This is a genomic window from Pseudoalteromonas sp. S4492 (assembly GCF_005886115.1).
GTDB classification, from domain to species: domain Bacteria; phylum Pseudomonadota; class Gammaproteobacteria; order Enterobacterales; family Alteromonadaceae; genus Pseudoalteromonas; species Pseudoalteromonas gelatinilytica.
In genome coordinates, this window is sequence record NZ_PNCP01000036.1 from 115,344 (window position 1) to 173,014 (window position 57,671).

A 57,671-nucleotide genomic window follows, 5' to 3' on the forward strand; every position below is an offset into this window, starting at 1 on the left:
TTGCAGAACTAACCGAATTGCCAAAAGAAATTTATACCCTAGCCGATACGCTAGAAATCCTCGATTTATCTAATAACCAGCTAAGTGATTTACCTGACGATTTTTACAAATTAAAAAATCTAAAACGGCTGTTTTTATCATTTAATCAGTTTAAACATATACCAGACGTGCTAAGACAATGCCCAAACTTAATCATGGTGGCATTTAAAGGTAATCAAATTACTGAATTTAAAGCGCACTGTTTGCCAACGCAGATTGAATGGTTAATCTTAACTGATAATCAAATCCCCGCTTTATCAGATACATTTGGTGAGTACAGCAAGCTTAAAAAGCTCGCACTGGCAGGTAATCAGTTAACACATTTGCCAGTCTCAATGGCTAATTGTAAAGAGCTTGAACTAATACGTTTAAGTGCCAATAAGCTTACAAAAATTGAAGATTGGCTTTTAGCTTTACCGAAGCTTGCTTGGCTTGCCTTCTCTGGTAACGATTTAAATCGCTCAACTAGCTTACACTGTGAGCTGTTTAGCCAAATTGCACTGAATGAAATCGATGTTCAAAAGCAGGTTGGCCAAGGTGCATCTGGGGTTATTCACTTAGCCAATTGGCATCAACAGCCTGTTGCTCTTAAGCTATTTAAAGGCGAGATCACCAGTGATGGTTATCCACTCGATGAGCTAAATTGCTGTTTAAAAGCCAGTGAGCATCCAAATCTCATAAAAGCATTGGGCTATGTCGATGAAGAGTCACAACTCGGTTTAGTGATGGAGCTTATCAGTAAAGAATTTACGAATCTTGGTTTGCCCCCCTCCCTTGCAACTTGTACCCGTGACACATTCGAAGACAACTGCCAGTACGAGCCAGAAATGGTGCTAAAAGTTGTTAAGCAAATGGCCAGTACCCTCGCTCATTTGCATCAAAAGCAAGTTAGCCATGGTGACATTTATGCCCATAACAGCATGATCAATTCACAGGGCGAGTTATTATTTGGTGACTTTGGTGCGGCAACAGACTTATCAATGCTGACACCTGATCAACAGCAGCTATTAGAAGGCATTGAAGTACGCGCCTTTGGTTATTTCATCGATGATTTACTGACAGTAGTGAGTGAACAAAACGACATTACTAAGATGCTTGCTGACATAGCTCAAGAGTGCTTAGTGCTCAACTCAGACAAACGCCCTCGCCTTTCTGAGCTAGTTTCGCGATTATGATTTAGGGTCATTATTAATAAAGCCTCTGTGAGGCTTTATTTTTGCTTTTTAAACGGAAACACCTGTTGCTTTAACATCCCTTCAGGCATGTAATCGCCAACCACACCATATTTATCGGGCCACTCTGCTTGACCTTTCACTGCAGTGCCAAAAAGATAATCTAAAAAAGAAAAATGCGCAGCATAGTTACGGTCAATGGCCGCTTTATCAGATGAATGATGCCAATGATGAAACTGAGGTGTAACCAGCAAATACTTTAGCCAACCAAATTTCACCCGAACATTTGCGTGGTTAAACACGGCCTGAAAGCCAACAATAATGACATAGAGGCTAATAACATCCGATGGAAAGCCAAGCACAAAAATAGGCGTGAGTACTAAGCTGCGCGTCACGAGTATTTCTAAAATATGCTGACGAGAGCCTGCAAGCCAATCCATTTCTTTTGCACTGTGATGCACAGCATGAAAACGCCAAAGCAGTGGCACTTCGTGATAAGCCCTATGCACAAAATATTGCATTAAATCGGCTACTAAAATGATTAAAAATAGCTGCAGTAAAAATGGCAGTTGAATAATAAAGCCCTGCACTGTATCAGACACAGCCCAGCCAAATGCGTGATGCACGAACTGATTGGTTGCCAGCAACACAAAACCAATAATTAAGTGATTAACAAAGAAATGATTTAAATCACCCTGCCACTCAGAGCGGAGGATTTTTTGCTCTTTACGGTGCGGCAGTAGCTTCTCAATTAGAATAAAAATCAGTGTGGAGCCAAGTAAGTCAAGAATGAACCAATCAAGCCCCAAGTACGGCGTATTATCTTTAAAGTCGCCCACCTCAACATTAGGCCCACCAAATGCTATAGCCACAACTATAAACACCCAAGCCGTTGCACCGAGCCGCTTATTAGTATTACGAACAAAGTTCAACAATCCTAAACTGCCTGAAATAATCAATGCCACAAACATCAGCTGGCGTAAAAACTCAACACTGTAGTTTTGCCTGAGCTCTGGGGTGGTTAAATACTCAGGAAAATGAAAGGCTAATACCCCTAAACAGGATAAAACCGCTAAGAAGCAAGCAATATAGCCGCTGATATTGCCTTCACCCACTTGAAACTGCTCAGCCCTAAATAGCCGATGATAAAGACGTGTCATGATATAAAATCCATTTATCAATTTTTTGCAGCATAACACAGAAGAATTTAGGAACAAATATACGCTAAGCCATCATGAACATGTGCACACAACAAATTGATATTGAGCTAATAAAGCCCAAAACGATACTGCGTTCAGGTAGGTAATGAATAATCAACGCAGGCATTGCAATAATATGTGAAGCTTTTGGCCTATTGCACAAACTATGTTTTTCAAAGTTCATAAAAGCGTTTTTTAGCCTTAAAAGATAAAGCTTTATTCCAGCCAAATGAATAAGCACAAATGTCGATGGACCTAAAAACTCAAGTAGCGCCATGAGCTCATATACCATCATTAACTCAGGTCCAGCAATGAGAATGAGTAAAACTAGCGCAATTAACCTATATAACTTATTAGCGAATAACTGTTTAATTGTATTGAACATTCATATCCTTATGAAACAATTTAGGCTTATATAATGTATTACTGAAATGCTTTACCAAACTTATCTTGATCAAGGTATTTATCAAACGCACCTAAAGCATTACCAACACTTGGCTCAGCCATTAACTCTTGCATTGCAACTTCACCGACAATACCGAATGCGTTTTCCATTGCTCCCTGACCGCCGACATCAATCGCCGCCCTAGCTTGCTTTGGACAGTCTTCGGTTAATAAACGGGTAACTAACGCACCAACATAGCGATTAGTGTCATCTATATCTTGCTCTGTTACATTCGCGAAAGGTTTAATAATACTGTGCGTCGACATACCTAGATAAATCCACTTAGCGAGGTTCTTTCGTTCTTTACCATTTAGTGAATCTGTTAAACACACTGCAAGTTGTTGTGCTTCTTCTGATGCTGAAGCATAACTAGGCAGTAACGAGGTTACAAAGAATGAAGTAGTTAATAAGATTTTTTTCATTATCTTTCCTTGAAAATAATTACGCACAATAAAGTAATGTGAATCCAAATCAATTTCCAGTAAAAACCAAAAAAGCCACGATAAACGTGGCTTTGTTGGATAAAGCTTAAACTTTTACTGTTCTATTATAAGAACTGACCTAGCGCTTTAACTTGGTCTAACATACGGTTTGAGAAACCCCACTCGTTATCGTACCAAGCCATCACTTTAACAAGCTTACCATCTACTTTAGTTTGGGTAGAATCGAAGATTGAAGACGCTGGATTGTGGTTAAAGTCGATAGAAACAAGCGGTAGTTCGTTGTATTCAAGAATACCTTGCATTGCACCTTCTGATGCTGCTTTAACGACTTCGTTGATTTCTGCTGCAGTTGTTTCACGCTTAGCAACGAACGTTAAGTCTACTAAAGAAACGTTGATTGTTGGAACGCGAACTGCCATGCCGTCAAGTTTACCCGCAAGTTCAGGAAGCACTAAGCCAACCGCTTTAGCTGCACCTGTTTTAGTTGGGATCATTGACTGAGTTGCGCTACGTGCACGGTATAAGTCTGGGTGATAAACGTCAGATAAGTTTTGATCGTTTGTGTAAGCATGAATTGTCGTCATGCTACCTTGCTCGATACCTACTGTGTCGTTGATTGCTTTTGCAATCGGTGCTAAACAGTTTGTTGTACATGATGCGTTTGAAATGATGTTGCTGTCAGCGTTTAATACTTCGCTGTTAACACCATGAACAACTGTTGCATCCATGTCAGTACCAGGCGCAGAAACGATTACTTTTTTAGCACCGGCTTCAATGTGTTTAGCCGCTGCTTCACGTGAAGTGAATAAACCAGTACATTCTAAAACGATATCGACGTTTAATGCTTTCCAAGGAAGGTTTGCTGGATCACGCTCTTGTGTAAGGGTAATTTCATCATTACCAATTAGCATGGTGTTTTCAGCAAGTGTTACTTTTTGAGAAAATTGACCGTGTACTGAGTCAAATTGAGTTAAATGCGCGTTAACATTTGCTGGTGCTAAATCGTTGATAGCAACGATTTTGATTTCATTGTTTTGAGCTGACTCATAAAGAGCACGTAATACGTTACGACCGATACGTCCATAGCCATTAATTGCAACATTAATCATTCTAATATCTCCCGTTAATTATTTTACTTCACTTGCTTGGCGAGCAAGCGCTTCAATGGCTTGCCAGTCTTTGTTTTCAATAAGTTGTTTATCTAACATCCAAGTACCACCTACACAGATTACGTTTTTAAGTGCCAGGTAGTTAGGTGCTGTTTCAAGGCTAATGCCGCCTGTTGGGCAAAATGTTACTTGTGGTAAAGGGCCACCAATCGATTTAAGCATTGCAGTGCCACCCGCTGCTTCTGCAGGAAAGAACTTTAAAAACTTAAAGCCTTGGCTTGCTAATTTCATTACTTCACTTGGTGTCGCAGCACCTGGTAAAAATGGAATATCAGACTCTTTAGCCAGTGCTAATAATTCGTCGTTTACACCTGGGCTCACCATAAAGTCAGCACCAGCTTCAACAGATGCATTAAATGTCGCTTTATCAATAACAGTACCTGTGCCAACGTATGCTTCTGGTACAGCTTCTTTCATTAGCTTTACTGCTTCTGCCGCAATCGGTGTTCGCAGAGTAATTTCTAATGCTTTTAAGCCACCGTTATAAAGCGCACGTGCAAGGGGTGCTGCATCTTCAAGTTTTTCGATAACAACAACCGGTACCACAGGTGCCGATGATAAAATTTTCTCAATGCTCATTGTATGTTCCTCATAGCCCAGTAACGGCGTATTATTATTCTAAACCGAAGGCGCTAGCGCCAAGGTCTGCACTACTTACTATATTTCTGAAACCTGCGAATAACTCTCGGCCTGTACCGTATGTTTGACTTGGTTGGCTAAGTTGTAATTCACGTTTTGCTAATTCGTCATCGCTTACGTGTACTTTTAATACACCCGCTGGTGCGTCAAGTGTCACTAAATCACCTTCGTGAATTTTAGCGATTACACCACCTTCAACCGCTTCTGGTGCTAAGTGGATTGCAGCAGGCACTTTACCTGATGCACCCGACATACGACCGTCTGTCACAATCGCCACTTTGTAGCCTTGGTCTTGTAGTGTTGCCATTACTGGCGTCAACTTGTGAAGCTCAGGCATGCCTTTCGCTTTCGGACCTTGTTCTTTAATTACAGCGATAAAGTCTGTGTTTAATTCACCGCGGCTATATGCTTCTTGTAACTGACCTTGTGAGCTAAATACTTTCGCTGGTGCAGAAACAACCTGATGTGATTCAGCCACTGCTGATACTTTAATTACTGCCTTACCAAGGTTACCTGTAAGAAGCTGTAAACCACCTTGCTTGCTAAACGGGTTATCAATTGGGCGTAAAACTTCTTCATCGTGTGACTTTTCAGGACATGCAACCCATTTAACTTTGCTTGGACCTGTGCTGTTAGTCATGATCACTGATGTGTCTTTATCTAGCATTGGCTCTGTGGTGTATGCCTCTAGGCCATCACCAACAATCGTTTTCACGTCGTTGTGTAAGTAACCTTTGCTAAGCAGTTGCTTCATTAAGAAGCCCATTCCGCCAGCTGCTTGGAAGTGGTTCACATCAGCTGAGCCATTTGGATAGATACGCGTAAGAAGTGGCACAACTTCAGATAAGTCAGCCATGTCTTTCCACGTTAGGATCACACCTGCTGCTTTCGCAATAGCCACTAAGTGGATTGCGTGGTTTGTTGAGCCGCCTGTTGATAACAAGCCAACTAAACCATTAATAATTGTTTTTTCACTCACTACATCAGCAAGGCAGTTAGCATCTTTTGTTTCGATTAGCTGCTTTAACATGGTTTCTACAGCATGACCTGTTAAACCATCACGTAGTTCTGTGTAAGGGTTAATGAAAGAGCTACCTGGTAAATGTAGACCCATGATTTCCATTAACATTTGATTCGAGTTTGCTGTACCGTAGAAAGTACACGTACCCGCACTGTGATACGATGCGCTTTCTGCTTCTAAAAGCTCTTCGCGACTTACTAAGCCTTGTGCAAATTTTTGACGTACACGGGCTTTTTCTTTATTCGGGATACCCGATTGCATTGGACCTGCTGGTAAGAAATACGTTGGTAAGTGACCAAATGATAAGGCACCAATTAAAAGTCCAGGGACAATCTTGTCGCATACGCCTAAACAGAAAACACCATCGAACACGTCGTGCGATAAAGAAACCGCTGTAGACATTGCGATCACATCACGCGAAAACAATGACAGTTCCATACCATCACGGCCTTGTGTCACACCGTCACACATTGCAGGTACGCCGCCAGCAACTTGTGCTGTTGCATCATACTTAGTTGCAAGGTTTTTGATGATTTCTGGATAGTCTTTGTAAGGCACATGCGCAGAAAGCATGTCGTTATATGAATTGATAATCGCTAGATTTGGTTGCTCGTCTGCTTTTAAACGAGCTTTGTCATCGCTGCTACAAGCAGCCATAACGTGTGCAATATTACCACAGCCTAAACCAGCACGAACTCTTGTTTGTTTTTTTGCGTGCGCGATTCGCTCTAAATAAGCTTGGCGGGTCTCTTTACTACGTTCAATAACGCGTTCGGTGACTTCTTGGATACGAGGATGCAACATAAAATTCGACTCATCTCTATAGTTAGAGGATAAAGGCTCAGTAACAATTACAGACTCCACGAAAATAATTGTACTGAGCATCTTTGATTTACCCGTTCAAAGGTACGCTGACAGGCTGTCTCTCACAACCAACCTGACACCGGTGTCACTGTATTAACTCACGACTGTGACACCGGTGTCAACCCTATCTGTTAAATTTAGTTTAATTTTTTAAAATGACCAAATAATGAACAGTTTTATTTTAATAAAATATGAGTAGAATTCATCTAAAGCACCATGATTAAAGGTGTAACCATAAGAAAGGTTATATTGTGAGCTTTATTTAAAAACAGCAACTTAGATCATAAAAATGCAATTTTTAGATTGAAAATAAAAAAGCCCGAGAACGCGTCACTCATTCTCGGGCTACTGTGAAAAAACAAGATGAAATTTATTTAATCGCTGCTGTCGACTCGCGAGTAATCAATTTTGCCTCAAGGGTTACTTGGTAAGGAGACTCTTGTGGGTCGCTAATATGGGTGATCAGTTGCTTAACCGCTTGCTGGGTCATTTCTTCTACTGGTTGTGCAATGGTCGTTAACCCTGGCCAGATATGGCGAGCAATAGGTGCGTTATCAAATCCAGCAATAGAGATATCATCCGGCACTCTTAATTGCATTTGCGTAGCAAGTTTTAGCACCGCCGCTGCCATGTAGTCATTAGAAGCAAATACTGCTGTTGGGCGAGGGTTTAAATCTAGAATAGTACGCGCACTATCAACACCAGAGTGATAACTAAAGTTACCTTCTTCAACTAAGCGTTCATCAAACTCAATACCATTTGAGGCAAGTGCTCTGCGGTAACCTTTAAAACGCTGCTCTGTCGCACTGTGATCAGGGTGACCTTTAATGAAGGCGATTTCTTTATGACCCAGCTTAATAAGATGCTCTGTTATTTCAAAAGCACCCTGCTCGTCGTTACTTCTTACCGAAATAGAGTCGTCTTCAAGTACCGCAGATGCGACGCGAGCATACGGGATCTTTTTCGATTTTAAAAAGCTGACAAGTTCAGGGAAATCTGAAAATGGTGGGGTAAGTACAATGCCATCTAAACGAGAGGTTTGAATTAATTGCTCAATATTACTAATTAATTCTTCGCCGCGTAATTCACATGGGTGGATCAATAAATTGTAGTTAAGCTCATGACACGCCGCTAAAGCACCGGTTTGCACACGGGTAATATAGCTTTTACTCGGATTGTCGTACAAGCAACCAATAATAAAACTACGGTTTTGAGCCAAACCTCGAGCGATTGGGTTTGGCGTGTAATCAAGCTCTTTAAATACCTTAAGTACTTTTTCGCGCGTTGCATCACTCACGTTAGGCTCATTGTTGAGTACGCGAGATACTGTTTTTTTCGATACACCGGCATAGCTGGCGACACTGTTGATGGTTACTTTCTTCATCCGCTCTACATCCAACTGCTAGTTACGCGTTACTATTTACATGTAAACACGCAGCAGCACCAATGAATGGAATGTTGTCTTGTGTTACAAGCGTAACGGGGATCTGTGAAGTATATTGCGACATAATGCCTTTGTCTGCAAAACGCTCTACAAATCGACTAGATAATAGACGTTGTTGCATGCGAGGTAAAATACCACCACCAATAAATACGCCACCTAAAGCACCGAATGTCAGGGCTAAGTCCCCTGCTACGCTGCCGATCCAATCACAAAATTGATTAAGTGTTGCATCACACACTTCGCATTGACCAGTGGTTGCAAGCTCGCTAATTTGTGCTGCATCTAAATTTTTTGCTTCAACACCTTTTACCGCTGCCATAGCACGATATAAATGTGCTATCCCTGGGCCCGAGAACACAGTCTCAACAGATACATGATTTAACTGCTTTTTAAGCTCAGTGATTAACAAGCGGTCTAATTCTGTCACTGCCGCAAGAGAAATATGCCCTGCTTCACAGCTAAGAACAGCGCTGCCTTGTGATGTGCGAACTAAACACGCAGCACCAAAACCAGTGCCTGGTCCCATAACCGCAATGTTCGCATTTTCATCAGCCTGACCTGCTTTAACAGCCATATTTTGCGTATCATCTAAATAAGGCGCCGCATAGGCAAATGCTGCAAAGTCGTTGATGACTTCAAGTTGCTCGAATGAGAATTCTGCTTTTAAATCCGCAACATTAAAGTGCCAGCCAAGGTTCGTTAAGTGAACTTGGCCTGCTTTAATTGGGCCTGCTACTGCTAAACATGCACGGCTTGGCTTTGGAGATGAAATTTGGCTGAAGTACTGGTTAATTGCACTTTCTAATGAGCCAAAATCAGCACTTGGGAATGTTAAATTGTGCTCGATAACAAACTGGTTAGTTTGTGCATTAAAGTCAGTGATTAAAGCGAAACGAGCGTTAGTGCCGCCGATATCGGCAACAAGAATAGGAGCAAATTCTGTGGTTGTCTGTGTGTTCATGATGTTTTCTCTATTTGTCTAAGCTAGTTGCCGCTTATTTTTCTAGTTTTCAATGGCAAAGCCACTGTGTCTGCTAAACTTTGGGTCATTACCTCAAAGAAGCTATCTTTTGTATTAAAAAAATGCTGCCCAAATGAATGGGCAGCCAAATACGTTTTGACAACAAAATGATAAAACAGTGACATTATGACACCGGTGTCAGATTGGGATCAATAAAAATTTTCATTATTTGTGCATGCATACGTATTTATTGGAAAAACCTGCGTATTAAGTATCGAAAAAGCATTTATATACGCATAAAAAATGCCTAGCTGTGTACAGAACAGCCACACACACGCCGCTTGTCACAAATAGCTTGAAAAAAATAATAAATAGCCGAAAATGGCAAATACTACTTCTGTTATTTGGTAACCATATGAAAGGTAAGGCGACATCTTTTGACATTGCACATTATGCGGGTGTGTCGCAGTCAACCGTGTCTCGCGCGCTGCGAAATAGTCCTTTGGTCAACGAAGAAACGCGTCGACGTGTTCATGAGGTAGCAAAGCAGCTCAACTATAAAGTTGATAAAAATGCTAGTAACTTAAGAACACAGCAAAGTAGCACCCTCGCCCTGTTGTTATTTGAAGATCCCACTTCGGATGAATCACAAATAAACCCTTTCTTTTTGGCAATGCTTGGCAGTATTACTAGAGCCTGTGCGAAAGAAGGCTACGACTTACTGGTGTCGTTTCAGTCGAGTAGCTCTGATTGGCAAGCCGATTACGAAGACAGCCACCGTGCAGATGGCTTAATTCTGCTTGGTTATGGTGATTACCTCGATTATCAACCTAAATTTAAAACCTTAATTGATCAACACACGAAATTTGTCTGCTGGGGTGCAAGTGTTGATAACCGCCCAGATTTGACGGTGAGCTGCGATAACTACGGCGGTGGTAAATTAGCAGCAGAACATTTACTTGCAACCGGTAGAACTGATTGTGCATTTATCGGCGATGCTTCTGATCATAGCCCGGAGTTTTTTGCCCGCTACCAAGGCTTTAAAGATGCATTTTTAGCAAAAGGCATCAAACTTAACGAACGTAAAATGGCGAATGCCATTTCGACAGAAGAATCTGGCTATCACGCGACTCGCTCTCTCATAGCAAATAACATTCGCTTTAACTCATTATTTGCCGCCAGTGACCTTATTGCTATTGGTGCTATTCGCGCATTGAAAGAAGCAAAAATAAAGGTCCCTGATGATGTGCATGTTGTTGGCTTTGATAACATTGCTGTTGCCAGCTTTGTAAACCCACCACTCACCACTGTTCAACAAGACACCACTCTTGCCGGGCAAATGTTGGTCGATAACCTGCTCAAGCTTATTCGTGGTGAAGATGTAGAGAATACCCTTTTACCACCGCGATTAATTATTCGCGGTTCGAGTGTTTAATTTTGTGGCGATAACAGCCTTGTTATCGCCTACTTCCTACTCAACCAGACACTGATTGCATTAAAATTAGTTTTTTTTCGATTTACCCAAGACTATTACTTCGAAAAAGCAGATAATTACACCTATTATGATGAAAATGCTTATCTGGCATAACGCTTTAGATGGCAACGCGCACAAAGGTGGAATTTTTTAATGGAAATTAAAGTTAATTTTCTCGACAACCTCAGACTTGAAGCCAAGTTTGATGATTTCTCTGTCATTGCAGACCAACCTATTCGCTATAAGGGTGATGGCACTGCACCAAGTCCATTCGATTACTTCTTAGCATCTTCTGCATTGTGTGCGGCTTACTTTATTAAAGTGTATTGTAATTCACGTGATATCCCGACTGACGGTATTCGTGTTGCGCAAAACAATATCGTTGACCCAGAAGACCGCTATAACCAAATTTTCCAAATTCAGGTTGAGTTACCAGAAAGCCTTTCTGAGAAAGATCGCACGGGTATTTTACGCTCTGTTGAGCGCTGTACAGTTAAACGTGTTATTCAAACTGGCCCTGAATTTAAAATCGATACTGTTGAAAGCATCGAAGCTGATGCGCAAGCAATGCTGATGGCAAAACCAGGTGATGACAGCAACACGTTTATTTTAGGTAAAGATTTACCACTTGAAGAAACCATCGCAAATATGACTGCCATCCTTGAAGAGTTAGGGATGAAAATCGAGATTTCTTCTTGGCGTAATATTGTGCCAAATGTATGGTCACTTCATATTCGTGATGCAGCTTCGCCTATGTGTTTTACTAATGGTAAAGGTGCAACGAAAGAAAGCGCGCTATGCTCAGCTTTAGGCGAATTTATTGAGCGCTTAAACTGTAACTTCTTCTATAACGACCAGTTCTTAGGTGAAGACATTGCTAATAGTGAGTTTGTTCATTACCCAAATGAAAAGTGGTTTGCTCTGACTGAGGATGACTCTCTACCAGAGGGCATTTTAGATGACTATACCCGTGAAATTTATAATCCAGATGGTGAGCTATGTGGCTCACACCTAATTGATACCAACTCTGGCAATAAAGAACGTGGCATCTGTTCTATTCCTTATGTACGCCACTCTGACGGTGAAACTGTTTACTTCCCATCAAACCTAATCGAAAACTTATTCTTAAGTAATGGTATGAGCGCAGGTAACAACTTTGCCGAAGCAAAAGTACAATGTTTATCTGAAATTTTTGAACGTGCTGTTAAGCGCCAGATCATTGAGCAAGAAATTGTTTTACCAGACGTACCAGAGGACGTTTTAAACAAATACCCAGGGATTGTTGCGGGTATTAAGGGTCTTGAAGAACAAGGCTTTCCAGTTGTTGTAAAAGATGCCTCACTAGGCGGCCAGTTCCCTGTCATGTGCGTAACACTCATGAACCCTAAAACTGGCGGTGTATTTGCCTCTTTTGGTGCGCACCCAAGCTTTGAAGTGGCGTTAGAGCGCAGCTTAACTGAGCTATTACAAGGTAGAAGCTTTGAAGGCTTAAACGATGTGCCTAAGCCAACGTTCAATAGCATGGCTGTGTCTGAGCCGGAAAACTTTGTAGAGCACTTTATTGATTCAACTGGCGTGATTTCATGGCGTTTCTTCAGCGCTAAGCACGATTATGATTTTGTTGAGTGGGATTTTTCTGGTAGCAATGAGGAAGAAACGGCGAGCTTATTCGGTATATTAGAAAGCTTAGGTAAAGAAGCCTACATTGCTGAATTCTCAGACCTTGGTACTGCATGTCGCATTTTAGTGCCTGATTACTCAGAAGTGTATCCAGTAGAAGACTTAATCTGGGACAATACCAATAAAGCACTTAACTTCCGCGAAGATATCTTAAACCTGCATCGTTTATCAGAAGATCAACTTGCTGATCTCGTTGAACGTCTTGAACAAAGTGAACTTGATAACTACATTGATATCATCACCTTAATCGGCATTGAATTTGATGAAAACACTGTATGGGGTCAGTTAACGATTCTTGAGCTGAAGCTACTTATTTACCTAGCACTTGGTGATTTAGAAGCTGCAATGGAGCTTGTTGAAGCATTCTTACAGTATAACGACAATACCATTGTTGAGCGCGGCCTATTCTACCAAGCAATGCACGCAACGTTGGAAGTCGCACTTAGCGATGACCTTGAGATTGAAGATTACATTCATAGCTTCACCCGTATGTTTGGTCAAGAAACGATGGATGCAGTTGTTGGCTCAATCAACGGCGATGTAATGTTCTATGGTTTAACAGAAACCAGCATGAAGCTTGAGGGCTTAGATAGACACCTTCGTTTAATCGAAAGCTACAAAAAGCTACACACTGCTCGCGCTAAAAAAGCTGGGCTATAATCAGGTAAATCGAGCTGTAAGCAACCAACTTACAGCTCCACCCCTTTGTTTAATAAGGGAATTAATTAATATCTCAATAAAACACTTACATTTTAATGTAATTGCACTGTAAGCAACCCTACCTTGTCCAGTTCTGTTTAAACTGATAAATTTCGCTCAAGTTTCACCCTATCGATTTTTTTAAATGGACTTAAAAGGCTTTATTACTGCCCATCTTATTCTACTTGTCCTGTTTTGCTCTCACCCTTGTTTTGCAAAAATAACAATTGGTGTATCGAGCGAAAATGGCGAATCATTAAAGTACTCACGTAAAGACTTTCACGGTGAATTAAAATCGGCTTATAGCTGTGTGATCAATCACCTAGATACCGATTACGATGTTATCACTGTACCGCAAGCACGGCTTATCAAAATGTTGCAAAACAATGAAGTAGATATAGCCATGCCACTTTTATTATTACCACAGAGAGATCTATTTGCGGTTCGCTCAGCAACAATTTATCAAGTTGGATATGAACTGATAAGCCAAAGCGCAGACCCAGATTTGAGTATCGAGAATTTACGCAGGCAGGCTAACTTGAACGGTATCGTGTATAAACGCGGTACTGGGGCACGTACCTTAATGCTTAAATATTTAGGCATTGATAAAAATGAATCGCTAAGCCATGAGCATCAAGTCAGTACATGGCAACAAGCCGTTGATTTCGTAGCTAAGAATAGAGCTGGTATCACAGCCCTACCGACTGTAATTGCAAAAGATATCGAGCCTCACCACTTTAATGGCGTTACGCGTATTAAAATGCCAGACCACCAATTAGGGCTATATATGTCATCACGTTTTGCCAAAAGTGCTGAAGCTACTGCTATCAACGATGCATCAAAAAACTGTAAAGAAATTAGATAAACGATAGGTTATTTAATTTGCTCAGTCTTAAGCTCAGCTAAACGGCTTTCGACTTGTAAACGCTCTTGCTCTGTTAGTTCGCCATAAAACTTGGGGTATGGCCAGCCATAACCCCAACGAAAGCTGGTAGGTAAAAAAGGTGTGCCACCCACTCTGACCCCAGCAAGCATCAAAAGCGCAATTTCTTGCTCACCTACTTTTGCAACACACTTTTTTAAATCAACGTCAGCTTGCTCTCGCTGCTTGAAAGTACCGCCTTGCCAATATGCAAGGTCATGAGCTGTACAGCAAGCCAACCATAAGTTTTTATGTTCTAAGGTGCCATCAGGAAAAGAGCTGCAACCATCTGTAGTGAAGGGTTTAAGTTCAGCACTACTGGTAATAGAAACATGAAAAAATAACATCAAACCTAGGATAACGTTAGGATAATTAGCCACGCTCAAGACCTTAAGTAACGACTTAATACTCAACTTGGTACGCAAACCCTTCACAACTCAGCGCTTTTTGGCAATCAGTATCTGCATGAGCACTGATATAACACTGTCCATATACAATCGCGTTGCCACCCCTTTGCTGTACTTTACTTTTAAGAGTATCTTGGAGTTGATTTCTAGAGCCATCAATATCATCAAACGGACCCGCTTGTGGTAAATGCATATCACTTTCTAATTGGCAATAATAGCTCGAAACCTGGCCAAGAAATGTTGCTCTATAGCTCACTAATTGGCGATCTGTAAATACTTCAACATTGTGACCTCGTACTGAAGTTTCAACATCACCAAGCACATATTCACCCACGTTTGTATTTATTGCACAAGAACACAATAAGCTAACACTCAATAAAGTAGATAAAACCCTATACATATTTGTACCTTCCCTGCATTGATTGATCGGCTTCTAACTCCGCCAAATAATAATGGCTTTTGTTAACTGAACTAAAGATAAGCAATCTTAACGTACCTATATAGGGAAATCACAATTAAATTGTAAAAAAGTGCAAAACAAAAAAACCGCCTAGATTAGTTCGGCGGCTTAATTATTTAAGTAGTTATTTAAAAGAAGCTTACTTTGCTAATGTTTCGGCTGCTTTTTCTGCAAAAAGGTTACCTAGTTTTATATAGTAATTACTTTTATAGTGCCATTTATCTTCAATGAATTCGACAGGTTCATCAAAGGCGATTAAATGAGCATTAGCATTTGATTTAACAAACTTTTTTTGAGCATCCCATACACTCTCTATATATGGCATCATGCGTGTTTCTGGTGTTTTACCAGAGTCTTCGATTCTGCCAAGAATGATTGGTAACTTTTTATTGCCAAATGTCATTTTCATATCATTCATTAGGCTTGTTAAATTAGCTAAATAAACCTTAGATGCTTGCTCATGATAGGCATCGGCCTCACCCTGCATCCAAATGATCCCTGCTGGGACTAAAGTATCTGCTTCACCATCACCGTCTATATCATTATTAGCTAACGCAGATCTTACTGTAGTTTGAAAGTTATCCCATTGGTTGATCTTGGAGTTGTCAGCATAGTTCTGCCCCCACGTACCAAAGCCAGATGCCCCAAGCGCAATAGATGAGCCACCACGCGCATATTTAATAATGGCTATTTTTTTACCCGTGAGCTCAGATAAACGTTTACCAAAACTCAATTCAGGGCCAAATCTATCAGATAAAATAATTGCATGATCTGTCGATCTTGCGCCTGTACCAAAGCCCGGCATTAAATTAGTCCAAACACCTTTGCCACCATTTAATGCATCATCAGCAACCGGGTTACCAAAAAAGAGTAACGTATTTTCAACTGGTTTTTTATACTGCGCTGGTAGGTCTTTATTAAAGCCAAATCCTTCCATATTTGATTGGCCGCCCATAAAGTAAAGCAAATAGTCATCCGCTTTACTTTGCGTACTCATTGCGAGTAAAGCACATAAGGCTAGTTTTTTTAACATCATTTTCCCTTGCTCCAAAAGCAACATGCCCAATAAATATTGGGCATGTTAATTACGTTTTTACTTCAATGCGTCTTCAACAACTGGGTAATGATCCCACACATGTTTATCGCTCACTGAACGGAGTAACTTGATATATTCAGCGTGAGTCCAAGCAAGTGGTGTGGCTGAATTTGTCCCCTCACCTAATTGATAGCCTGCTTTATTGTTACCTACGCCATCCCAAACTTGTTCAGGTAACATCATGCCTTCATTGGCAAATGCTTCCATACCTTTTACATAGGTGTCTTTAATCGCTTGTTGCTTCATCGCATCTAGGCTGTTGGTTGCGTTTGCAGCAGCGATTTCATAGTGACCACGCTCACCTGTGAAAAACGGCCATACACGACCACGTTGACCCGGGGTGTTGTTACCACCTTCAGCGTAGTTGTTACCTGTCATTTGGTCTTCACCGTAACCATCGTTACCATAGCGGCGGTAGCCTGGGTACGAGCCCGAGCCATCAGCAAAATTAAAGGTGTAGCGTACTTGTAGGTTATCAACTAAGGTTTCATCATCATACTCTGGTAATGTTTTTACAATGCTTGGCGCAAGTGCATCACGTACACCATAACGTACAAGCTCTAAGAAACCACCATCAAGGATCTGCTTTTTGTCAAAACCTTCACGGCCATTATTAGCATTAAGTGTGGTTGATGAGTTTGGATCTTTGTCTTGACCGATACGAATGAAATATTCACCATCGCTGTTTTCAGACTTTAGGTTACCTTGAGTCGTAAACATTGTGCTTTCAATTTCACTGTTGTAGGTTTTAGCCGTTGCTAGGTAACGCTCTGCATTTTTAGTGTCACCTGCTTTTTTAGCAATATCAGCAGCCGTCACTAGGCCTGCAACAACCGCAGCAGTTGTTGATGGAGAAAAACCATTTTGTTCTTCCCAGCGCTCTTGTTGCGTTGCTGGCGGTGTGATTTGCGTGTCATTCCAAAGAATTTTCGCAAGACCACCATCAACTAAGAAATCAGCAGCTGGTTTTAACATTTTGCCATACCAATCTGTCAGCTCTTGATCGCTAAGTACGCCAGCTTGATGTAGTTTCCACGCTAACATAATTGGCATTGCTGTTTGGTCAAGCTGAACACCTACCCACTCAAGCTCACCATCAACGTGCGTCTTTTGTAAGAACCAACCCGTATCACCACCATTGCCTGGCGTGTTATCTGTTACTTGTACTTTTTCTAGATATTCAAACGCCGTTTTTGCGGTACGTGTATCACCCATGGCCATAAATGCCATCGCAACTTGATAGAAATCACGTACCCAAACCGCTTTATAACCGGTAGAACCTGTTTTAGCTGATACTGTTTCACCCCAAGGGTTAGACAGTGACGCAATTAAAGCACCGGCATGCGTTTTATCTTCTTGCGCTTTTAACACCATGGCGCTGGTATAAAGCAACTTACCATTATCTGCGGTGCTGTTAGTTAATGTGCTCAAAGGTTCAAGGCTTGCTAAGTAGTCTTGCCAACCAATTGCAGTACCCTCACCGTTATATGCTGCAAGCACTTTTTGGTAACCTTGATTTAAACTTGCTTGACCTTCTTTTAAGCTTGCAGCTTCAGAGTTACCAAAACTTAACGCTAAATCAAAAGTAGTGTTTTTTGATACTTCGCCAAGCTCTGCAAGTAAGCTTACATTGCCCGGCTTATCACCGGTATTTTGGTAAGTCGTTGATAGTGATTGCGATGCTTTTAACTCTTTTAAGCCATCACTCACACCTGTAAAGCCAACGCTTGCTTGCTTAAATGGTTGAGCGGCTTGTAAAGATAAAAAGTTATCATCTTGCCAAGCAACTAGGCCCTTATCAGTCACTTTTGCGAAATCGTCTAAACCATTGTTATCGATGTAAGGATTCACATTAACGTAGGCTTTCACACCTTCAAGGTCGGTATTAAATACGCTACGAACAAACAAAGTTTGGCCGTTTGGATCTGTAAAGATATGTTTTTCTAAGGTGAAACGACCTTGCTTATCTTTACTTACGACTTTGTAAGCAAGCGATAATGGGCGACCTGCGTCGTCTTTGTATAAATAATCAATGCTTACATCAAGATCATCGTTCTCTGTAACGGTAAAGTCTTTACCAACTACAACAAATTGCATATCTTTGATTTGTGCTTGGTGAATTAAACCAAACATGGTTTCGGTGATCATGCCTTTCGCGATTGAAAACCAAACTTTTGATACTTTGCCGGTAGCAGCTGCGTCGCTATAGTGGCCGTCTTGGTATTGCTCGTAAGAGGTACCAATCCCCGTTTTGCCAGAGTATGCCCAAAAAGGCTCAACACCCGGTGCTCCAGGTGCAGACACCTGCTCAACTGCTGTATTAACTGTTTGTTCTGAACTACAAGCTGTTAAACCTAACGCTAACAAGCTTGCTGTAATGAGATTAAATTTTTTCATGGTGTGTCCTTATTATTGTTGCTTAACGCGCAGTACAGCGACCGCTGCTAGTACGAATGACACTGCACCTAGCACTAACGCATAAATCGGTTGATTATCAAAAAAGTGACGTAAAATTAGGCCTAATACGCTTGCCGCTAAAAGCTGCGGAATAACAATAAAGAAGTTAAAAATCCCCATATACACACCCATTTTTTTACTTGGTACTGAGGTACTTAACATTGCGTATGGTAAAGATAGAATTGACGCCCAAGCAAAACCAACCCCAATCATTGGCCAGATCAGTAAACTTGGATCTTTGATAATAATGAAGCTGACCAAACCCAATGCACCTAGCACTAGGTTGATAGCGTGGGCCATTTTTAGTCCCACCTTTTTAACGATAACCGGAATACACATTGCAGCAATGGCAGCAAAACCATTGTAAGCGGCAAATAACACACCAACCCAATCCGCACCGTTATTGTAAGCAAGAGAGCTTGTGTCAGTGCTGCCGTAGTGGAAACTGGTTACTGCCGAAGTGGTGTAAATCCACATTGCAAATAATGAGAACCAGCTAAAAAATTGTACCCAAGCCAATTGTTTCATCGTTTCTGGCATAGTGAATACATCATTCACAACTTGATAAAAGCCACCACTGGTTGCGTTTTTAGCCTTTAAAGCACCAGCAATAAATTGAATAACACCAAAGCTAATCAAACCACCAGCAAGTAAATAAAGCTCTTTTTCAAGCGATAGACCCGTAACAATACCAAGTACCACAAGGCCAAGAACCGTAAAGATTGCAGCGCCTTTGTTAAAGTTTACATCACTTTGAACATCGCCCGAGTCATCGCTTTGCTCTTGTTTATGAAAGCTTTCAAGTTCTTCTGGTGAATATTCTTTAGTAGTAAAGACAGTCCAAAACACAGCAATAATTAATACTACTGCGCCAAAGTAAAACGAGAATTTTACAGAATCTGGAATTTGCCCTGCAGGTGCAGTATTAGCAATATCGAACCAGTTAGTCATCATCCAAGGTAATGCAGAGGCGACAACCGCACCAACACCAATGAAGAAGCTTTGCATTGCATAACCAGTTGCACGTTGCTTTTTCGGTAAGTTATCACTGACAAGAGCACGGAATGGCTCCATAGTTACGTTAATTGACGCATCCATGATCCATAACATACCCGCCGCAATCCACAGGCTTGGTGAGTTAGGCATAATAAATAACGATAACGTTGTTAAAATAGCCCCATAGAAAAAGAACGGACGACGACGACCTAACTTATTCCATGTTTTATCACTCCAATAACCAATGATCGGCTGAACAATAAGGCCTGTTAATGGTGCTGCAACCCAAAGAATTGGAATATCATCAACATTGGCACCTAAGGTTTGAAAAATACGGCTTACATTACCGTTCTGTAATGCAAAGCCAAATTGGATTCCAAGGAATCCAAAACACATATTCCATATTTGCCAAAAGCTTAGCGTTGGTTTGTTATTATTCATAGTCAGCCTTTAAGGTAAATACTGCACTGCTTAAGCCGTTCAGTTGTAATTGAATTGGCGCCTTTGTTGAAGCCTCAGAAATCACAATGTCAGCATGATTTTCGAGGTTATCAGTTAACGTTAAACCACTGTGGTTAAGCTTAGGTAATAACGCTTGCTTAAGTGTTAGCTCAATATTTTGTGGGTTTTCTGAAAAGTTACTTACTACAAGCACTAGTTGTTGACCTAGCTTGCGCGTAAAAGCAATGACTTGTTCTGAGCCTGTCAATTCAACCGCTTGCATATCACCGCCAACAATGGCAGGAAGTGTGTTTAACGACATTAACTTGGTGTAGTAAGCGCGAAGATCAGCTTGCTGCTTTGAAAGCGCACCGCCATCGAATTTACCATTATTCATCCATGCTTGATGCGCAGGTACACCCATATAATCGAAAATGCTGGTACGCGTTGGGTCGCCAAAACCACCGTCCTCAGAGCCATCTTCACCGACAGCTTGACCAAAATAAAGTAAGGTTGGCGAGCGCGACATCAATGTAGATACCACCATCGCTGGCTTACCTTTTTCACTACTACCAGCGAAATCTGGGCTAGCAATACGTTGCTCATCATGGTTTTCTAAAAAGTGCAGCATATGCTCTTCAATATCCGCCACTTGGCTTTGGATATCGAAAATAGTATCCGCTGATTGCTTGCCTTGCATCACAGCTTTAACCGTGTCGTAAAAACCGACTTTGTCGTAAAGGTAATCCATCTTACCTTGCTGGATATAAGGGCGATAAAGCGTTGGGTTATATACCTCAGCCAAAATAAAGGCATCGCTTTTTTGCATCTTGATTGATGAGTTCAAAAAGCTCCAAAACTCAACAGGCACCATTTCTGCCATGTCATAACGGAAACCATCGACACCTTTATCTAACCAATAAAGCGCGATATCACGGAATTTATACCAGCTATTTGGCAGCTCTTTATCTTGCCAAAAGGCATAATGCGCGCGGTAATCTTTATCTGCGTAATCAGCGGGTAGCGTCGGGAAATCGTAGCTGCCATCTGGTTTCACACCATAATTAATTTTAACGGTTTCGTACCAATCATTGATGTCAGGTTTAGCGGCACGTGCCCCATTACCCGTCCACTTTGCTGGGGTTTCGGCAAACTGATTATCAGCAAGAGGGTGCGGGTTACCACCTAGCACTTGGTAGTTATCGCTGGTAGGGACTTGAAATGACTGCCCTGTTACATAGTAAAAGTTATTATCGCGAGCATAGGTTTTCGTCGTGTCATCATCAGCACCAAAATCCTTTACGCCTTCAGGCTTGGCGACCGACTCATAGTTACGCGCTACGTGGTTTGGCACAATATCAATAACAACTTTCATACCGTGCTCATGAGTACGATTGATTAGCTCTACAAACTCCTCTAAGCGGCGCTCAGGGTTAATTGCTAAATCAGGATTAACATCGTAATAATCCTTCACAGCATAAGGTGAGCCTGCACGGCCTTTGACAACATCAGGGTCATCTTGAGACAAACCGTATTCAGTATAGTCAGTTACTAAAGCATGACGCGGTACACCAGTGTACCAAACATGTGTTGTACCTAGCTCTTTAATGCCTTGTAGTGCAGCATCATTAAAATCAGCGAATTTACCTACCCCATTTTCTTCTAATGTGCCCCACGGTTTATTAGTGGTGTTAGTGTTACCAAATAATCGAGTGAATACTTGGTATACCACAGGCTTAGAGATAGCTGCTTGGTTAGATTCTGATTGCTGCTGTTGCGTGTTCTGCTGTACTGGCGCATCGTTACCACAGGCAGTTAAACCTAAAACCGAAGCCACTACTAACGCAGTTAGTTTGTATGTTGTCATCATTACTTCATTTTTCTGTAAATATCAGTTCATACTAATGTTAAGGGCTGCATACGGACAGTAAATGCATACGTATTCAGCCTATTAGTTGCAATTATTCAAGCTCGATTAAGCGTGCTTGCATAGCTTTTAAGCGGATTGGCGATGCAAGATCAACGCGTTTTTCGCTGATTAAATCACGTCCTTTATTATTGCCTTTCAGCACTTCTTGCATGTAGCTTAAATCCCAATCAATGGCTTGTTGGTTTTTGTTAAGAACAACCAATACAGTTTGGCCATTGTGCTCTCTCACATAGCTGTAAACACCTTGCTTTGGTGAAAAATGCATTAAACGACCTTCGCTTAACGCTGGTTTTTCTTGGCGCAGCTTAAGCAGTTTTTTCATGCTAGCTAACATCTCTTGCTGATCAGCTGAAAGCCCCTCACCTGTGAAGGCATTTGCTTTTTGACCTTTAAACCCACCTGGGAAGTCAATACGAATATCACCGTGATCATTACTAGGTGTGTTATCGAGCAGCAGCTCAGTGCCGTAATAAATTTGTGGAATACCGCGAGTTGTTAACAGCAGCGTCATGGCTAATTTAGTTTTTGCGAGGTCTTGACCCAGCTCAGTGTAAACACGGCTCATGTCATGGTTATCTGCAAACACTAAAATGTTATCTGTATCAGCATATAAAAAGTCATTCGCCAGCGATTGATATACTTTTACCCACCCAGTATTCCAGCTTTCTTCTTCGTTAATTGCTTGGATTAATGCCTCTTGTAATGAAAAGTCCATCACACTTGGTAAATCAGAGGTATAACCATCTTGATTGACTTTACCGCGCTGCCAATAAGAAGCAATTGCTGGGTTAGTTGTCCACTCTTCACCGACAATATTAAAGTTTGGATACTCGGTCATAATCGCTTTAGTCCAATCGGCTAAAAATGCTTTATCTGAGTATGAATAGGTATCAACACGAATGCCGCTTAAGTTGGCGTATTCAATCCACCAAATGGCATTTTGAATCAAATACGTTGATAGTAACGGCTGGCGCTGATTTAAATCAGGCATCGACTCAACAAACCAACCATCGTTAAATTGACGTTTGTCGTATTGGCTTGCGTGAGGGTCTTGGATTGTTTGTCTGGCGTGACTAGTGGCATTTTTACCGTTTTCAAACTTGCCATCAAAGTTAACCCAATCAGCTGTTGGCATGTCACTCATCCACTGATGTGATGAACCAAAGTGATTAAGTACCATGTCCATCACTAAGCCGATACCATGCTCTTTCGCTTCTGCAGATAAGGTTTTATAAAGCGCATTGCTACCCATGCGCGGATCAACTTTGTAAAAGTCAGTAATAGCGTAGCCATGATATGAATAGTTTGGCATATCATTTTCAAGTACAGGTGTTAACCAAAGTTGCGTCACACCTAAGTCCTCAAGATAATCTAGGCTATTGATAACACCTTGAATATCACCACCATGTCGACCTCCTTTAAAACTTGGGTTTGCAGCCTCCTTCATACCAGCAACGGTGTCATTGTTTGGGTCACCATTTACAAAGCGATCAGGATTGATTAAATAAAGCGTATCTTTATTTGTAAATCCATGACGATTGGCACTTTGCTTATCACGGGTATTTAATGGGTAAGTAAATTCTGTGCCATCTTTAGCTTTAAAAGTCAGTGTTCCCGCCTTTGCATTGTCACTGATATTTAAATCTAAAAATGCGTAGTTAGGATTACTCGTTGTTGTCACCCCTTTAAACTCAACACCTTTATAGGGCATCATTTGCCACGTTTTGTTAGCAATATTGTTATCGTAAAGCATGACTTGTAATGAGTCATTTTGCATCCCTACCCACCAGTTTTCTGGTGACGCAGTAATAGCAAAACTTGCTGTTGAGTTAAAAAGTGTAAATGCGGTCGTTAGCGCTAAAAATGATTGTGTTTTTTTCATAATTAATTTTGTACTTTTTCTAAGAATTGACTATGGCTCGGCAGCTGCTCGACAGTGCTGTTAATCAAGGTTTTTAAATTGCTAAATAACTCATTTAATTGCTCATCTGATAACGCATCAGTTAATGGATGGTAATCCTCTGCAATTAGCCCTTGGCCTATCATCACTTGCTGCCACGCAACTTCGGCGAATAGCTCATCGTCTTCTCTAATGAGTTTGCCACTGGTTTTAAATAGCTCAATTTTCTTTTTAAGACTGCTTGGAATATCCATGCCTTTACAAAAACGCCAAAACGCACTGTCATCACGCTCAGTAATCTTGTAATGAAGAATAATAAAGTCACGAATTCGCTCAAATTCTGTTTTACTTTGTTGATTAAATTCATCCACAAGGCTTTGTTTAATACCTTGATGAGGAAAAAACTTAATTAAACGAATAGCTGCACTTTGAATTAAATGAATACTGGTCGATTCTAATGGCTCTAAAAATCCGCTCGATAAGCCAACTGATACTACATTTTTATGCCACTGTTTTAAGCGACGACCTGTTTTAAACTTAATAACGCGGGGCTCTGTCAGTGGTTTAGCAGGTAGGTTTTCTAAGAGCTGTTGCTTTGCCGCTTCATCTGATAAGAAACGAGAAGAATATACAATGCCGTTTCCTACACGATGCTGTAATGGTATTTGCCACTGCCAGCCTGAGTCTCTTGCAATTGAACGTGTATAAGGAATTGCATCAGCAGCTGATTCACTTTGCACCGCAATCGCACTATCACATGGTAACCAATGTGACCAATCTTCAAAGCCAGTATTAAGAGTTTGTTCTATCAATAAAGCACGTAAACCGGTGCAATCAATAAATAAGTCGCCATCAATATGCTCGCCATTTGTAAGCAGCAAAGAGCGAATATGCCCGCTCTGATGACATTGATTAACCGATTCAATTTTGCCTTCAATGCGATTTACTCCCCGTGATTGCGCTAATCCTTTTAAGAATTCGCCATATCGAGTGGCATCAAAATGGTAAGCATAATGTAAGCCCGCTAACTGGGTGTTAGGAATGTGTTTAAGGTGGGCAAACTTATGTGCTTTGGCAGCTTGATAGTTAAGTGAAAAATCCCAAAAGTCAGGTGCATTGTTAGCTTGATGTGCTTTTAACCAAAAATGGTAAAATTCACAAAACGGAAAATCTTTACCTATCTCACCAAAGGCATGCATGTAGCGGTGGCCTTGGCTGCGCCAATTCTCAAACTCGATACCGAGTTTAATCGTTGCACCAGTAGCCTTAATAAATTCTTTTTCAGAAATGCCAAGCGCACCATTTAGATGCAAAATAGGTGGAATGCTCGCTTCACCTACACCAACAGTGCCAATTTCTGCTGACTCAACCAAGGTGATCTCAATCACTTTACCCAGCACTTTATTAAGTAACGCAGCGGTTATCCACCCTGCTGTGCCACCACCGGCAATCACTACCTTGGTTATTTTTTTTGATTCCATAGTACACCTAACACTAAATTTAATTCATTGAGTGTAGCTCACTGATATAAAAAAGCCCTTGTAAAACAAATCACAAGGGCAATTTTCTATCGCTGTTTTAGCTAATTACAGCTTGTAGCTGAAGCCTAACAGGAATGTACGACCGTAGTCTTGGTAATCACGTACTTGAAGTGAGTTATCACCTTGTAGTGAAGTGAACGGCTCTTCTGTGATGTTCTGTACTTGGAAAGTTACAGATAAACCGTCAAGGCTTTCTACACCGCCTTCGCTAAAGTCATAACCAATTTGAGCATCCCAAATTGTTTCGCCTTTAATGTCAACTTGTGTAGTCGCAAAACCTAGACCGTATACGTCACCTTTAAAGTCGCTACGTTTACGCATGCTTGTACGTGCTTGGAAACCGTTACGCTCAAAGTAAACTGTTAAGCTATCGATTTGGTCAGATAGACCAGGAAGCTCATAATCGTTACCATTTTGGTCAGTAATATCTTGCTCAACAGCAGTGTGGCTTGCAATTAAACCAAAACCATCAAGTGATTCACTAAACATAGTGAATGGTAGTGTTAATGAAAGCTCATAACCCCATAGGTCACCAGAGCCACCATTTACTTTACCAGAACCCGTACCTGTTGAAGTTGCAGGGATCTCACCAGTCGATGGGTCAGCTACGCCGCTCATGTCGATTTCGTAAGAACCATCGAAAATCCACTGAGTGATATCTTTATAGAATACAGCAGCTGCAAAGTAACCTTCTTCATGGAAGTAGTTTTCATAGCTTAAATCAAAACCTGTTGCTTCTTTAGGCTCAAGTTCTGGGTTACCGCCTGATACACTCCAGTAGTTACCATTGTTATCTGGTTGCTGGTTGTAAGACGCATTAACTGACGCGTTCATTTCGTCTAAGCGAGCACGAGAAATCGTTTTCGCTGCACCAAAACGAACAGTTTGCTCTTCATCAATTGCAAACGATAAGTTGATGCTTGGTAAGAAATGGCTGTAGTCATGGCTTACATCTGTTGGAGATACAACAACTAAACCATCCACTGTGTTAGCAGCATAGCCCTGTGAAGACTGTTCAGTTTTCACATAACGAACACCAACGTTACCTGTAACAGGAATTGAACCAATTTCAGCATTAATATCAGCTTGCGCAAAGAACGCTGTCACTTCTTCTTGTACAGTCCAAGACTGTGTCTTGTGTTTTGAATCAGTTAAGCTTTCTTGAAGAAGGTTATAATAACCATCGTTTACTAGACCGTTTGTATCGTAAGCAACCATGTTGCCCATACCAATGAAGTCAAGGCTCGCTGTGCCTAAACGGTATTGCTCAGGGATTGATAACATACCCGGGTTAGATAATGAGAAATCTTTTAATGTCATGAAGTAACCTTCAGACACTTTGCTCTTCTCACGGTCACGGTAAGACATACCAAATGACACACGGCTGATATAAGCGTTATCAAGTACTTTGCTTGCAGCAAGTTTCAATGTGCTTAGTTCATCATTGATTTCTGGTGCATTGATAAAGCCATCTTGTGCTGTGTTTTGATACTCAGTACCTGTTAAGCCGTATTTATCGTTAAGAGCAGCACTCGCACCCCATGATAATGGACCACCAAGTTGAATTAGGTCGTAATCACTGTAATCAAGGTTGTGGCTGAATTGCGCGCCTGTGTTACCACCGTCAAATTCATAACCAATTGTGTCAGCAACACCATTTGCATCACCACGGCCTGTACCTGAGTAGCTTTCGATACTCCAGATTTGACGTTCAACTTCAGAGCGGCTTACATCAAATTCAACTGACCAATCATCGCTGATGTCATATTTTGCATTGAAACCAAACTGAGTTAGCTCAGCGTTACGTTCTTCGTAGTCATTACGAACAACAACACGTTGTCCTTCTGTTACTGCGCTTGTGATAAAACCAGAGTCAGCATCAACTACTGCTGAGCTTGGGTCGATTGAACCTTGGCCCCAAGCAAATGGTACTTCAATACCACGTAAAATTTTCTCATCAGAGAAATCTACATATAAAGCATCAAATGTCATGTTTAGACGGTCATTCGGCGCAGCTTCAATTACTAGCATTGCTGAATCACGCTCAAGAGTCGATGAACGAACGAATGGTTTAGCACCACCTAAAATTGAATAAGTATTACCGTCATCACCAGTAAATTCAGGGTAACCCCAAGAGTTCCAACGTTTTTCTTGGTTTGGAGAGCTCATTGTGTTGTAAGCAAATGCAACACCGATAGTGTCATCAGCAAATTGATCAATGTATGAGAACGTACCACGGAAACCTTTATCGTCACCGTCTGGGTTTAATTTATCAAAACCCGTTTGCTCGTATTGACCGTTGAACATGATAACTTGTTCACCTTTACTTAAAGGTTTAACAGTTTGCATGTCGATAACACCCGCGATACCTTCAGCATCAATGCCTGCGCTTGGTGTTTTATATACCGTTACGCCACTCATAATTTCTGATGGGTAAAGGTCAAATTCAACGCCACGGTTGTCGCCGATTGATACTTGCTCACGACCGTTGAATGTTGTTGCACTTTCGTTTTCGCTGAAACCACGAACACTTACACGACTAGCTCGACCGTCTAGACGTTGTGCTGTTAAACCAGGAAGGCGTGCGATTGATTCTGCAATTGATGAATCAGGTAATTTACCGATATCTTCTGCTGAGATTGATTCAACGACTTCAGGCGTGAAGCGTTTAGTATTAATAGATTCTACAACACTGCCACGAAAACCTTTTACTTCGATAACTTCAACGTTATCGTTTTTTGCTTTTTGGTCTTCTTCTGCAGCATACGCTACAAAGCTATTTAAACCTGCGGCTGTTAAAGCCAGAGTTAATATACTTGGTTTGAACATAGACATGATGTTTTCCCATTACCCAAATTGTAATGCCAACGTGTTGCAGTTATTCATTTACATAATAGCTGTTATTCGCTGACTGATTTTGTTGTCGAATTGAATATTAACGCTCTGATTATTTTCTTAACAAATTTATGCATACGTATTCAGCGTAGTCGAACATAACAAAAATTAACAACATCTTTACAAAAGCACCAACTAAGCAATTGAATATAAATGATTTATCAGATTTTCAGTGTAAATTAATAGTAATGAAACAATTTCGCTATATTTTTGCTCCCATTTTGGCTACATAGATAGGTGCTAAGTCATTTATCTCGGTATATTGGCGACTTAACGCAACAGCAATAGGTACAAGGCTATACCAATGATAATTGGTCTTACCAATAACGGCGTTGCACCATTGTGGTGTAAGCCAGCTATATTATGCACCAAGCTGGCATTTTGCATTGTAATGCGACGGCTATATTGCTAATTGGTAAATTTTAAGATGCTAAATTCGTGTTGTTTAATTTTAAATCAAGCTAATAAATTTTACTGAGGTCAACGATGAATTTGGCGTGCATACGTATGCAGAGTTTTTACAGTATCTCACCCTTCACGTATGCTTTTGACATTCCGGCAACATATACAGTAGTGGTTGCCTAACAGTTTACACACACTGAGTGTCACGATGGAGAAAAACATGGCTCAAAAGCAGTGGTATAAAGGTGCGGTTATTTATCAAGTTTATCCGCGCAGTTTCCAAGACACCAATGGCGATGGCATTGGTGATATCAAAGGTATCATTGATCGCATTGATTATATAAAAAGCCTAGGTGTTGATGCTATTTGGGTTTCACCTTTCTTTAAATCACCAATGAAAGACTTTGGTTATGACATCAGTGACTATCGTGATATCGACCCATTGTTTGGTAATCTTGATGATTTTGATGAACTTATCGCGCAAGCGCACCAACGTGATATCAAGATCATTATTGATCAGGTATTGAGCCATACCTCAGATCAACATCAATGGTTCCTTGATAGCCGTGAAGACAAAACCAACGACAAAGCCGATTGGTACGTGTGGGCAGATGCTAAACCAGACGGTACACAACCAAATAACTGGTTATCTATTTTTGGTGGCCCTGCATGGCAATGGGAACCGCGCCGTGGTCAATATTACTTACATAACTTCTTTGCTGAGCAGCCAGATTTAAACTTCCATAATCCTGAAGTTCGCAAAGCTGTATTAGACAATGTTGAGTTTTGGCTTAAAAAAGGCGTTGATGGCTTCCGTTTAGATGCAATTAACTTTTGCTATCACGATGCTCAATTACGTGATAATCCTGCTAAGCCACCTGAAAAGCGTCAAGGCCGTGGCTTTAGCGAAGACAATCCTTATGCGTTCCAGTATCACTACTACAATAATACGCAACCTGAGAACCTGAGTTTTATGCAGGACATTCGTGCCCTACTAAACAAGTACCCTGGCACAGTTGCATTAGGTGAGATTTCATCTGAAGATTCACTTGCAACCATGGCTGAGTACACATCAGGTGGTGACAAACTTCACATGGGTTATAGCTTCGAGCTACTGACTAACGACTATAGCGCTGAATATATTCGTACAACAGTAAGTACTCTTGAGCAACGCATGACTGAAGGCTGGCCATGTTGGGCATTCAGTAACCACGACGTAGAGCGTGTTGCTAGCCGCTGGAGTAAAGATAACACTATCAATCCGCAGCAATGTAAAATGCTTACTGCCCTGTTAGCGTCTTTACGTGGCAGCGTGTGTATGTACCAAGGTGAAGAGCTTGGTTTAGGTGAAGCTGAAGTCGCATTTGAAGACTTACAAGACCCATACGGCATTACATTCTGGCCAAACTTTAAAGGCCGTGACGGTTGTCGTACACCAATGCCATGGGATGCAACGGATCCTGAACAAGCAGGCTTCTCTACAGTAAAACCTTGGTTACCTGTAGGCGATGCACACAAAGCCGTTGCTGTTAGCGCACAAGATCAAGATAAAGATTCAATCCTGAATGCGTATCGTGAGTTTATGGCATGGCGTAAAGATAAAGACGTACTGCTTGAAGGCGATATTGAGTTTTTGAACACGCAAGAGCCAGTGCTTGCTTTTTATAGAACACTTGGCGACGTTAAAATGCTTTGCGCTTTCAATTTAAGTGCTGATACTAGCGACCTAACACTCTCTGATTCTGTGTCTTCACAGCATACAGAGATTTCTCATCACACAGCTGATTTAAACAATAATACAGTCACTCTGCCCGGGTTCGGTTGTTTTTATGCAACCCTGAATTAATCATCAGTTGTTAAAAACCAAGCCCTGCAATGCAGGGCTTTTTTATGACTAATCGTGGTATTATACCAACCCGCAATAATACTTAATCATTTTGAGGGATTAAACCTGTCGCTAACTGCGTTAAAAATTCCTCATTTAGAACAACTAAATAACTAAATTTTTGCCTTGTTATCAACGAGGTTTTATCGCCTCAAAATAGACTACTTAATTAAGCGGATTGGTATTAGTGGTTCATGGTTTTACTATTAATGTAATCGGTTAGTGCAAATAACACGCCCGACACCACAAACGTGACATGTATTAACACCTTCCAGAGTAGCTCATCTGTTGAATGGTTGTTTGAGCTAATAAACACTTTTAAAAGCTCCACAGCCGATATTGCGACAATAGCGCTTATTAATTTCATCTTAAGGCCTGAGAAACCAACCTTCCCCATCCACACCGGTCTATCTTCGTGGTTTTCTATATTCAACTTTGAAACAAAGTTTTCGTAACCACTAAAAATAATGATCAGCAAGAGCCCTGCTAAAAGTGCAGTATCAACTAAGGTTAAAATACCAACCAAAAGCTCTTGGTTTGACGCTGTAAACGTATTTAAGGCCATGCTGTATAAATATTTAAAGAACTTTAGCAGCAGTAATACCACAGCGACTAATAAGCCAATAAAGAATGGGGCTAATAACCAACGCGAACGAAAAATAAAACTCTCAACAATTTGCTCTAGTTTAGTTGGTACTTTCTTTACTTTTGAATGAGTCACTTGTTCAGACATAACTAAAATCTCTTTCCTTTAAAATTAACGAGATAATACGTGGAAACAAAACGCTTTTACCAGCATTGTAGGTTAAAACAACGCTGATTTTTTGCTTATCTTTACGATAAAAAAATTTCGTTATCTTTTTTAGAGATTTAGTTTATAAATTCACTCAAGCAAAGTGAGATACACATTGCGCACCATTACTGTGCAATTTAGCCGGTAATAATTAATTTTGTTGATTAGGAATAATTAAATGAAAAAAGCATTGCTAGCACTAATTTTGGCACCTGTTTTAAGTGTGTCTGCAACAAATGCAATCGCTAACGAAGCACCTGAAGCATCTGCTGAAATGATCAAAGAATACACTGAAATGTGTTTAAACTGGGCGAAAGATGATGACATCAGCAACGAAGAATTAAAGCCATACGTTTTAAAATGTGTAAACGATGAGCTTGAAGCTGAAGGCTATAAAAAAGTTACAGACGTACAAATCTAATTAAACGTTTGAAAGAATGAGAAAAAACCGGAATGACACAATGATGTGCGCTCCGGTTTTTTATTTTAATGGCTATTAAAATCCGCCACAGCACTTAATAAAAATAATAACGAACCTATCATGAATAACACCACACCGACTGTGGCGTACTCTATAAATGAGGGTAAAAATAAAGTACTGCCGAAGAAAAACGCACATGCTGATGTGATATTGACTAACGCGTTGACCTTAAGGGCAAGTGTAAACTTCATATTCCTTTCCTCATTCTGTTAATTCAGGGATAAAGTGAAACGCTTTAACTATGCGATTCCAGCTGTTTATCTCTAACACAACCGTCGTTAGGGCCACGATATCATTTTCGCTAAAGATAGCTGACACTTGATTGTACACATCATTTTCAACATGCTTATCAATGATATTTGTTAATGACTCAGCCCAGGCGAGTGCAGCTACTTCTTCTTGTGAGAATACTGGTACTTCTCGCCACGCTGCCAGTACATCTAGTCGCTGTTGACGTTCACCATGGCTTCTGAGTTCTGCTGAGTGCATATGCTGACAAAAACCACAGCCATTAATTTGCGATACTCTGAGTCTGACTAAATCAGCAAGCTTCGCGGTTATATTTGTACCTTCTGGCAGTGTGCTCAGTCCTGTTAAGTGTTTAACGAGGCCTGGGTTAAGTGAATATACTTGCTGTTGTGATAAACGTGTTTGCATTTTAAATCTCCTGTCTTGATGTTGATGACACAATAACAACAGCCTAAAAGTAAAGATTGGTAAAAAACGACATTCGCAGGACATAAAAAAAAGGGATTGCAACTGCAATCCCTTTCGATATGAAGGTAAATTTACTTCTTAGCCGTGGCTTTTTTCTTAGCTGGCGCTTTCTTTTTACTCTCTTCTACCCACTTGCCACTTTGATAGTGAGCGGTCCAACCTGTCGCTTTGCCATCAACTTCACTCATTACATACTGCTCTTTATTTTTGCGGCTGTAACGAACAATTGATGGGTTACCATCAGGGTCTTGTGTTGGCGCATCAGCTAGATAATAAAACTTTTCAGAGATACGGTCTTTAAATCGCTTCAGCTCTTCCACTTTAGGTGCGCGTGTCTCACGTGATTTAGGGAAGGTATTTGCCGCTAAGAAAATACCTGACGCACCATCACGCAGTACAAAATATGCCTCTGACTTTTCACACTCAAGTTCTGGTAAATGAACTGGGTCTTCTTTTGGCGGCGCTGCTTCACCGTTTTTAAGTAATTTACGTGTATTTTTACACTCTTCATTACTACAGCCGAAGTACTTGCCAAAACGACCTGATTTTAACTGCATATCTGAACCGCATTTATCACATTCGATAATTGGGCCGTCGTAACCTTTAATTTTAAAGGTACCTTGTTCAACGATATAACCCTTACAAGCTGGGTTATTACCACACACATGCAATTTACGCGTTTCGTCAATTAAGTATGAATCCATTGCCGTTTCACAGATTGGGCAACGCTTCATTTGCATCAATGATTCTGTTTCAACGTCTTCAACATCGGCAGCAATCGCTTCATCACCAGGCACCAAATTCATGGTTGTTGTACAACGCTCTTTAGGTGGCAAGTTATACCCCGTACAACCTAAGAACACGCCCGTTGAGGCGGTACGAATACCCATTTTACGGCCGCAAGTTGGACAATCGATATCTGTCTCAACCATTTGGTTTTGACGCATCCCCCCTTGCTCTTCATCACCTGAAGCAATTTCCAACTGAGTTGAAAAGTCTGCATAAAATTTATCGAGTACTTGTGTCCATACGCGCTCACCTTCTGCGATATCATCCAGACGACCTTCCATCTTAGCGGTAAAATCAAAGTTCATCAGATCTTCAAAGTTTTCGACTAAGCGGTCTGTAACAATCTCACCCATTTTTTCAGCGAAGAAACGGCGATTTTCAACGCGTACATAACCACGGTCTTGAATCGTTGAAATGATTGATGCATACGTAGAAGGGCGACCAATACCACGTTTTTCTAATTCTTTAACTAAGCTTGCTTCACTAAAACGTGCAGGTGGTTTTGTAAAGTGCTGTTTAGGGTCTAACTCCACTAATGTGAGTACTTCACCCTCTTTAACCGCAGGCAGCGACTGGTCTTCTTCATTCTTTTTACGAACAGCTGGCTGAACCTTTGTCCAACCATCAAAGCGAAGTACACGACCTTTTGCTTTTAACTGATAATCACCTGCGCCTACCGTTAATGTGGTTAGGTCATATTCAGCGGGTACCATTTGGCAAGCAACAAACTGACGCCAAATAAGTTCATACAGTTTTTTAGCATCCGCTTCAACGCCGTCTAAATGACCAGAGAGCACGGTAACGCTTGAAGGACGAATCGCTTCGTGCGCCTCTTGCGCATTGCCTTTAGAGCTATAACTAATTGGGGCTTTTGGTAAATACTTTTCACCAAATTGCTCTGTCACGTAATCACGACACATTTCAACAGCATCTTTCGATAGGTTTGTTGAGTCGGTACGCATATAAGTAATGTGACCCGCTTCATATAAGCGTTGTGCCAACATCATGGTCTTCTTAACACCATAACCTAGGCGTGTACTTGCTGCCTGTTGCATGGTTGAGGTAATAAATGGTGCACTTGGTTTACTTTTACTTGGCTTTTCTTCAACGCTAATGACCTTGTACTGGGCTTTTTCAAGTTCATTAACGGCAGACATTGCCTGTGCTTCATTTACAGGCTTAAAAGCCTTATCAGCGTGTTTAGTCACTTCTAAGCGAAGTGCAGCTTCGCTATTTTTTACATCGGCATGCACATCCCAAAACTCTTCTGGAATAAATGCTTTAATTTCACGCTCTCGCTCAACAAGCAAACGCACTGCTACCGATTGCACTCGACCTGCTGATAAACCACGAGCAACTTTAGCCCACAGTAATGGCGACACCATAAAGCCCACTACACGGTCAAGGAAACGACGCGCTTGCTGTGCGTAGACCATGTCAGTGTTTAGTTCACCGGGTGTTTCGAATGCCTGTTGAATTGCATTTTTAGTTATTTCGTTAAAAACAACTCGCTTATACTTTTCAGGCTCGCCACCGATAATTTGTTCGAGGTGCCATGCAATCGCTTCCCCTTCTCTATCCAAATCGGTTGCGAGATAGATTTTATCGGCGTTTTCAGCAAGTTTTTTTAATTCTTGAACAACTTTCTCTTTGCCCGGTAAGACTTCGTAATGCGGTTCCCAACCTTTTTCAGGATCAATACCCATACGGGCAACAAGATTTTTATAATCGCGTTGCTTTTTATAGGCAGCTTTTTCTTCTGGTGACATTTTTCGAACTTCTGCAGGCGTTTTTGTTGCTGCAGTTTTCGTTTTGCCCGAACCTGAAGTTGGTAGATCACGCACATGTCCAACGCTGGACTTTACGATGAAATCGTTACCTAAGTATTTATTAATTGTTTTTGCCTTTGCTGGAGACTCTACAATTACAAGTGATTTGCCCATAGTTGCCTATTTCTGACCGAATATTTTAAAAGTTTTTTGCCCTTATAAATGTATATCCATCACATTAAACAAATAAGTATGATTTTTTAACATTGGAGCACGAATATTTATAGGTATATCTACAAACACCAATTGTTACAAGCTTTTAATCGAAACTTTTCTTCATTGAGTGAATAATTAAACAATTTTTGTTGCTAATTTAGTCAATGTGGTGTTTTGCGGTAATTTCAAGGGGAATATATAGAACAGCAACAAAAATGCCAACCTTCTGGTTGGCATTTTTTTAAATTTAAACAAATAACTACTTATTAGCCATCGTCACTTATTGCTATTGTAGCAGTTGAAACATTGTCTTTGCCTGTTGTGAATTCAACTGTTAAGAAACCATCTGTTTTATCATTTGGATCAGCTTCACGGCTAATCGTAAGGGCAACCCCAGTCGCTGTTGTTCGGCTTGTATTACCTATATCAAAACCAGATGTACCACTGTAATCACCATTATCTGCACTAATTGCAACCGCTGTACCAGATGGCATTGGATTGTTATAAATATCAGAGAAATAAATCTCAAAGCTCAGTGCTGCTAACTGATTACCCGAATCAGCGGTAGTAATGTTAATAGAGCCTAAATCACAGTAGTCAGTATTCGCTGTCGCTTCTAAACGAGCGATAATTGCACCTGACTGAGTATCTGCTTGTCGATAAATAGTACTACAGTTCTCAATATCCACAGCAAGTTGCATCGCATTATCTGTAAATACAGTTGGATCGTCCTCTGTTGTTTCAGCGAGTGCTTCAGCAAAGCGATTTCGAAGCTCATCTTTTGTTACCACGAAGCGACTGTATGCAAAGCTCCCTGACATAATGATCTCAAACGAATCACGAACATCAATTAGCTCTTTTGTACATAAACTTTCAAATGTTGCATCTTCATCTGGCTCTGTCGCATCTTCAGAACACTCAAGGCCGTTATACTTACCATCAGCAAGTGTATGCATCTCATTTAAGTCAATATCGAAGTTCTCTTCAGTATGACCTGCATTTGTGTTCGTTGCGCTACATGGGTCGCTTGCATCACCTTCTTGGCAGTTTTCAGCAGCCTTTGTAATCGTTGCTGTAACAGGATCATAAATTGCTGCTAAGCCATCATAAACACCATTTTCATTATGATCAACAAAGGCTTCTGGTAAGTCATAACCACTATAATATTCATTTTTGTCAAAACGACCATTACCATTAATGTCGATAAATGACTCTTGACCTTTGGCTGTCACAAGCACTGTTGCACGACCACCGAGCGGTACACCATCGTCATCAAACGCGGCATTTAAAATGCCCGCCATACAAGGTGCTGCCACACCAAAATAAAGGTCGCAGTTAATTGCACTTGTTTTTGGATTAGTGCTATTAATTTTGTTGCCCCATTTATCTTCGCTAAATGGAATCGGATTTTGTGAACGCCACTGTGCAACGCACGCACCATCAACAGTATTACATTCAAGTTGAGGATTAAACTCCTCACCATCTAATGTCCCTACAGCGCCACCTTCAGTCGTTAAATAAACCGACGTGCCATCTGGTACTGGGTTATTAAAGTGATCTGCAACATAAACCGAAATATCCGTAGTATCACCAATGTAATTTAATGCTTCAATGTTGATGATTTCTGGGCCAGCAGTAAAGCTATTACCATCAGGTAAGCCAGAGCTGATTGAAACAAGATCTGACACGCTGGTTACTTGCTCATCAAGTGCAACTAACGAAAGTTCCCCTGTCGGACATGATACATTGCTATCACGGTCTGCTTCATCTAGAAGACATTCGTCATAAAGCTCTTTCCAACATGTCACATTGTTGTTTTGATCCGTTGGGATTTGATCATCAGGAATATAACAAGCTTGTACACGCACTGCTTGCGGCACAAAACCAGAGTTAATTTGGATGCGCGCTAAGCCTTCTGAGTCAGTTGACACACTAGCATGCGAGTAACCGCTTGCATCAGTTACTTCAGAGAGAGAAATACCACCATTGGTCGAACTTAAGCGGAAATCTAAGCGTTTTTGTTTTGCAACATTACCAATTGCATCAGTAAGTTTAAATGTAAGTTGACTTGTTTCTTGGCGTGACACACCACCCGTGCCTTTTAATGCAAGCACATTAGCAGACGCTTCTACAAATTCGATTGCGCTTACTTCAGCAGCCGATACTGGCACATTTACTGATACCACTTTTGGCGTACCACCAGTTAATACTGTCGCCGTTACTGTATCACCCTGCGAAGTGTTACAGCCGTTGCTTCTGTATGTTGCTGTTGCAATGCCGCTAATACTGGTTGCGGTTTCATCCATTACAGATAAATCTGACTCAACACACCCTGAAGTGAACTCAACATCAAGAGGCGAAACATATAAATCACCTGATGCATCGTAAATTGTAACCGTGATGACAGTTGTCGCACCTGCAGCAAGCGGCACAAATTCGTCATCAATAACATTACCTGAGTCATCTAGCTTATTATATAGACCATTTGAAATTTCAACGCTCAACTCAGCTGTTGCAATTTCAAATGCTTTTGAAGAAGTCACAGACTTAGCAGTCACAGTAACCTCGCCCGCACCACTGTTTGCGCCAGGCTGTAATTTTAAAATGGCAAAACCAAAGTTATCCGTTAGCGCTTTACCTGATTCTGGTAATAAACCACCAAGATCAGTCGAAAGCTCAGCAATAATACCGTCGATACCGTCACCCGAGCTTGTATCAGTTACTTTGACCATGACATCGATTAGTTCGTCAGATGAGAACTGATTTACAACCGTACAACCTGACGTTAAGTAAGTCGTTTCAAGAGATGTTGTACTGCGATTAGCGTCCCAATCAGTCGCACAACCTTGAAGTAATTTAATATCAAGTTCAGCTTCAGCACTTTCGACAGGAGCATCATCACCATTTGAAATAAACCCAGCTACTTTTGTAATGCTGTTACCACTTTCATCTGTGTAAGTAGCTACAACTTGTCCTGCGCCTTTAGAGTCACCACTACTAAGTGTAACGTATGCCTCACCGTTTTCGTCCGTTAAAGCAGTGCCCAATACAGGCGTGATTTTACCTGTATAGTTCGTAGTAAATGAAATAAGTTGCCCATCCAGTGGCGTATCATCATCAAGTAAAGTCGCTGTAACCGTACCCTTGTTATCTTTGCTTACTGGGTTATCAAGAGAGAATGGCTGGCCTGAACTATCTACGATGTTCAAGCTAAGAGTCACACTACCACTGACACTTGAGTCATCGGTTTCAGAGCCATCGGAAGTAAATCCAAAGGTATCAGTGTAGGTTTCACTGTCGATTACATATGTTGCAGTAACAATCCCCGCACCAGCAGTATCGCCCGCAGTTAACGTAATAGATGCCACACCGTCTGTATCGGTTAGGTCGGTACCAGAAACAGGATCTAGTAAACCGATATCGCCATTGAGGCTAAAGTTAATTACAGCACCAACTACGGCTTCATCATTGTTAGTGAGTGTTGCCGAAATGGTTAACGGTGCGTCTGCTGTAACTGCATTCGCTGTTTCCGTCGTTGATTGGCTGTAACCCTGAACAGACACAACATAGTTTGTCTCTACGGTTGTGCCATCATCTCCGTCTGATGAATCACTGTCTAATGATCCACCACCGCCACAGGCGGCTAACAATGAGATGAAAACTAAAACACTTAGCCATCGCAATAAAGGCATCGACCTCTCCCTAGTTAGCTATTTTTTACTTATTTGATTGTTTACCTAATATTAACCTAAAAATTAAACGAAGATCATAATTTTTTTCCTTTAAAGGCAACGAATTTATTTCACTATTTATCGAATTTTTCTGTATAAAAATCTTCATGCTGGTAGTCTATGACAAAATTTATAAAAAAATAGTCTGGGTGTATGTCAAAAGTACGATCTTTAAGCCTTACATCTCGTATCATGGTAGGTATGGTACTGGGTGTAATCGTTGGTTTTATCTTCCAAGCCATTTTAGCGGGTGAAGACGATTTCCTTATTCCACTAGGGTTATTCTCTTTACCAATTAAAGCATTTTTTGTTGATGGTATTTTCCATGTTGGTGGCCAAATTTTCATTGCAAGCTTAAAAATGCTTGTCGTGCCACTGGTTTTTGTATCATTAGTCTGTGGTACTTGTAGCTTAAGTGACCCTAAAAAATTAGGCCGTTTAGGTGGTAAGTCTATTTTGCTTTATTTAGCGACAACAGCAATCGCCATTACTGTTGCTATTACTTTAGCCTTATTAGTTAATCCTGGTGAGGGCATTAACTTACCTTCTGATGCTAACTACAGTGCAAAAGAAGCACCGACCCTTGCACAAGTTATTATTGGTATGTTCCCAACAAACCCTATTGACGCTATGGCAAGTGGTAACATGTTACAGGTTATTGTTTTTGCATTACTGTTTGGTGTTGCTATGGCCCTAAGTGGTAAAGCAGGTCAACGTGTTGCAAGTGTGTTCGAAGACTTAAACACAGTAATTTTAAAACTTGTTACCCTACTGATGAACATTGCACCTTATGGTGTCTTCTTCTTGATGGCTAAACTATTTACTACCATTGACCTAAAATTAATTAAAAGCCTTGCTTTATACTTCGGTGTAGTAGTATTCGCGTTATTATTCCACGGTTTTGTTAATTACAGTGTGCTATTAAAAATGTTCACTGGTCTTAACCCTGTGATGTTTTTAAAGAAGATGAAAAACGCCTGTCTATTTGCATTTAGTACATCTAGCTCAAGTGCAACTATGCCTATTACCCTTGAAACTGCGAGCAAGAAATTAGGTGCGCACAACTCAGTTGCTTCGTTTACTGTACCTTTAGGCGCAACCATTAACATGGACGGCACAGCAATTATGCAAGGTGTTGCGACCGTGTTCATCGCACAAGTATTTTCAGTTGACTTAACAATTTCTGATTACTTAATGGTTATTTTAACTGCAACACTTGCCTCTGTTGGTACTGCAGGTGTGCCAGGTGTCGGCCTTATTATGTTAGCCATGGTGTTAAACCAAGTAGGCTTGCCTGTAGAAGGAATTGCAATCATCATTGGTGTTGACCGCTTACTTGATATGACACGAACCGCTGTTAACGTAACAGGTGACTGTATGGTGACCTGCGTGGTCGCAAAATCTGAAGGTGAATTTGATGAGGACGTATTTAACGACCCAAATGCCGCTAAAGATTTAGAGGACTATCATAAGTCAATTAAGTAAAGACTTATTCGCAGCCAATAAAAAACCCGCTAAGTTAGCGGGTTTTTTATTGATAGTGCTGGATTATGGGTTTAAGCCTTTTAAGCGAGACATTAAACTAACACCCGCTTTACTTACCCCTGAACTTAAACCTACGGCAAGCTTATCGCTTAAATTCTTCTTAATACGGTACTTCACTTTATAGATTTGACGCTCTTTCGCTTGGCTCAATAAAATATCATCACTGGTATCAATCTTATCAACTAAGCCTTTATCAAACGCTTGTGTAGCAAACCAATGCTCACCGGTTGCAACAGTATCAATATCAAGAGACGGACGCTGCTCACTAACAAAGGTTTTAAATAAACCATGGGTTTGTTCAATTTCTTCTTTGAATTTTTCACGGCCTTTTTCGGTATTTTCACCAAAAATAGTTAACGTACGCTTGTACTCACCTGCTGTAATTTGCTCAAAGTCCACATCATTCTTTTTCAAAATTTTATGAAAGTTAGGAATTTGCGCAATTACGCCAATCGAGCCAACAATTGCAAAAGGTGCCGCCACTATCTCATTGGCCACACAGGCCATCATATAGCCCCCACTTGCCGCAACCTTATCAATCGCAACAGTTAAATGAATGCCAGCATTGCGTAAGCGTTGCAGTTGAGATGCCGCCAGACCATAACCATGAACCACACCGCCGCCGCTTTCAAGGCGTACCAGCACGCGATCTTTTTCTTTGTCAGCGATGGTTAAAATAGCGGTAATTTCTTCGCGCAGGCTTTCTACTTCGTGGGCATCAACACTGCCATTAAAATCAATTACATACAAACGTGATTTTGGCTCGTCGTTGTGCTGTTTTTTTGCTTCAGATTTTTGCTGTTTTTGGTGAGCCTTGAGCTCTTTTTTGGAAAGGGTATTTGCTATAAAGCTTTGTTTTAAGTCATCAAGTTGCTCACTCAAATCATCAATTGTTATCTCCCCTTTCTTTGCTTTGGGTTTTACTGCAGCGCCCATGATAATGGCTACAATCACCGCAAGTGCGATGACAAATGTGAGGGTCTTTGCAAAAAATAACCCATATTCATATAAAAATTCCAATCAAACTCTCCATTTATTAATGCATCGGCACAATTTACCACGCTTTAAAGTAAAAAAAAGCCACATAAAGTGGCTTTTTACTTAATTGGTTTTACTTAATTAGTAAGGTTTCGATTATTCTGTAACAACGTCTGGGTTGGTAACCTGAAGATATTGACCACGGCTTGCTAAGAACGTCGCGATTTGCAATTGCATTTCTGCAGTTGCCGCAGCACTTTCTTCAGCAGTCGCACCAGAATCAGCGGTTGCAACAGGTGTTAACACTGAGCTGTGATGGCCTTTAGTGAATTTAACCACATAGCTCATTGCATCAGCTGTCGGGCCTTGTGTTTCAGCAACGGTTGATAAACCCATTAGGTTAGCAAGAGGTAAGCTACCAGCAATTGGGTTGCTTGATACTGTTGGTGGAATAACCATATCAGCATTGTTGTTAGCACCATCGCCAACCACTACACTCATGTACACTGGCGTGCCAAGCGCTGCAACAGATGATGCATAGTTAGATGGATCACCACTATCAAGGGCTGTTTGCGCAGCAAAAGCAAACTGAGTGATCACACTTTGAATATTTGCAAGTTTTGCAGTTTCACCCGCAACCGTTAACGCGCCAATATATTCTTTATAGGCACATGTAACGAACGCGGTTTGATTAGCAGCAAGCGCACCACAGTTTGATAATGCTTCATTTTGAGTATAGGCACCAAACTCAGCTGACTCATCAATACCCGCAGCAAGTAATACAGATCCTTGTACAAATGGACCAAATGTATTTGACTCAATTAAGAAGCTTGCGATACCACCGCCACCACTGGCAAGTGCCACACTTTTCACGTTGAACATTGGATCAACTTGGTCAGCAAGCGGTGCATTAGTCACAGCAACAAATGCTGGAGCAACTACCGAGCCTAATGAATGACCTAAGAATGATACATCTTGCGCATTTAAATCAGCAGCACCTGTAAAGTTAAGACCTAAGCGTAAACCAAGTAAATCTGCAACTGATTGACGTAAGCTATCACGCGCTACTAATAACGACTGTAAATTCATGTAGCTTAATACAGAACCTGTAGAAGCATTAAAATCATCAGTACCGTCACCATTTACATCAATACCACGCTCACCATGCATAGGGTGATCGATTGCTGCTGTTGCAAAGCCTTGCATTGTTAGCTGCGCTGTAATTGCTAGCATATCTTCTTTTTTAGAAGTAATACCGTGCTGAAGGATAACAACAGGCCAACCTGTCTCAGGCATGCTTAATGCGTCTAAGCCAAGCTGAGCTCGCACTGCATTGATCACAGGTAAAATTGGTTTAGTAATTTGCACTGGTACATTAGCGATACTTTGTGTTTTTGGAATTGTGTTGTACTTAGTTAGATGTTTAGTTTGATCTAAGCCTAAATCACGTAACTTGCCACCACTTAACGCCATACAAAGGCCATCAGTTTCGCTAATAGGGTCTGTTGGGAATGAATCCCCCGCAGCAGCTGCATAACCTAATACAGCTACACCACTGTCACATAAACCTTGCCAATACGTTGCAGATAAATCGTTAACCGTTGCGCCGGTTGGTGTGGCTAAATACATAGGTAACATCACGCTACCCTTTTGATATTGCACACCACCAAATACAGGTGACACACCGGTAATACCTTGTGATGCGAATACTTGCTCAACTGTAATGACTGGTTGCTCAGGAATTTGCACCATCGGCGTTGGAAGTGCATCTTGCGTTAAACTTGCGGCAAGAAGTTGCTTTACTGTGCCAAGCACTTGACCTGCTGATTGCATAGTCATCGCAGCAGAATAGATAATTTCATCTTTTGTGATGGCACCGCCCGATGTCACTGCATCTTCATAGCTATTGATAACTGCTTGAAGTGACTTTTGCGAATCAGTAATAAGCGTAGTCTCTTCGCTCACTAGCGCATATGTTGAAGATGGCTCGATTGAACGACCTTCTGAGTCCATTAATGATGTTGTCAAAACATTAATGTAAGTGCTGCCAGCTTTAAATGGTTTAAGTGGGATCACAGCTACTGCATCACCAGAACCTTGAGTGACGAAGTCTACGCCAAAGGTTAATTCAGACACTAGTTTACAAGCAATACCTGCTGGGACTTGCGAGCAAGTTTCATCTGTTTGGCTTGCACCCATTACAACTTCAAAAATACGCACAGCGCCTGGTGAAGCAGCAGATGTCATATCAAGAGAGATCCCCGCAGGGAAAGTTAAATCGATTTTAAACGGAGTTTGTGTTGACCAGCCATCAAGCGCGCCCAGTGCTAGTTGTGGATCGGCATAGGCTGCGCGTTCAACGCTGACATTGTTGTCGTCTAATTCACCCGGTATGTTTAAAGTACCATCAAGGGTACCACTCATCAGTAAATCATTCGGTACTGAGATTACACTGTTCGCTGGGTCAAATTTTACTGTCGCGGTTGGGAGAACAGGAGGATTATCATTTTTAACATCTTCTAATGTTTCTCCTCCACCACAGCCAGTAATGGCTGACGCAATGGCTAGTGAGAGTAGCAGTTTTTTCATAATTTCGCTCCGCGCAAATATTATTGTTATTGTGTGTTCAGGGTTAAAAGTAGTTATTCTACTACCTTTATTCTAAGTTAATTTAATGTAATTAGATTATTAATAAGACATTAGACCAGTTAAAGTTAACGTAAAGTTTCAATTTTCGCCACCTTAATTTGCAATAAATTCGATAACTTGGCTTTTTGCTATGGTAAAATGATGAAAAATCTAATCGATGGTACGTTTATGCATACTTATACAGCCGCAGAGAATGCGCTAAAAGACAAAGTAATTTTAATAACAGGTGCTGGTGACGGCATTGGTCGTGTTGCCGCATTAACTTATGCAAAGCATGGTGCCACTGTTATTTTACTAGGAAAAACAACCAATAAACTTGAATGTGTTTATGACGAAATCGTAAACGCGGGCTACCCACAACCGGCCATCGTGCCGATGGATTTAAAAGGTGCCACTAAACAAAACTACCGTGATCTAGCTGCAACCATCGAAATGCAGTTTGGTAAGTTAGATGGATTACTTAATAACGCAGGTATCTTAGGTTCATTAGGTCCGCTTGAGCACTTCTGTGTATCAACATTTGAAAACATCATGAAAGTGAATGTAACCGCACAAGCTATGATCACCAAATTCATGTTTCCACTGCTTCGTAAATCAGATAGTGCATCTGTTATTTTTACTTCATCTGGTGTGGGTCGCAAAGGCCGCGAACACTGGGGTGCATATGCAATCTCAAAATTTGCTGTTGAAGGCATGATGCAAACGTGGGCTTGTGAAGTGGGTAAAACTAATATTCGCGTAAACTGTATTAACCCAGGTGCTACTCGCACATCGATGCGTGCATCAGCATACCCTGGTGAAGATAGAGATAAGTTAGCAACACCTGAAGATTTAATGCCGACTTATTTATACTTGATGAGCGACGACTCTAAAGAAGTGAACGGCCAGTCTTTAGATGCTCAACAGAAGTAAAGTAGATAGCTAATATCTAAACACAAAAAAAGCAGCTTTCGCTGCTTTTTTAATTTCCGATTAAATAAAACGTTTGATAATAAAATCAACTTTCACACGTTTAGCCTGCCCCAACAGTTTTTTAACCGGTGCAGGATAATCATCCATCGTTTCTAAGTCTTGTGGACCAGTTAAGCGACGACAATGCTGTAAAATAGCCTGCTTTTCTTGTTCAATTTGCTCAAGAATGTGCTGCTTAGGGTCGTCAATTAAAATACCGTTTTCAATATCTAAGCCCCATGCACGCGGATTTAGATTATGGCCACTTAATAAATGCAAACGTTTATCAGCGCAAATCCCTTTTAAGTGAAAAGAATTACTTTCATGCTTCCAAAGATAAACATTCAAATTACCATTATTGATATGGCGTTTCTGTGACTTTAAAAATTTATACAAAATCGTTTCGTATAAATAAGGTAATGCACCAATCTTACTAAATGGTTCACTTGGCGGCAGATAAAAATCGTTTGCTGTTTTATCCCCTACCACAATAGTTACTTGCTTACCCTGTTTTAATAAACGACGTAATGAGCGCATTAAAGGCGCTGGAAAGTTAAAGTAAGGGGTATAAAGAACAAGTTCTTGCTCTGTGGTATCAAATAACGATTTGATTAAACGATTCAGTTTATTACTTCGGCGACCTAAACCTAAGAATAAGCGCACACCCAGCTCACCAGCACTCGCTTCTGCAGCACTTTCATAACTTGCCGATTTTAATTCACGCATCAATTGTTTTTGGGCGACTTTAATATCATTAAATTTAATAAGTGGTCGCGTATCAATCCGTGGGACCGCCGCTGAACTTAAAAGATGGGTTTCGATAAAATCGATAACCGAGTTACATAAGCCTGCTTGATGAACTAAAAAATAACGGTCTAAGCGATAACGGTCATCTTGCTGCAGATATACATTATTTAAACTCGCGCCGCTGTATAATAATGTATCATCAATCACAAAGCCTTTTAGATGCAGTACCCCGAAAAGCTCTTTCGCTTTAACAGGAACACCATGTACTTTCACATTTGATTGATACTGCTCTTGAAAATCACAATACATGCTGGCATTGCCATCAGATTTTGCTGCGCCAATCAAACCTCGTTGAGCACGGTGGAAATCGACCAGCACTTTAACTTCTAACTCAGGGTTAGCAAGCGAGGCTTGATGTAATGCAGTTAAAATTTCACGGCCAGCTTCATCATCTTGTAAATACAAAGCGGTAATATAAATTCTATTTTTTGCTGAACCAATTAGACGCAATAGTTCAGTGCGATACTCTTTTGCATTTGTTAAGACTTGAACGTCTTCTGTAGTCAGCCCAAAAGCGGGCTTTTCCTGCCAAAATACCATAATTGCCTGTTCGTTTAGTTAGCTCATACCGCGAGCTAATATCAAAATTAGCTAAAACATATCAAAAAATTATTGCTTGGTCATGAATTACCGTACTTAGATCACATAACAATTCACGAACAGCTCACTTTATAAGCAAAAAGAAGCATTTAAATTATAATCAGTAAGGATTATTTGACAGCTTAGCGATTTGACTAAAAAAATAATCAGCGCTTTTGTTTACATCCGCCTTGTTTTTCTTAGAATCGGGCGCATAGACATCGTATTGAAACGTTTTTAGGAAAAACCATGAGTGACGCAAAACACTGTAAACTATTAATCTTAGGTTCTGGCCCTGCGGGGTACACAGCGGCGGTATACGCAGCACGTGCCAACCTTAACCCGGTTCTTATTACTGGTATTCAACAAGGTGGTCAATTAACGACAACCACTGAAGTTGAAAACTGGCCAGGCGATGCGCATGGTTTAACTGGCCCTGCGTTAATGGAGCGTATGAAAGAACACGCTGAGCGTTTCGAAACAGAAATCGTTTTTGACCACATTAATAAAGTTGATGTAACAAAACGCCCTTTCACTTTAACAGGTGACTCTGGCACGTATACATGTGATGCATTAATTATCGCAACCGGCGCGTCAGCTAAATACTTAGGTTTAGAATCAGAGACTAACTTCCAAGGTCGTGGTGTTTCTGCTTGTGCTACCTGTGATGGTTTCTTCTACCGCGGTCAAAAAGTAGCCGTTGTAGGTGGTGGTAACACTGCTGTTGAAGAGGCTCTTTATTTATCAAACATTGCAGATGAAGTGCATGTTATCCACCGTCGTGATAGCTTCCGTAGTGAAAAAATCTTAGCTGATCGTTTAAATGAAAAAGCGACCAACGGTAATGTTGTTCTTCATTACAACCGTACTTTGGATGAAGTGCTTGGTGACGAAATGGGTGTAACAGGCATCCGTATCAAAGCAACTGATTCTGAAGAGACAGAAAACCTAGATCTTGCCGGTGTATTCATCGCAATCGGCCACAAACCTAATACTGATATGTTTGAAGGCCAGCTTGAAATGAAAGATGGCTATTTAGTTGTTGAGTCTGGCTTAAACGGTAACGCAACACAAACAAGTGTACCTGGTGTGTTTGCTGCAGGTGATGTGTGTGATCACATCTACCGTCAAGCAATTACTTCTGCGGGTACGGGTTGTATGGCTGCACTTGATGCAGAACGTTTCTTAGATAACCTATAGTTAGTTGATCTAAAGCACTAAATACTAGGGGCTGTTGCAAAACAGCCCCTTTTTTATAGCTAAAATTTTGTTAAAATCAGAGCAAATAACAACGATACCGCTGACATGATCAAGCAACTTTACCAACTCTCGCCCGAGAGTGTTGATTTTCCAGACCCAGAACTCGCCCTTGATGAGCCCGATGGCCTATTGGCAATTGGCGGAGATTTATCAGTAGAACGAATTAAAAATGCCTACCAAACCGGCGTGTTTCCTTGGTTTAGTGATTATGAGCCCATCATGTGGTGGTCACCGAGTATGCGCGGTATTATTGAACTCGATGAATTTCATGTCAGCCGCAGTTTAAAAAAGCATTTAAAGCGTTTTCCTGTGCGTGTCACCATTAATCACGCATTTGCCCACGTTATCAATGCGTGTCGTGAACAACGTATTGATGCTGAAGGGACGTGGATCACAGAGCAAATGATGCATGCCTACATCGAAGCACACCATCAAGGTGTCGCACACAGCCTTGAAATATGGCACGAAGATGAACTCGTTGCAGGTCTGTATGGCATCATGCAAAACGGTATATTTTGTGGTGAGTCAATGTTTCATAATATTAGTAACGGCTCAAAACTGGCGATGTGGGCGTTAGTCAATTGGCTAAAGAAACATCAAGCGTATTTTATTGATTGCCAACTAGAAAACCCATATTTAATCACTTTAGGTGCAAAAGTTATCCCACGCGGAGAATTTTTAACTAGACTTAAGTTAGCGCACAGTTTTGTGCCTAAAAAAGACATGTGGCAACCGCAAGAGTTGATTAATATTTATGACTGAGCACTTACCCGCTAGGCTTGGTTTAAGCCAGCAATTTGATTGCAGTTACTTACCCGATCGTCAGGAACAGCTACTTGTTATACTCGATCCAAGTTGCTATTGCCCTGATAAATTTGAACAATTATTAGCGCTGGGTTTTAGACGCAGTGGCGACCAAATCTATCGTCCTCATTGCCCTATTTGTAATGCGTGTAATTCAGTGCGCGTTTTAGCCCAACAATTTATCCCTTCAAAATCACAAAAGCGCAAATTAAATAAAGCGAAAAAAGTTTTCACCGTTAGTTATAGTGAATACGAGCGTGCAGAATACTACCCGTTATACTGCAAATATATCACCCAAAGGCATCAAGATGGCTCCATGTTCCCACCCGATCAGAGCCAATACGAAAGTTTTTTGTTTTGCCAGTGGTTACCTGTCACATTTATTGAGTTACGAGATGACGATAAGTTAGTCGCCGTTGCAGTAACCGATTGCATGCATAACGCTATCTCAGCGATTTACACATTTTTTGACCCAGATTATGAACACTACAGTATTGGTAGCATCATGATCATGGAGCAAATTCAGTTTGCTAAACAACAAGCAAAACAATTTGTCTATTTGGGATATCAAATCGACGAATGCAACAAAATGAAATATAAAACCCAATTTTTGCCTGCACAAAAGCATATTGGCGATGAGTGGTTGGCGATTTAATTTACAAAATTAAGCCCTGTAGCTTTACTTATTGCTGTATTTTCGGCAAAATCTGCAGCGTTTAACTATTAAAGAGGTGTTACGCTAAACATGGCGAAAGAAGACGTAATCGAAATGCAAGGTACGGTCCTTGATACTTTACCAAATACAATGTTCCGAGTTGAGCTAGAAAATGGTCACGTAGTTGTGGCTCATATCTCTGGTAAAATGCGCAAAAACTACATCCGCATCTTAACTGGCGACAAAGTAACCGTAGAAATGACTCCTTACGATTTATCGAAAGGTCGCATCGTATTCCGTGCTCGCTAAGTTAGTGCGTTAACGAGAGATTTAGCTTTTTGCTGCTTTGAATGAGCAGATGTGTTTATTACAAAGAGCTAAAAGCGTTTGTTAAATGGTGTTCAAACTAACTTAGTTTTAATTCCATTTAATAAACAAAAAGCCCAGCAGTTGCTGGGCTTTTTGTTTTCAGTAAAAACAGCTTAAGCCGTTTCTAAGCTAGTCTCAAAATCAAAGTGAATTTTCTTATCTTTCACAGATACTTTAACCGAACCGCCATCAGCGAGTTCACCAAACAAGATTGCGTTTGCTAGTGGCTTTTTAAGCTCCTCTTGAATAACACGTGCCATCGGACGTGCACCCATTGCTTTATCATAGCCTTTATCTGCCAACCACTCTCTTGCTTTAGAAGTAAGCTCAAAGTTAACTGATTTCTTATCAAGTTGAGCTTGTAATTCAACAATGAATTTATCAACCACTTGCAAGATAACTTCTTTCTCAAGGTGGTTAAACCAAATGATGTTATCTAAGCGGTTTCTAAACTCTGGTGAAAACACTTTATTGATTTCACTCATCGCATCGTGTGAATGGTCTTGCTCTGTAAATCCAATCGACTTACGAACCGTTTCTTGTACACCCGCATTTGTCGTCATCACTAATACCACGTTTCTGAAATCAGCTTTCCGGCCATTATTATCAGTCAGTGTACCGTGATCCATTACTTGCAATAGGATGTTATAAATATCTGAATGCGCTTTTTCGATTTCGTCTAGTAGTACAACCGCATGCGGATTCTTAATTACCGCTTCAGTTAGTAAGCCACCTTGTTCAAAACCAACATAACCTGGAGGTGCACCAATTAAACGACTCACCGCATGGCGTTCAACATACTCAGACATATCAAAACGAATAAACTCAACACCCATACACTTAGCAAGTTGCTTAGTCACCTCTGTTTTACCAACCCCTGTTGGGCCCGCAAATAAGAATGAACCTACTGGCTTGTCTTCGTTAGCAAGGCCTGAGCGCGATAAACGAATTGCCGAAGTCAGTGCATCAATCGATTGATCTTGTCCAAACACCAGCATCTTCAAGTTGCGATCAAGATTCTTCAATGTTTCTTTATCGCTTGATGAAACACTTTGCTGAGGAATACGCGCCATTTTAGAGACGATCAACTCAATATCAGCCACACCAATGGTTTTCTTACGTTTCGATGCTGGCTGTAAACGTTGATTCGCCCCAGCTTCATCGATGACATCAATTGCCTTGTCCGGTAAATGGCGTTCATTGATATATTTAGCACTAAGCTCAGCAGCAGCCTTTAATGCTTTTTGAGTGTAACGAATACCATGGTGCTCTTCATAACGCTCTTTTAAGCCGTTAAGAATTTTCGTGGTATCAGCCACACTCGGCTCAAGTACATCGATTTTTTGGAAACGACGTACTAACGCACGGTCTTTTTCAAAGATATTCTTAAACTCATTGTATGTTGTTGAGCCCATGCAACGTAGCTTACCACTTGAAAGTAATGGTTTAATTAGGTTCGAAGCATCCATTACGCCACCGGATGCCGCACCGGCACCTATGATGGTATGAATTTCATCAATAAATAAAATTGAACCTGGTTTAGCTTGTAACTCTTTAAGTAGCGATTTGAAACGTTTTTCAAAATCACCACGGTATTTAGTACCCGCCAATAATGCGCCCATGTCGAGTGAATAAACCACGGCATCAGCAATCACTTCAGGTACTTCTTTGTTTACGATACGATAAGCAAGGCCTTCTGCAATCGCGGTTTTACCCACCCCTGCTTCACCCACTAAGAGCGGGTTGTTTTTCTTACGGCGACATAACACTTGTACAGTGCGCTCAACTTCGTTATCACGGCCGACCAATGGGTCGATATTGCCATCGATAGCTTGCTGATTCAGGTTAGTCGTAAAGTTTTCAAGTTTAGTTGGCTCTTCGCCTTGTACTTCTTGCACTTCTTCATGTATGTCATCGTGGTCCTCACCGCCGATGTCATCATCTGCTTTTGAGATACCATGTGAAATAAAGTTAACAATATCTAAACGATTAACGTCTGATTTTTTAAGTAAATAAACAGCTTGGCTTTCTTGCTCAGAAAAAATAGCAACCAGTACATTTACGCCTGTTACTTCGTTTTTGCCCGATGACTGCACGTGAAATACTGCGCGCTGTAGAACACGCTGAAAGCCTAACGTTGGCTGAGTTTCTCTGTCTTCCTCAAGATCTGGAATAACAGGCGTTGTTTCATCAATAAAATCTGATAATTCGACTTTTAATGCGCTCATATCTACGCCACAGGCGTTTAGCGCTTCTCCAGCAGAAGGGTTATCGAGCAGTGCAAGTAAAAGATGCTCGACAGTCATAAATTCATGACGACGTGTTCTCGCTTCGCGAAACGCCGCATTCAAGGTTAGTTCTAAGTCTTTGTTTAGCATTGGCAACCCCTTACTGAGATAATATTTATATACCGTTGTGACGGGCTAATTGGTTCACCCTACCTTGGTATTTATTCCTGCTCACAACTACATAGCAGTGGATGCTCGTTGTCTCGCGCGTAACGATTAACTTGTTCAGCTTTGGTATGTGCTACATCAGCGCTGTAAACACCGCATATCGCTTTACCATTATGATGAACTTGAAGCATCACATCTGTTGCTCTATCGCTATCCATATTAAAAAACGTCATTAGTACTTCTATCACAAAGTCCATAGGCGTGTAATCATCATTATTCAAAATGACTTTATATTTTCGCGGTGGTTGCAATTTTTGCTTTTCACTATCGCGAACCGTTTCAATAACACCAGAATCTTTCATGCCACTCATAATTAAATATAGTCTTGTCTTTAGAACTCAAGCAAACTTGAATAAAAAAATAAATAAATTGTTAAAAAATAGTCTAAAACACTTGACTGACTGGCTAAATAAACTACAGTCAAATATAGATTGATTAATCATTAGTCAGTCTAGCAAATTACACGGTTTAGAATAACTAAATTAGTCAACTTATAGAAGGATGTAGAAGTATGGCTTGTGGAAAAGTCAAATGGTTCAACAATGCCAAAGGTTTTGGCTTCATCGTAGAAGACGGCAGCGAGACTGATATCTTCGCTCATTACTCAACGATTGTAATGGACGGTTATAAAACACTTAAAGCTGGTCAAGATGTAACATTCGAATTGCAACAAGGTCCAAAAGGGTTACACGCAACGAATATTGCGCCTAACGATGAAATCTCTTAGGTAAAACCTATTCGAGTATCAAGCGAGCGACCTTGTTAAGTTCCTCGCTTACTCTTCCCTCACTAAATATATCCTTATTATTCTCTTGAAATTCCATTTCTTTACCCCAATTGTTTAATTGTTATTAGCCCTTTAGAGCCAAGCTTGTTACACTCTTGTTGCTCAAATTTAGCTTTTTCGTCATTTTTTGACGTACGGCTTTTGGCTAATTTCATAATTAGCTCAAATGAGCTATAAGAATTTTACAGTCTGTCAGCTGTGGTTATTTTAATACGACGTATTGAGTTGCAACAGCTAACAGACTGCTTGCTGTTGTTTTATCAAGGGGCTTAAACTTGGTAATTCAAAGCTATCTATTGCATTGTTGAATATGGCTAATTAAGGGTTACTGTTAGCAGTCATTACCAAACATTACGCCAACTATCTAGGAATGATGATGACATCAAAAATTATCTATACTAAAACAGATGAAGCGCCAGCTCTAGCGACGTATTCATTGTTACCAATCATCCAAGCGTACACTAACGCGGCGGGTGTTGAAGTTGAAACTCGCGACATTTCATTAGCGGGCCGTGTAATTGCGAACTTCCCTGAGTACCTAACTGAAGATCAACGTATTGATGACGCACTTGCTGAATTAGGTGAAATGGCTAAGACACCTGAAGCTAACATTATCAAATTACCTAACATCAGTGCTTCTATTCCTCAGTTACGTGCGGTAATTAAAGAGTTACAAGAAAAAGGTTACGCATTACCTGATTACCCATCAGAGCCAAAAACTGATGAAGAAAAGAAAGTTAAAGCAACTTACGACAAAATCAAAGGTTCTGCAGTAAACCCTGTACTTCGTGAAGGTAACTCAGACCGCCGTGCTCCTGGTTCAGTAAAAGAATATGCACGTAACAATCCACACTCAATGGGTGCATGGAGCAAAGATTCTCAGTCTTACGTTGCAAGCATGGAAGACGGTGACTTCTTCGGTTCTGAGCAATCAGTAACGGTTGCAGAAGCAACTGACGTACGTATCGAGCATGTTGCTGAAAACGGTGATATCACTGTTCTTAAAGCAAGTACACCATTACTAGCGGGTGAAGTAATTGACGCTTCGCGCATGAGTGCTGCTAAGCTGCAAGCTTTCCTTGCTCAAGAAATTCAAGCAGCGAAAGACAAAGGTGTGCTGTTCTCATTACATATGAAAGCAACCATGATGAAAGTGTCTGATCCAATCATCTTCGGTCACGCTGTAAAAGTATTCTTCAAAGACGTATTCACGAAACACGCTGATCTTTTCAAAGAACTAGATGTTGATGTAAACAACGGCTTTGGTGATGTATTTGCAAAAATTGAAAGCCTAGATGCAGCTAAAAAAGCTGAAATTGAAGCTGATATTCAAGCGGTATATGACAACAACCCTGCTATCGCAATGGTTGATTCTGACCGTGGTATCACCAACCTTCACGTACCAAGCGATGTGATTATTGATGCATCAATGCCTGCTGCAATCCGTTCTAGCGGTCAAATGTGGAATAGCGAAGGTAAATTACAAGACACGAGCTTTGTAATTCCAGATCGTTGTTACTCAGGCGTTTACCAAGCAACTATCGATTTCTGTAAAGAAAACGGTGCATTCGATCCAACAACTATGGGTAGCGTACCTAACGTTGGTCTTATGGCACAAAAAGCTGAAGAGTACGGTTCACACGACAAAACGTTTGAAGTAGCCGCTGCGGGTACTATCCGTGTAGTAGACACCGCTGGTACAACTTTACTTGAGCATGCTGTTGAGCAAGGTGATATCTGGCGTATGTGTCAGGTGAAAGACGCACCAATTCAAGATTGGGTTAAACTTGCTGTTAACCGCGCTCGCGCAACTGGCACGCCAGCAGTTTTCTGGTTAGACGAAAACCGTGCACACGATGCCGAGTTAATCAAAAAAGTAAACGCGTATTTACCACAACATGATACTGACGGTCTTGAGATCCACATCTTAGCACCAATTGAAGCAACTAAATTCTCTTTAGAGCGCATCAAAGAAGGTAAAGACACAATTTCAGTAACGGGTAACGTTTTACGTGACTACCTAACTGACTTATTCCCAATCCTTGAGCTTGGTACAAGTGCGAAAATGCTTTCTATCGTACCACTTATGAATGGTGGTGGTTTATTCGAAACGGGTGCAGGTGGTTCAGCGCCTAAACACGTTCAACAATTCGAAAAAGAAAACCACTTACGTTGGGATTCATTAGGTGAATTCTTAGCACTAGCGGCTTCTTTAGAGCACCTAGCGGTTAATACTGGTAATAAGAAAGCACAAGTACTTGCTGATACACTTGATAAAGCAACAGGTACTTTCCTAGCTGAAAACAAATCACCTTCACGTAAAGTGAAAGAGATTGATAACCGTGGTTCACACTTCTTCCTTTCATTATTCTGGGCACAAGAACTGGCTGCACAAAATGATGATGCGGAATTAAAAGCACAATTCACACAAATCGCAGCTGATCTTGAGTCTCAAAAAGACCAAATCGTTACTGAATTAAACGATGCACAAGGTCCAGCTATGAGCGTTGGTGGTTATTACCAGCCAAATGATGAGTTAGCATTTAAAGCAATGCGCCCAAGCTCAACATTTAATGACATTCTAGCTAAGCTGGTTTAATTCCTTAAACCTAATTCATTAGCTAACAAAAGGGCTACCTCTACGTGTGTTGAACACGAAAGAGGTAGCTCTTTTTTTTGCTTAAGCGATTCATGAATTGAATTTTATTATTCTAAATCAGAAGTTTTAGCTTAAATAGCGACAGGTTTTATCTCTCAAAACGATTAAGTATTATTGAGAATTGCTAGCATACCTCTCACTTATGGCATTCATTTTCACACCACTTTAGCAAAGCCGTTTTCACGCATTGGTAATCAATCGGCTTAGCAACAAAATCATTCATTCCTGCTGCAAAACATCGCCGTTTATCCGCTTCAAGTACATTGGCGGTTAAGGCAATAATAGGGGTATCTTTATATGCTGGCATTTTTCTTATGCATATTGTTGCTTGTGGGCCATCAAGTACCGGCATCTGCATATCCATAAAAATAATATCAAAGTTATTTTGCAGGTTGTTTTCCTCACTATGTTCCTTACATAGCGCAACGGCCTGCTCACCATCCCCTGCTATTTTTATTGAGCTTATACCAAACTCATTTAACATCGCTTCGATAACAACCTGATTAATATCATTGTCTTCGACGACCAGTACATTTAGTGATGAAAAGTCTAGTTGTTCTTCTTCGGTTTCTTGCTTATTTACGACTTCAAACTCAGATTGCTCAATAACCTGTGTAGTTTTTAGTTCAAAATAAAAACGAGACCCCTGCCCAACCTCACTCTCAACTTGCAAAGGAGCGTCCATTAAATTTAGTAATTTACTTGAGATAGCAAGGCCAAGTCCTGTGCCACCGAAGCGCCGTGTAATTGAGGTATCTGCTTGAGAAAACGCTTCAAATAGCTTACCGAGATTTTCTTTTGCGATACCTATTCCTGTATCAATCACGCTAAATTTGATGCTCAGATTATCGCTACCAAGCTCGTTAATTTTTACGTTGAGTGTCACACTGCCTTTTTCAGTGAACTTTATTGCATTCCCTAACAGGTTGATAAGCACTTGTTTTAAGCGTGTTTCATCAGCAAGAAAAATACAATGCAGCAGTTCATCTGCAACAGAAATATGTAATTTGATATGCTTGCTTTTTGCTTGCTCTGCAAATAGATGCTTTAGCTCATCTAACAATGAATTTAAGTGAATTGGTATTGGTGCAAGTTCAATTTTAGATGCTTCAATTTTACTGATATCTAAAATGTCATTAATAATGACCAATAGTCCAGTCCCTGAAGATTGAATAATATTAAGCATCTTCATTTGTTCATGTGTCAGCTTGGTACGCCCAAGCTGCCTTGCCATTCCTAAAATGCCATTCATTGGAGTGCGAATTTCATGACTCATGTTTGCCAGAAATTCTGACTTAACTTTGGTGGTGTGTTCTGCCGTTTTCTTCGCTTGGGTAAGATCTTGGCTTAACACCCGAAATCTATCTGCTGCAGTTGCAAGCACACCAATTTCATCGTTGCGCTTTAAATCATAAATGGGTGCTGATAAATCACCAGCTAAGAAGTATTGAAAACTTGCAGTTAAACGTGTGATTGCACGCGATATATGCAGGTGGAAAAAGATGGCAAGCGCGATAATATAAATAACCACGCCAACAGCAAGAAAACGCAGAGTTTGATCTGTTTTTATGACTGTTTCTTGCGCTTCCCTTTTAATCTTTTGTAATTTTGCTAAAGATTGCTCCCTGAGTTTATCGGCAAGGGTACTGAACTCAATGGCATCGCCAGCCATAACAACATTAACCAAACTTAAATAGTTTCGGTTAGCCTGCACGCCTTTCGAAAAAGCCTGCTGATATGTTTTTGCATAGTCACGGTTTTTGCTTAATTCTGTATTGGTTGACGTTTTATTTGATAAGATAGCTAGTGCCTTATTAACCGCAGCTCTTTTAGAATAATCCTTTTTGGCAAGAAACAAGGAAGCATCACGATGCAATTCATGCCATACATTGAGATGCTCGGTGATAACCAGTATTTCTTCAGTGTTAGTCGCCGTTAATTTAAGGCCATTTAATTCATTGATGGCAGCTAAATAGATTTGCGGTAACTCAACGTCAGTAAGTTCTGTTTTGATTTCATAACGCTTGGCAAGCACATCTAAATTTTCACCGTACCGTGAAATCAGTTGTGTCATTGAATTTAAATACACTTGGCT

42 protein-coding genes (2 of these 42 cut by a window edge) are annotated in these 57,671 nt (G+C 40.8%); 14 read left to right on the forward strand and 28 right to left on the reverse strand.

Features of this window, described 5'->3' with window-relative positions; all coding sequences use genetic code 11:
* Positions 1 to 1,214, forward strand: partial view of a protein kinase gene (locus CWC28_RS11175; protein WP_138625159.1) — the 3' portion only. It extends 61 nt beyond the left edge of the window; the window shows 1,214 of its 1,275 coding nt (coding positions 62-1,275); its start codon lies beyond the left edge, outside the window; the stop codon is at positions 1,212 to 1,214.
* 35 nt (positions 1,215 to 1,249) lie between these two features.
* Here the strand turns inward: CWC28_RS11175 and CWC28_RS11180 are convergent, their stop codons facing one another.
* The 8 genes from CWC28_RS11180 to glk form a co-directional block, all read right to left on the reverse strand.
* The gene (locus CWC28_RS11180) at positions 1,250 to 2,371 is read right to left on the reverse strand and encodes a sterol desaturase family protein (RefSeq protein WP_062564589.1); all 1,122 of its coding nucleotides are present in this window, start codon (positions 2,369 to 2,371) and stop codon (positions 1,250 to 1,252) included.
* A 64-nt stretch (positions 2,372 to 2,435) separates the two neighbouring features.
* Positions 2,436 to 2,795, reverse strand: a complete 360-nt coding sequence (locus CWC28_RS11185) for a hypothetical protein (RefSeq protein WP_138625160.1) — start codon at positions 2,793 to 2,795, stop codon at positions 2,436 to 2,438.
* Positions 2,796 to 2,833: 38 nt separating this feature from the next.
* On the reverse strand, positions 2,834 to 3,277 hold the full coding sequence (locus tag CWC28_RS11190; protein ID WP_138625161.1) for a hypothetical protein: 444 nt from the start codon (positions 3,275 to 3,277) through the stop codon (positions 2,834 to 2,836).
* Between the two features lie 125 nt (positions 3,278 to 3,402).
* The gene (gene gap, locus CWC28_RS11195; RefSeq protein ID WP_063705673.1) at positions 3,403 to 4,407 is read right to left on the reverse strand and encodes a type I glyceraldehyde-3-phosphate dehydrogenase; all 1,005 of its coding nucleotides are present in this window, start codon (positions 4,405 to 4,407) and stop codon (positions 3,403 to 3,405) included.
* An 18-nt stretch (positions 4,408 to 4,425) separates the two neighbouring features.
* On the reverse strand, positions 4,426 to 5,046 hold the full coding sequence (locus CWC28_RS11200) for a bifunctional 4-hydroxy-2-oxoglutarate aldolase/2-dehydro-3-deoxy-phosphogluconate aldolase (RefSeq protein WP_063705675.1): 621 nt from the start codon (positions 5,044 to 5,046) through the stop codon (positions 4,426 to 4,428).
* Positions 5,047 to 5,080: 34 nt separating this feature from the next.
* Positions 5,081 to 6,931 carry a phosphogluconate dehydratase gene (edd, locus tag CWC28_RS11205; protein ID WP_105174039.1) on the reverse strand — a complete coding sequence of 617 codons (1,851 nt, stop codon included), beginning with the start codon at positions 6,929 to 6,931 and terminating at the stop codon, positions 5,081 to 5,083.
* Between the two features lie 430 nt (positions 6,932 to 7,361).
* Positions 7,362 to 8,375 carry a LacI family DNA-binding transcriptional regulator gene (locus CWC28_RS11210; protein WP_138625162.1) on the reverse strand — a complete coding sequence of 338 codons (1,014 nt, stop codon included), beginning with the start codon at positions 8,373 to 8,375 and terminating at the stop codon, positions 7,362 to 7,364.
* Between the two features lie 22 nt (positions 8,376 to 8,397).
* Positions 8,398 to 9,396, reverse strand: a complete 999-nt coding sequence (gene glk, locus CWC28_RS11215; RefSeq protein WP_138625163.1) for a glucokinase — start codon at positions 9,394 to 9,396, stop codon at positions 8,398 to 8,400.
* A gap of 415 nt (positions 9,397 to 9,811) precedes the next feature.
* Between glk and CWC28_RS11220 the strand changes: the two genes are divergently transcribed.
* The 3 genes from CWC28_RS11220 to CWC28_RS11230 all read left to right on the forward strand — a co-directional run bounded on the left by CWC28_RS11220 (position 9,812) and on the right by CWC28_RS11230 (position 14,114).
* A complete protein-coding gene (locus CWC28_RS11220) occupies positions 9,812 to 10,831 on the forward strand; it encodes a LacI family DNA-binding transcriptional regulator (RefSeq protein WP_105174036.1) in 1,020 nt (339 codons plus the stop codon).
* 192 nt (positions 10,832 to 11,023) lie between these two features.
* A complete protein-coding gene (locus CWC28_RS11225; RefSeq protein WP_138625164.1) occupies positions 11,024 to 13,210 on the forward strand; it encodes an OsmC domain/YcaO domain-containing protein in 2,187 nt (728 codons plus the stop codon).
* Positions 13,211 to 13,394: 184 nt separating this feature from the next.
* Positions 13,395 to 14,114 (forward strand): hypothetical protein, encoded by a 720-nt coding sequence (locus CWC28_RS11230; protein WP_063705686.1) that lies wholly within the window; start codon positions 13,395 to 13,397, stop codon positions 14,112 to 14,114.
* A gap of 8 nt (positions 14,115 to 14,122) precedes the next feature.
* On the opposite strand, the gene CWC28_RS11235 is transcribed toward CWC28_RS11230, so the two are convergent.
* From CWC28_RS11235 to CWC28_RS11275, 9 genes are all read right to left on the reverse strand, one after another.
* Entirely contained in the window at positions 14,123 to 14,551 is a 429-nt protein-coding gene (locus CWC28_RS11235) for a hypothetical protein (protein ID WP_502704931.1), read from the reverse strand.
* Positions 14,552 to 14,573: 22 nt separating this feature from the next.
* On the reverse strand, positions 14,574 to 14,978 hold the full coding sequence (locus CWC28_RS11240; protein WP_138625165.1) for a hypothetical protein: 405 nt from the start codon (positions 14,976 to 14,978) through the stop codon (positions 14,574 to 14,576).
* 199 nt (positions 14,979 to 15,177) lie between these two features.
* Positions 15,178 to 16,074: a sialate O-acetylesterase gene (locus tag CWC28_RS11245; RefSeq protein WP_171038306.1), complete on the reverse strand. Its 897-nt coding sequence runs from the start codon at positions 16,072 to 16,074 to the stop codon at positions 15,178 to 15,180.
* 57 nt (positions 16,075 to 16,131) lie between these two features.
* Positions 16,132 to 18,531, reverse strand: a complete 2,400-nt coding sequence (locus CWC28_RS11250; RefSeq protein WP_138625167.1) for a glucan 1,4-alpha-glucosidase — start codon at positions 18,529 to 18,531, stop codon at positions 16,132 to 16,134.
* Between the two features lie 12 nt (positions 18,532 to 18,543).
* Positions 18,544 to 20,028, reverse strand: a complete 1,485-nt coding sequence (locus CWC28_RS11255) for an MFS transporter (protein ID WP_138625168.1) — start codon at positions 20,026 to 20,028, stop codon at positions 18,544 to 18,546.
* Positions 20,021 to 21,895: an alpha-amylase family glycosyl hydrolase gene (locus CWC28_RS11260; protein WP_138625198.1), complete on the reverse strand. Its 1,875-nt coding sequence runs from the start codon at positions 21,893 to 21,895 to the stop codon at positions 20,021 to 20,023. Before CWC28_RS11260 ends, CWC28_RS11255 begins: the two co-directional genes overlap by 8 nt.
* A gap of 94 nt (positions 21,896 to 21,989) precedes the next feature.
* Positions 21,990 to 23,840, reverse strand: coding sequence for a glycoside hydrolase family 13 protein (locus CWC28_RS11265; protein WP_138625169.1), 1,851 nt, complete (start codon positions 23,838 to 23,840; stop codon positions 21,990 to 21,992).
* Between the two features lie 2 nt (positions 23,841 to 23,842).
* The gene (locus CWC28_RS11270; protein WP_138625170.1) at positions 23,843 to 25,339 is read right to left on the reverse strand and encodes a tryptophan halogenase family protein; all 1,497 of its coding nucleotides are present in this window, start codon (positions 25,337 to 25,339) and stop codon (positions 23,843 to 23,845) included.
* A 105-nt stretch (positions 25,340 to 25,444) separates the two neighbouring features.
* Positions 25,445 to 28,234, reverse strand: a complete 2,790-nt coding sequence (locus CWC28_RS11275) for a TonB-dependent receptor (protein ID WP_138625171.1) — start codon at positions 28,232 to 28,234, stop codon at positions 25,445 to 25,447.
* A 682-nt stretch (positions 28,235 to 28,916) separates the two neighbouring features.
* Between CWC28_RS11275 and CWC28_RS11280 the strand changes: the two genes are divergently transcribed.
* Entirely contained in the window at positions 28,917 to 30,542 is a 1,626-nt protein-coding gene (locus CWC28_RS11280) for an alpha-glucosidase family protein (RefSeq protein WP_138625172.1), read from the forward strand.
* A gap of 223 nt (positions 30,543 to 30,765) precedes the next feature.
* Here the strand turns inward: CWC28_RS11280 and CWC28_RS11285 are convergent, their stop codons facing one another.
* Positions 30,766 to 31,314: a TIGR00645 family protein gene (locus CWC28_RS11285; protein ID WP_138625173.1), complete on the reverse strand. Its 549-nt coding sequence runs from the start codon at positions 31,312 to 31,314 to the stop codon at positions 30,766 to 30,768.
* Between the two features lie 238 nt (positions 31,315 to 31,552).
* Here CWC28_RS11285 and CWC28_RS11290 point away from each other — a divergent pair, with 238 nt between their 5' ends.
* Positions 31,553 to 31,795, forward strand: a complete 243-nt coding sequence (locus CWC28_RS11290) for a hypothetical protein (protein ID WP_063705707.1) — start codon at positions 31,553 to 31,555, stop codon at positions 31,793 to 31,795.
* A gap of 65 nt (positions 31,796 to 31,860) precedes the next feature.
* Here CWC28_RS11290 and CWC28_RS11295 read toward each other — a convergent pair whose 3' ends face one another.
* The 4 genes from CWC28_RS11295 to CWC28_RS11310 all read right to left on the reverse strand — a co-directional run bounded on the left by CWC28_RS11295 (position 31,861) and on the right by CWC28_RS11310 (position 39,038).
* Positions 31,861 to 32,046 carry a YrhK family protein gene (locus tag CWC28_RS11295; protein ID WP_063705710.1) on the reverse strand — a complete coding sequence of 62 codons (186 nt, stop codon included), beginning with the start codon at positions 32,044 to 32,046 and terminating at the stop codon, positions 31,861 to 31,863.
* Positions 32,047 to 32,056: 10 nt separating this feature from the next.
* Positions 32,057 to 32,512 (reverse strand): carboxymuconolactone decarboxylase family protein, encoded by a 456-nt coding sequence (locus CWC28_RS11300; RefSeq protein WP_063705713.1) that lies wholly within the window; start codon positions 32,510 to 32,512, stop codon positions 32,057 to 32,059.
* A 131-nt stretch (positions 32,513 to 32,643) separates the two neighbouring features.
* Positions 32,644 to 35,304, reverse strand: a complete 2,661-nt coding sequence (gene topA, locus CWC28_RS11305; protein ID WP_063705715.1) for a type I DNA topoisomerase — start codon at positions 35,302 to 35,304, stop codon at positions 32,644 to 32,646.
* A gap of 308 nt (positions 35,305 to 35,612) precedes the next feature.
* A complete protein-coding gene (locus CWC28_RS11310) occupies positions 35,613 to 39,038 on the reverse strand; it encodes an Ig-like domain-containing protein (RefSeq protein ID WP_138625174.1) in 3,426 nt (1,141 codons plus the stop codon).
* A 192-nt stretch (positions 39,039 to 39,230) separates the two neighbouring features.
* Between CWC28_RS11310 and CWC28_RS11315 the strand changes: the two genes are divergently transcribed.
* The gene (locus CWC28_RS11315; protein ID WP_063705719.1) at positions 39,231 to 40,562 is read left to right on the forward strand and encodes a dicarboxylate/amino acid:cation symporter; all 1,332 of its coding nucleotides are present in this window, start codon (positions 39,231 to 39,233) and stop codon (positions 40,560 to 40,562) included.
* 63 nt (positions 40,563 to 40,625) lie between these two features.
* Here the strand turns inward: CWC28_RS11315 and sohB are convergent, their stop codons facing one another.
* Positions 40,626 to 41,642 carry a protease SohB gene (sohB, locus tag CWC28_RS11320; RefSeq protein ID WP_063705721.1) on the reverse strand — a complete coding sequence of 339 codons (1,017 nt, stop codon included), beginning with the start codon at positions 41,640 to 41,642 and terminating at the stop codon, positions 40,626 to 40,628.
* A gap of 114 nt (positions 41,643 to 41,756) precedes the next feature.
* On the reverse strand, positions 41,757 to 44,189 hold the full coding sequence (locus CWC28_RS11325; RefSeq protein ID WP_063705723.1) for a VolA/Pla-1 family phospholipase: 2,433 nt from the start codon (positions 44,187 to 44,189) through the stop codon (positions 41,757 to 41,759).
* 228 nt (positions 44,190 to 44,417) lie between these two features.
* Between CWC28_RS11325 and CWC28_RS11330 the strand changes: the two genes are divergently transcribed.
* Positions 44,418 to 45,161, forward strand: coding sequence for a YciK family oxidoreductase (locus CWC28_RS11330; protein WP_063706185.1), 744 nt, complete (start codon positions 44,418 to 44,420; stop codon positions 45,159 to 45,161).
* A gap of 60 nt (positions 45,162 to 45,221) precedes the next feature.
* Here the strand turns inward: CWC28_RS11330 and pssA are convergent, their stop codons facing one another.
* Entirely contained in the window at positions 45,222 to 46,547 is a 1,326-nt protein-coding gene (gene pssA / locus CWC28_RS11335; RefSeq protein ID WP_105174023.1) for a CDP-diacylglycerol--serine O-phosphatidyltransferase, read from the reverse strand.
* A 288-nt stretch (positions 46,548 to 46,835) separates the two neighbouring features.
* On the opposite strand from pssA, the gene trxB reads away from it, so the two are divergent.
* The 4 genes from trxB (at position 46,836) to infA (ending at position 49,614) form a co-directional block, all read left to right on the forward strand.
* Positions 46,836 to 47,786, forward strand: a complete 951-nt coding sequence (gene trxB / locus CWC28_RS11340; RefSeq protein ID WP_063705728.1) for a thioredoxin-disulfide reductase — start codon at positions 46,836 to 46,838, stop codon at positions 47,784 to 47,786.
* A 105-nt stretch (positions 47,787 to 47,891) separates the two neighbouring features.
* Positions 47,892 to 48,608, forward strand: a complete 717-nt coding sequence (gene aat / locus CWC28_RS11345) for a leucyl/phenylalanyl-tRNA--protein transferase (RefSeq protein ID WP_063705731.1) — start codon at positions 47,892 to 47,894, stop codon at positions 48,606 to 48,608.
* A complete protein-coding gene (locus CWC28_RS11350) occupies positions 48,601 to 49,305 on the forward strand; it encodes an arginyltransferase (protein WP_063705734.1) in 705 nt (234 codons plus the stop codon). Before aat ends, CWC28_RS11350 begins: the two co-directional genes overlap by 8 nt.
* 90 nt (positions 49,306 to 49,395) lie before the next feature.
* A complete protein-coding gene (gene infA, locus CWC28_RS11355; protein WP_002962494.1) occupies positions 49,396 to 49,614 on the forward strand; it encodes a translation initiation factor IF-1 in 219 nt (72 codons plus the stop codon).
* Positions 49,615 to 49,787: 173 nt separating this feature from the next.
* Here the strand turns inward: infA and clpA are convergent, their stop codons facing one another.
* Complete coding sequence (gene clpA / locus CWC28_RS11360) at positions 49,788 to 52,052, reverse strand: ATP-dependent Clp protease ATP-binding subunit ClpA (RefSeq protein WP_063705738.1); 2,265 nt, start codon at positions 52,050 to 52,052, stop codon at positions 49,788 to 49,790.
* A 71-nt stretch (positions 52,053 to 52,123) separates the two neighbouring features.
* Positions 52,124 to 52,432 (reverse strand): ATP-dependent Clp protease adapter ClpS, encoded by a 309-nt coding sequence (gene clpS / locus CWC28_RS11365; RefSeq protein WP_161804337.1) that lies wholly within the window; start codon positions 52,430 to 52,432, stop codon positions 52,124 to 52,126.
* 209 nt (positions 52,433 to 52,641) lie between these two features.
* Between clpS and cspD the strand changes: the two genes are divergently transcribed.
* Positions 52,642 to 52,857 (forward strand): cold shock domain-containing protein CspD, encoded by a 216-nt coding sequence (gene cspD / locus CWC28_RS11370; protein ID WP_036968098.1) that lies wholly within the window; start codon positions 52,642 to 52,644, stop codon positions 52,855 to 52,857.
* A 436-nt stretch (positions 52,858 to 53,293) separates the two neighbouring features.
* On the forward strand, positions 53,294 to 55,516 hold the full coding sequence (locus CWC28_RS11375; RefSeq protein ID WP_063705741.1) for an NADP-dependent isocitrate dehydrogenase: 2,223 nt from the start codon (positions 53,294 to 53,296) through the stop codon (positions 55,514 to 55,516).
* A 196-nt stretch (positions 55,517 to 55,712) separates the two neighbouring features.
* On the opposite strand, the gene CWC28_RS11380 is transcribed toward CWC28_RS11375, so the two are convergent.
* On the reverse strand, positions 55,713 to 57,671 hold the 3' portion of the coding sequence (locus CWC28_RS11380; protein ID WP_063705743.1) for an ATP-binding protein. 318 nt of this gene lie beyond the right edge of the window; only the last 1,959 of its 2,277 coding nucleotides appear in the window; its start codon lies beyond the right edge, outside the window; the stop codon is at positions 55,713 to 55,715.

Excerpts from the sequence above, each read along its gene's own strand:
- CWC28_RS11180 (WP_062564589.1), bottom strand. The coding sequence starts at position 2,371 with ATGACACGTCTTTATCATCGGCTATTTAGGGCTGAGCAGTTTCAAGTG.
- CWC28_RS11185 (WP_138625160.1), bottom strand. The coding sequence starts at position 2,795 with ATGTTCAATACAATTAAACAGTTATTCGCTAATAAGTTATATAGGTTA.
- CWC28_RS11190 (WP_138625161.1), bottom strand. The coding sequence starts at position 3,277 with ATGAAAAAAATCTTATTAACTACTTCATTCTTTGTAACCTCGTTACTG.
- gap (WP_063705673.1), bottom strand. The coding sequence starts at position 4,407 with ATGATTAATGTTGCAATTAATGGCTATGGACGTATCGGTCGTAACGTA.
- CWC28_RS11200 (WP_063705675.1), bottom strand. The coding sequence starts at position 5,046 with ATGAGCATTGAGAAAATTTTATCATCGGCACCTGTGGTACCGGTTGTT.
- edd (WP_105174039.1), bottom strand. The coding sequence starts at position 6,931 with ATGTTGCATCCTCGTATCCAAGAAGTCACCGAACGCGTTATTGAACGT.
- CWC28_RS11210 (WP_138625162.1), bottom strand. The coding sequence starts at position 8,375 with ATGAAGAAAGTAACCATCAACAGTGTCGCCAGCTATGCCGGTGTATCG.
- glk (WP_138625163.1), bottom strand. The coding sequence starts at position 9,396 with ATGAACACACAGACAACCACAGAATTTGCTCCTATTCTTGTTGCCGAT.
- CWC28_RS11220 (WP_105174036.1), top strand. The coding sequence starts at position 9,812 with ATGAAAGGTAAGGCGACATCTTTTGACATTGCACATTATGCGGGTGTG.
- CWC28_RS11225 (WP_138625164.1), top strand. The coding sequence starts at position 11,024 with ATGGAAATTAAAGTTAATTTTCTCGACAACCTCAGACTTGAAGCCAAG.
- CWC28_RS11230 (WP_063705686.1), top strand. The coding sequence starts at position 13,395 with ATGGACTTAAAAGGCTTTATTACTGCCCATCTTATTCTACTTGTCCTG.
- CWC28_RS11240 (WP_138625165.1), bottom strand. The coding sequence starts at position 14,978 with ATGTATAGGGTTTTATCTACTTTATTGAGTGTTAGCTTATTGTGTTCT.
- CWC28_RS11245 (WP_171038306.1), bottom strand. The coding sequence starts at position 16,074 with ATGATGTTAAAAAAACTAGCCTTATGTGCTTTACTCGCAATGAGTACG.
- CWC28_RS11250 (WP_138625167.1), bottom strand. The coding sequence starts at position 18,531 with ATGAAAAAATTTAATCTCATTACAGCAAGCTTGTTAGCGTTAGGTTTA.
- CWC28_RS11255 (WP_138625168.1), bottom strand. The coding sequence starts at position 20,028 with ATGAATAATAACAAACCAACGCTAAGCTTTTGGCAAATATGGAATATG.
- CWC28_RS11260 (WP_138625198.1), bottom strand. The coding sequence starts at position 21,895 with ATGACAACATACAAACTAACTGCGTTAGTAGTGGCTTCGGTTTTAGGT.
- CWC28_RS11265 (WP_138625169.1), bottom strand. The coding sequence starts at position 23,840 with ATGAAAAAAACACAATCATTTTTAGCGCTAACGACCGCATTTACACTT.
- CWC28_RS11270 (WP_138625170.1), bottom strand. The coding sequence starts at position 25,339 with ATGGAATCAAAAAAAATAACCAAGGTAGTGATTGCCGGTGGTGGCACA.
- CWC28_RS11275 (WP_138625171.1), bottom strand. The coding sequence starts at position 28,234 with ATGTCTATGTTCAAACCAAGTATATTAACTCTGGCTTTAACAGCCGCA.
- CWC28_RS11280 (WP_138625172.1), top strand. The coding sequence starts at position 28,917 with ATGGCTCAAAAGCAGTGGTATAAAGGTGCGGTTATTTATCAAGTTTAT.
- CWC28_RS11285 (WP_138625173.1), bottom strand. The coding sequence starts at position 31,314 with ATGTCTGAACAAGTGACTCATTCAAAAGTAAAGAAAGTACCAACTAAA.
- CWC28_RS11290 (WP_063705707.1), top strand. The coding sequence starts at position 31,553 with ATGAAAAAAGCATTGCTAGCACTAATTTTGGCACCTGTTTTAAGTGTG.
- CWC28_RS11295 (WP_063705710.1), bottom strand. The coding sequence starts at position 32,046 with ATGAAGTTTACACTTGCCCTTAAGGTCAACGCGTTAGTCAATATCACA.
- CWC28_RS11300 (WP_063705713.1), bottom strand. The coding sequence starts at position 32,512 with ATGCAAACACGTTTATCACAACAGCAAGTATATTCACTTAACCCAGGC.
- topA (WP_063705715.1), bottom strand. The coding sequence starts at position 35,304 with ATGGGCAAATCACTTGTAATTGTAGAGTCTCCAGCAAAGGCAAAAACA.
- CWC28_RS11310 (WP_138625174.1), bottom strand. The coding sequence starts at position 39,038 with ATGCCTTTATTGCGATGGCTAAGTGTTTTAGTTTTCATCTCATTGTTA.
- CWC28_RS11315 (WP_063705719.1), top strand. The coding sequence starts at position 39,231 with ATGTCAAAAGTACGATCTTTAAGCCTTACATCTCGTATCATGGTAGGT.
- CWC28_RS11325 (WP_063705723.1), bottom strand. The coding sequence starts at position 44,189 with ATGAAAAAACTGCTACTCTCACTAGCCATTGCGTCAGCCATTACTGGC.
- CWC28_RS11330 (WP_063706185.1), top strand. The coding sequence starts at position 44,418 with ATGCATACTTATACAGCCGCAGAGAATGCGCTAAAAGACAAAGTAATT.
- pssA (WP_105174023.1), bottom strand. The coding sequence starts at position 46,547 with ATGGTATTTTGGCAGGAAAAGCCCGCTTTTGGGCTGACTACAGAAGAC.
- trxB (WP_063705728.1), top strand. The coding sequence starts at position 46,836 with ATGAGTGACGCAAAACACTGTAAACTATTAATCTTAGGTTCTGGCCCT.
- aat (WP_063705731.1), top strand. The coding sequence starts at position 47,892 with ATGATCAAGCAACTTTACCAACTCTCGCCCGAGAGTGTTGATTTTCCA.
- CWC28_RS11350 (WP_063705734.1), top strand. The coding sequence starts at position 48,601 with ATGACTGAGCACTTACCCGCTAGGCTTGGTTTAAGCCAGCAATTTGAT.
- infA (WP_002962494.1), top strand. The coding sequence starts at position 49,396 with ATGGCGAAAGAAGACGTAATCGAAATGCAAGGTACGGTCCTTGATACT.
- clpA (WP_063705738.1), bottom strand. The coding sequence starts at position 52,052 with ATGCTAAACAAAGACTTAGAACTAACCTTGAATGCGGCGTTTCGCGAA.
- clpS (WP_161804337.1), bottom strand. The coding sequence starts at position 52,432 with ATGAAAGATTCTGGTGTTATTGAAACGGTTCGCGATAGTGAAAAGCAA.
- cspD (WP_036968098.1), top strand. The coding sequence starts at position 52,642 with ATGGCTTGTGGAAAAGTCAAATGGTTCAACAATGCCAAAGGTTTTGGC.
- CWC28_RS11375 (WP_063705741.1), top strand. The coding sequence starts at position 53,294 with ATGACATCAAAAATTATCTATACTAAAACAGATGAAGCGCCAGCTCTA.